This is a genomic window from Kitasatospora sp. NPDC048545 (assembly GCF_040651155.1).
Lineage (GTDB): Bacteria > Actinomycetota > Actinomycetes > Streptomycetales > Streptomycetaceae > Kitasatospora.
In genome coordinates this window covers 57,672-115,342 of the sequence record NZ_JBEZIQ010000028.1, presented here as the reverse complement: position 1 = coordinate 115,342, position 57,671 = coordinate 57,672, and the positions used below count along the sequence as shown (strand labels likewise).

The following is a 57,671-nucleotide window of genomic DNA, read 5'->3' as shown; positions in this document are numbered from 1 at the left end:
ATTCACAGTGCGTCATCCTGCTGTGCTCGCCGCGGAGTGTCCCCTGAATTCTTTGCTCGCCCAGCCTTCCGCTGGCCAGTACCGGGAAGCAGTTCGTCCGGACGCTTGAAGCCCTCGGGGACGTCTACGAACTCGCGGGTCCCCTCGCGAGAATCAGGTGGTCCACCCGCGGTTCCACCCTGACGAACCTTCGGCTTCTTCGAACCCTTGGGGCTCGCCCGGCTGGGGCTCAACCCGATCCGAGGGCCTGGCGACTGACACGCTCGGACGTTCGCATGGCTGATGCACTCACGCCGCCTGGCCCGCGACTACGAGACCCGCACCGACACCTCCGAGGCGATGATCCGGTGGTCGATGACCATGGTCATGAGCCGCCGACTCGCCCGGCGAGCACGCTGAACATCCCCGGACGTTCCTCGGCCAGCCAGCCCCGCACGGCCAGGCGCTTCACCTTCGACCGCACTCCCTCGACCTTCGCCGCGACCACCTCCAGACCCAGGGCCGCCGCGAGCCGGCGACAGTCCATCACCTCCCCGCCCCGATCGGCCAGGGCTTCCACGAGCCGCTGGTAGTCCGGCGCCAGCGAGTCGAGAGCGAGTCCTTCCCGCCAGACGGGAACCATCGATCCGGGCACCGCCCCGGGGACCCGCGCCGGCCGTTCACCGGCCACCCCGCCCGGCGGCGACTCCTCGCCGGCAGGCGGCTCCGCCAGGATTTCGGCCACGGCCTGACGGGCGATCACGAACCGCTCCCACGCGGCTTCCGCCTCCCGCAGCTCGGCCTGCAGGACCTCAACCCGCTGCCGAGCAGCACGCTCACGCTCCTCCAGCAGCCACATCACCGACGGCATCCGGCACCTCCACCGAGCAGACGGCACGACACCCCGTCTCTGCCACCGAGGCGCCAGCACTATGCCTGACCAGCGGAAACGCACCCATCACGATCGGAAAGACAACGGCTTCTGAGAAGCCGTTGAGCGCCTGAAAACGCAGGGGACTCGTGTCACCTCAGCAGGTCGCGCCACCGGGCCGCCGACTCCAACGCGTCCAGGCTGATCCGCTCCAGGAACGCCCCACTCTTCGCCAACCGCGCTCCGGCAGGCGTGTCGAGGCCGATCTGCTCCGCGTACTGGACCGCGACCTGTGCCGCATGAAGCGTCTGCTCCGCGCCGGTCACCGTCGACTGGAACCAGGCGTCGTTGTCGACCACGTACACGTCCCGGCGTCCCTGAGCCTCGCGCCGGATCAGCTCCTGGCGGATCAGATACCCGACCGCCGCCGAGACCGATGCCGGGCTGACTCCCAGCTCCCGGGTCAGCTCGGTGGCTGTGAGCCTGCCGTCCGTACTCAGCCACAGTGCGATCAGGACCCTGGCCATCATCTTCGGCAGCCCAGTGCCCACCGCCAGCTCCACCGCCTGGTCCTGGGCGTCCGTGCGCCCGGCGCCGGGCGTGTGCCCGGCGCTCGGCGTGCGGCGGCGTGCCCGTCGCTCCGTCGCCTGGTGCGCGAGTTCGGCGCGGTAGCCGGCCGGACCGCCGTTGCGGCCGATCTCCCGAGTGACCGTCGACGTGGTCCGGCCGAGGCGCCGCGCGATCTCGGCGTAGGAGAGCCCCTCGACGAGTCCGGCGGCGATGCGGTGGCGGTCCTGCTGGGTCAGTCTTCCTCCTGGCATGGCCGCAGTCTTGCATTCGGCGACACCTGTTGCAATGCCAATGGTGCATTCGGCGGCATCGTCATTGCATCAAAATATGGCTATTGAACTGCGGCTATGCGGATCTCTCCGTAGACATTTTCTCCGAACGCAACGTAGCTTTCAGCCCGTGCTGAACACAGATGCCATCATCTCCGCCACTGGACTGGGCAAGTCCTACGGCGCCCATCTCGTCTTGGACGGCGTCGACCTCACTGTCGCGCAGGGCACGATCTTCGCCCTGCTCGGCCCCAACGGCGCCGGCAAGACCACGATCGTCCAGATCCTGTCCACCCTGATCAAGGCCGATGCCGGCGAGATCCGCGTGGCCGGCCACGACCTGGCCCGGGCCCCCGACGCGGTGCGCGCCGCGATCGGCGTCACCGGCCAGTTCTCCGCAGTGGACGACCTGCTCACCGGCCAGGAGAACCTGCGCCTGATGGCCGACCTGCTGCACGTCGGCTGCTCGCGGCGCCGCCGGACCGTGCAGGCGCTGCTCGAACGCTTCGACCTCGCGGCCGTCGCCCGCAAACCCGTCGCCACCTACTCCGGAGGTTTGCGCCGCCGCCTGGACCTCGCCATGACGATGGTCGGCGCGCCCCGGCTGATCTTCCTCGACGAACCGACCACCGGCTTGGACCCGCGCAGCCGCCGCGAATTGTGGCGCACCGTGCGGGACTTGGTCGAGAACGACGGTGTCACCGTCTTCCTGACCACCCAGTACCTGGAGGAGGCCGACCAGCTCGCCGACCGCGTGGCCCTGCTCAGTGAGGGAAGGCTCGTCGCCGAGGGGACGCCGGACGAACTCAAGCGCCTGATTCCCGGCGGCCACATCGCCGTGCGCTTCGCCGACGACGCCGAACTCACCGTCCAGATCCCGGACGGCGGCGTGGCCGAGGCGCTGAGGGCCGTTGTGGGCCAGCTGGACGCGATCGACGCAGAGGTGGCGGGGCTGACGGTGCACACCCCGGACCTCGACGACGTCTTCCTCGCCCTGACCAAGTCCTCCTCGCTCTGACCGACGACACCAACTCCACCAACGGCACCAACGACATCGCTGTGAAGGAACCTGCCTGATGAAAGCCGTCGCCGACTCCGCGACCATGCTGCGCCGCCAGCTCAAACACGTCCGCCGCTACCCGACGCCGCTGCTGACCTACACGGCCGTCCCGGTGATCATCCTGCTGCTGTTCGTCTACGTCCTCGGCGGCACCATGGGCGCCGGCATCGGCGGCGGCCGCGCCGCCTACGCCGGCTACCTCACGCCCGGCATCATGGCCACGACCATCGCCGGCGCCGCCCAGGGCACCGCCATCGCCGTCGCGATGGACATGACCGGCGGGATCGTCGCCCGGTTCAAGACCATGGCCATCGCGCGCGTCTCCGTCCTCACCGGACACGTGCTCGGCGCCCTGGTGCAGAACTTCCTCGCGCTCACCGCGGTCACCGCCGCCGCCCTCGCGATCGGCTTCCGGCCCGCCGCCACCGCCCCGGACTGGCTCGGTGTCATCGGCATCCTGGCCATGTTCACCTTCGCCATCACCTGGCTGTCCGTCGCGCTCGCCTTGATCGCCCGCAACGTCGCCACCGCCAGCAACCTGCCGATGCCCTTGCTGATCCTGCCGTTCCTCGGCAGCGGCGTGGTGCCCACCGCGTCGATGCCGGCGCCGCTGCGCTGGTTCGCCGAACACCAGCCGTTCACCCCGGTCATCGAGACCCTGCGCAAGCTGCTCGCCGCCCAGCCGGCCGGCACCGACCTCGCGAAGGCCGTCGCGTGGAGCGCGGTGATCGCGCTCGCCGGCTACCTGTTGGCGCGCAAGCTCTACAACCGCTGAGACTGCGCGTCGGTGAGGCGGGGGTGAGGCGGCGTCCGACGCGGTCCGCCTCGGGCCCGCAGAGGGGATCAGGACGCTTCTCCGTCCAGTCGGCTGAGAAGTCCATCGAAGATCTGCTCGCGGGCGACCTGGCCCTTGGCTGCCGCATCGTCCCGCTGGCGCTCGAGGGTGGGGCGGAATTCGATGGGTGACGAAGAACGTGCAGGACTCGCAGATCGATTCGAAGTGGCAGTCCATCTCGACGGGACGCGCGCAGTAGCCGTTGCCGAGCATCCGGCGGTGCATCTCGCGGCGGAGCTTGGCCATCTCCGTTCCCTCCGCGTCGGCCGGCAGCCGACGCGGGGCGTCGTAGAGCGCCTCGACCTTCTCCGAGACGGCGAAGTACTCGTCCGCCACCGTCCGGTCGGCGATCCGCGCGTAAACACGCGTCATGGACAACGATCGGTGGCCGAGGAGAGCGGCGATCGCCTCCAGGGACATGCCGCGGTTGATCGCCTGTGTGGCCGGCGTGTGTCTGAGCTGGTGGGGCGTGACCCGGCCGAGGCCGGCCCGTTCCGCAGCAATGCGGACGGCTGCTTCGATGCGGGAGGCGTTGACCGGGCGGCCGTGGTCGGTGAACAGCAGGTTCGACCGTCGGCCCTCGGGCCGGTGCAGCAGCCAGTCGTCCAGCAGCGTCTTCAGCTGTGGGTGCAGGGGGACGTAGCGGTCGGTGTGCATCTTGCCGACCGGGACACGCAGCCAGTAGGCGGACCCGATCTGGACCACCGCGTCGATTGTGAGACCGAGCATCTCGCTGCGGCGCATCCCGGTGCGGGCGAGGATCTCGATGGCCAGCCGGGCGAACGGATCGGGGTCTTGGCGGGCGGCGGCCAGCAGCTTGGCGGCAGCCGCGTCGTCGAGGAAGCGGGGCAGCGGCTCGTCGGCGATCGGGAAGTCGCTGTCGAACACCAGTTGGCGGGGTGGCCGGTCGTCGGCGTCCCACTCGTCCAGGCGGCGGAAGAATCCGCGGAGCTTGCTCAGCCGGTCGCGGACGGTGTGCCGGTGCAGCGGTCCGCCGCATGCCCGCGGCATCGACGCGTCGTACCAACTCCGGCTGCCAGGCCATCCGCGCTCCTCGACGGGAGCGACCATCCTGACCGGAAACACGAGATCGCGGAAGAGTTGTCACCCACATAACCGCCCAGCACCCGCAGCGCGTGGACGTGGCCCTCGAAGAACGCCTCCTGCCCGCAGGACGCGAAGACGCGGTGGACGGCCCTGCCCGAGTAGGACAGCCGGAAGGAGAACAGGTAGCAGGTCACCAACTCGTCGGCGAGCTTCACCGTCACATCGCCGAAGTCGACCTCGGCCTCCATGCCGGGCCCGTAGGTCTGCGGGACGAACGCCTCGATCGGGGCCTTGCCCGACTCCACCAGGATCTGCGGCTTGCGATCGGCGACGTAGCGCCGGACCTGCTGGTAGGAGACCTCCGCGCCGTGCTCGGCGACCAGGGGGTGGAAGAGCCGGGTGACCGTGTGCCGCTGCTTTCGCGGCGCGTCCAGATCGGCCCGCAGGATCCCGTCGACCACCGCCTTGTACGGGTCCAGCGCGGTCGCCCGGGGCGGGAGCTTCTTCCGCGGCTCCGGCCAGACCGAGTCCACGGCCTTCCTGATCGTCCGCCACGACACGTTGTACTTGCGCGCGATCTCCCGCAGCTTCATGCCGTCCCGATGGTCACGCCGGATCGCGGCGTACAGCTCGACCTTCGACATCTGCGGCATGACCAGGGCCTTTCACCAGGAGCACTCCCGATGCTGGCCTGGCAAGTACCCGGGTGACGTCGAACTCGGGTTCTGGTCCAACTTCTGGGCTCTGTCGCTGATTGAGGGGTCTTGGCTGGCTGATCACGGTGATAGGAGGATGCGGCGGCGTAGGAGGTCGAAGTTGGCCCGCCCGTACATCTGGCGCTTGAGCAGCTTGATCCTGGTCACGTTGCCCTCTACTGCTCCCGAGGTGAGTGTGGTGTTCAGGGCCGCGAGAACGGCGGCGTGGTCGCGTCGGATGCCGCCGGCCAGGCTGCGGAGTTCGGGTTGCCCGTCGAGGCGGACGTCGGCGAGCCAGACATCGAGGGCCAGGTGCTCGCTGCGGCGTTCGCGGACCATGGTCGCCAGGCGCCGGGCGTACTGGGTAGTCGTGGCCAGGGCCGGGCTGCGTTCGCACAGCTCGTCGAGGCACTTGCGTTCGGTGTCGTCGAGCCGCTCGGGTCGGCGCATGATCCAGTCGGTGACGCGGCGGACGGTCAGGTGGGGTGGTGGGGCCTCTGCCGGGATCGCTCCGGTTCGGTAGAGCCGCAGATGACGCTGAACGGTGTTGACGTCACCGCGGTAGCCCAGTTGCTGGATCTCGCGGGTGAGTGCGGAGGCGTTGGTGCAGCCCTCCATCCACCGGTGGTGCAAGTAGCGCCGGTAGTCGTCGATCACGCTGGGGCGGTGGGTCGCCGCGACGAGGAGTTGCTCCACGTCGGCGGCTCGGGCGAAACGCAGGACGGTGCCGCGACTGAGGCGGAGTTCACGGGCGATGGCCCGCAGGCTGTCGCCGCGCTCGATGGTTCGTGGATCTGCTGGTGACGCTCGCGCGTGCGGGCGACCAGCGGACGCGGCCGGCCGTGGACGTCCAGCTCGTTCGATCCGGCAGCTCCGGAACGGGGCATCTCATCCCGCTCTTCTCCGAGGTCGAGGGGTTCGCGCAGGTCAGCGCGGTGGCGGCCGACGACGCGCTCGACGGCCTCGGCGAGGTTGTGCAGCAGGTGCCAGGCGTCGGCGACCTGTTGGGCCTGCGGCGCACCCGTGCGGGCACCGTCGCGGAAGGATCCGGCGCGGTCGCGGCAGATCGTCCGCACTTCGGGGTGGTCGCGCAGCCAGGTGGCGAAGGTGTTCGCGGCGCGATCGGCGAGGACGTCGACCGGCCGGTGGGTGTCCATGTCCACGAGGACCGTCGCGTAGGTGCGACCGCGCCGGATGGCGAACTCGTCCACCCCCAGACGCGGGACGAGGCCCGACGACGGGACGGGTAGCGCCCGGATGAGACGGAGCAGGGTGTCCCGGCACGTGGTCATGGCCAGACGCCCGGAGATCCGGGCTCCGGCCCGGCCGCCCAAGAACAGGGCGATGTCGGTGAGCTGAGCGGTGAGCGCGGTCGTGCGACGCGCGTGGCGGGACGTCAAAGCCGGGATCTGCTCGGCGAACGTCCGCCGGTCGCACTGGTCGTTGCCGCATACGAGACGACGCACCCTCAGGTCCAGCCGAACCCGCCGACCCGCGACCGGACGGTCCGCAAGACGCCGCCGGTAGTAGCAGTGCAGCCGCGATGATCTCCGCTCGCACCCCGGGCAGACGGCCGACGCCGCCACCGACCGCACGGCGAGACGAACCTCGCTATCCCCAAGAACCATCTCCTCGACCTCCACGCCGATCCCCGGGAAGAGAAGGTCCGCCACACGCACCGAATCCATCACGCCGAGGTCATGCCCACCGCCCGATCACGGTCGGCACGGACCCCTCAATCAGCGACAGAGCCCAGAAGTTGGACCAGAACCACAACTCGTGGTCAAAGCCACGTGCTGGAGCAGGTACGGCGACGTCGCGTTCGCGAGTCGGTTCATACCTGCATCGGCCCACGAGCCGGGGCGCAGGCGCTGCAACTGACGTCCGGGCTCCCGGACAGGAGCCACGACTACCCAGGTCGGCGAACAGGACGTTACGAGCACGAGACGGTCAACCGCGACCTGTCCCGGGTCCGGAACGCATCCGACCGGCTGGAGTCCGCGGTCACGACCGGCAACTCGAGCCTGGACGAGGGCCCGGCCGCGCTGCTGCGGGGCGAGTAGCGGCACCAGTGGCCAGGAGTACGGTCCTGGCCGGGGCCCGCTCCCGGAGTCTGCTCCCGGGCGCGGTTTCGTCCTGGGTACGGACGAACTCCCCTGTCCCCGAATGGTCTTCTTGATCAAGGCCGGGAATCACCGGCACCATTCATCGGAGGGGTCCTTTCGTGTACGAGCATGCACCGCACAGTCGCTTCTCGCTCTCCCGCCGGGGCAGCCGGCACCGCGCGGCGGCGGTCGTGACCGCCGTGGCCGCCGTGGGCATCACGGTCGGGGCGCTGGCACCGACCGCGGCGTTCGCGGGCGGTCGACCGGACAGCGTCCAGTCGAACCTGAACACGCTGGTGAAGGACGACGGCGTGCCCGCCGCGCTGGCCACCGTCAAGGGCCGGGACGGCCGCACCCACAACTACACCGCCGGCGTCGGCAACCTCGCCACCAAGGCCAAGGTCCCGGTGGACGGACAGGTCCGGATCGGCAGCAACACCAAGACCTTCACCGCCGTCGTCGTCCTCCAGCTCGTCGCCGAGGGCAAGGTGGGCCTGGACTCCCCCGTCGAGACCTACCTCCCCGGCCTGCTGCGCGGCGACGGCATCGACGGACGCCACATCACCGTCCGCCAACTGCTCCAGCACACCAGCGGCCTGCCCGAGTACGTGGACAAGGGCGTGATCCTCGGCGACCCGAAGCGGTACTTCGAGCCGCGCGAACTGCTGGACGCGGCCCTCGTCCAGAAGGCCCACTTCGCCCCGGGCGCGCGCTGGGAGTACAGCAACACCAACTACCTGGTGGCGGGCCTCATCATCCAGAAGGTCACCGGGCGTCCGCTCGGTGAGGAGGTCAACCGGCGCATCGTCGACCGCATCGGCCTGCGCCACACCTACTTCCCCACCCCGGGGGACATGACCATCCACGAGGCCCACCCCCAGGGGTACAACCAGAACCCCGACGGCTCGTTCAGCGACTACACCGAGCTGGACCCGTCCTGGGGCTGGGCGGCGGGCGCGGCCGTCTCCACCAACAGCGACCTCATCCGCTTCTATACGGCGCTGCTCGGCGGCCGTCTCCTCCCGGCGGCCCAACTCGCCCAGATGCGCACCACCGTGCCCGCCGACGAGATGGGCCCGGGCGTCCGCTACGGGCTGGGCCTCGCCAGCCGGCCGCTGTCGTGCGGCGGCCTGTACTGGGGCCACGGCGGAGCCATTCCGGGCTTCAACACCGCCGGGGGCGCCACCGACGACGGCCGCGCCGCCAACATCGCGGTGACCATGCTCCCGGGTGACACGGCCACGCAGCACGTGGATGCCGCGGTGGACTCCGCCCTGTGTCACTGACCCTCCCCGCACCGGCCTGAGCATCCGCACCAGCACCACCGAAGGGTTCCGCGCCCGGGGCGCGCGGAACCCGCCCGCCCCACCGATTCCCCCCTCCAGCAGAGGAGTTCCTCCGTGAACGAGCACGTACGGCACCACCGGACCCGCCTGCGCCACCGTGGGCGGCGCAGGTTGGCGGTGGCCGTGGCCACCGTGGCCGCCGGCGTCGTGGCGGCCTCGGCACTGGCACCGACCGCGGCGTTCGCGGGCGGCCAGCAGGACGGTGTCCAGTCGAGCCTGACCGCGCTGGTGAAGAACGACGGCCTGCCCGCCGCGCTGGCCACCGTCAAGGGCCGCGACGGCCGCACCCACAGCTACACCGCCGGCGTCGGCAACCTCGCCACCAAGGCCAAGGTCCCCATGGACGGGCAGATCCGCGCCGGCAGCAACACCAAGACCTTCACCGCCGTCGTCGTCCTCCAGCTCGTCGCCGAAGGGAAGATCGGCCTCGACGCCTCCGTCGACACCTACCTCCCCGGCCTGCTGCGCGGCGACGGCATCGACGGACGCAACATCACCGTCCGTCAACTGCTCCAGCACACCAGCGGCCTGCCCGACTACACGGACGCCCCCGCGCTCTCGGACTTCAGCACGATCCAGCACCGCTACTTCGAGCCCCGCGAGCTCCTCGACGGCGCCCTCGCCCAGAAGGCCCGCTTCGTCCCGGGCACGCGCTGGGAGTACAGCAACACCAACTACATTGTCGCCGGACTCCTGATCCAGAAGGTCACCGGGCGGCCCGTCGGCGAGGAGATCACCAAGCGCGTCATCGACCGCATCGGCCTGCGCCACACCTACTTCCCCACCCCGGGGGACATGACCATCCACGAGGCCCACCCCGAGGGTTACAACCAGGACGCCGACGGCTCGCTCCACGACTACACCGAGATGGACCCCTCGATGGCCTGGGCGGCGGGGGCGATCGTCTCCACCAACAGCGACCTCAACTCGTTCTTCACCGCGCTCCTCGGCGGCCGGCTCCTGCCCGCGGCGCAGCTCGCCGAGATGCGCACCACCGTCCCCGCCGAGCTCCTGGGCCCGGGGATCCGCTACGGGCTGGGCCTGCAGAGCAAGCCGCTCTCCTGCGGCGGCCTCCTCTGGGGCCACGGCGGGACCATTCCGGGCTACCGCTCCCGCGGCGGGGTCACCGACGACGGCCGCGCCGCCAACATCACGGTCACCACCATCCCCGGCGACGCCGGCGCGCAGCACATGGCGGACGCCCTGGACGCGGCCCTCTGCCACTGAACCACCCCCACGTGTTCGGGGTGCCGGACACCGGGCGGACGGCCCCACAGCTTCCGTGATCGGGAGCCGCGGGGCCGTCCGCGACGTACCGCTGCCGCTTCAGCCCGCCGGGTTCGCACTCCGGGGCTCCACCAGGCCCATCTCGTAGGCCGCGATCACCGCCTGGGCGCGGTCGCGGACACTCAGCTTGGCAAAGATGCTGGTGATGTAGTTCTTGACCGTGGAGACACTGATGCCCATCGCCGCGGCGATCTCGGCGTTGTCGAGCCCGGTGGCCAGCAGGCGCCACACCTCGACCTCACGGGGCGTCAGTTCACCCAGGTCGGACACCGGCACCGGCACCGGCACCGGCGACTGCGGCGGGCGGGGCGTGGTGACGTAAGTGGAGATCAACCGGGTGAGCAGGCGCGGCGCCACCGCCGCCTCCCCGGTGTGCACGGTCCGCACGGCCGCCGAGAGCTCCTCCGGGGAGACGTCCTTGGGCAGGAACCCGGAGGCGCCGGCGCGCAGGGCGGCCACCACGTACTCGTCCATGTCGAAGGTGCTCAGCGCCAGGACCCGGCACGCAGGCAGCTCCCGCACGATCCGCTCGGTCGCCTGGACCCCGTCGAGAACCGGCATCCGGATGTCCATCACCACGACGTGCGGCCGGTGCCGGTGCGCGAGGTCGACCGCTCGCTGCCCGTCGTCCGCCTCGGCCACCACCTCGAACGCCGGGTCCGGTGCCAGGATCAGGGCCAGGCCCCGCCGCACCAGCGGCTGGTCGTCCGCGATCAGCACCCTGATCCGCTCCGGGGTACCCGTCATCAGAGCCGTTCCTCTCCGTTGGCCGGCGCCATCGGCAGGTCGGCCACCACCCGGAAGCCACCACCGTCGACGGCGCCGGCCACCATGCTGCCGCCCTGCAGCGCGACGCGTTCGCGCATGCCGATCAGACCGTACCCGGCGCGGCCCGCCCTCGGTCCGGCCGCACCGCCCGCCCCCGTCACGGCTCCCACCAGGGTGTCGGCCGGCGCGGCGGCGCCGTTGTCGGACACCTCGACGGTGACCCGGTCCGGATGGTACGTCAGCCGGACCCGTGCCTCGGCCCGGCCGGCATGCTTGCGGGTGTTGGTGAGGGACTCCTGAACGATCCGGAACACCGCCAGGCCGGTGCTCGGCGGCAGCGGACGCTCCTCCCCCAGGACGGCAAACTCCGTGGGCAGACCGGCCCGGCGGGACTCCTCGACGAGCCCTTCGAGCTGCCCGACACCGGGCTGCGGCGCGGACGGCGCCCGGTCCGCCTCCTCCGGCGCGTCGCCCTCCCGGAGCACGTCGAGCAGTTGGCGCATCTCGCGCAGCGCAATCCGCCCGGAGCCCTCCAGCGTGACCAGGGCGTCGCGCACCACCTCGGTGTCACGCCCGAGGTTCGCCCTGGCACCTCCGGCCATCAGCTGCATGGTGGTGATGTGGTGAGCCACGATGTCGTGCAACTCCCGTGCGATGCGGCGCCGTTCCTGCGCCACCGCACGGTCGGCCAGCAGCCTGCGCCTGACCTCCACCTCGTGCTGCCAACGCTTCAGGACCACGGCCGCGACGATGACCAGCGCCGCGGCGAGCACGTTGGCCGCCACCTCCCCCGCCGGAGGGGGCAGCGGACGCCCCCGGCCCAGCAACGGCACGGCGACCGCCACCAGGGCGGCCGGCGCCGCCACCGCGACGCCGCGGGAGCGGGCCACGGCGAACAGCGCCACGCACAGCGTGCAGTTGAAGTGGTGCGGCACCGGACCGCTCAGATTCAGTGCCACGCCGAGGACCAGCACGACCGCCAGTGACGCCAGCGGGTAGCGGCGCCTGGCGAGCAGCGGCATGGCCGCCAGTACGAGCAGGATCAGAGCCATCAGGGCGATCGGCTGGCTTCCGTCCGGACCGCCGAGCGTGTAGCCGATGAGGTCCAGGGCGGCCGCCCCGACGGCCAGCAGCGCGTCACTGGCCGTCCAGGGCAGGCCGTCGGCTCTCGGCGACGGCGGCAGCGGCCGGTGGTGCGTCGACATACTGGCGCTGGTCCTTTCTGCGACCGGTCGGTGGCGGCCTTCGCCTGCGGTCCTCCGGGGGGGGGGGAATGCTTTCGCGGTCCATTCTCGCAGCGGCTCCCGACCCCGGGCAGGCACCCCGGACCGATCCCTGACCAGGCCCCTGGTCCTGGTCAGGGCCGTGCACCGGGCTCAGGTCCTGACGGCGTTCTCCTCCCGCGCACGGACGAGAACGCCCGGTACGCCGTGATGGTCTGAAAACGTGCCGGAACTCGCCGGCTACCGCACCACAGCCGGAGGACATCGTGATCCGCGCCTTGACCGGATTCTCCACCAGGAATCCGTGGAAGGTGATCGCCGTCTGGGCGGTCCTGGGAATGCTCCTGACCGTCCTGAGCCAGACCCTGATCTACCGGGTGACCCAGACGCAGACGGCCGACTTCCTGCCGAAGAGCTACGACTCGGCCGCCGCCATGGCGATCGCCCACGACCGCTTCGGGACGAAGCCCGACGCCAACCCGGTGACCATCCTGGTCGCGCGGACCGACGGCCGGGCGCTGACCCCCGCGGACAACGAGCAGATCGACGCCGGGGCGCAGCGGCTGAGCCGCCTCAAGGTCACCATGCCCAAGCCCAAGGACGCGGCGCCCCTTCGGCGGGACTACTCGCAGATCCCCCAGGTCGATCCGGCCATGACGGCACCTGACGGAACCTTCGAGCTGCTCTCCGCCAACCTCACCGGAAACCCCGCCGACCCGGGCCTGGAGAGCACCTTCCGGGCGTTCCGGGACAACGCCCGGGCGGAGTTCGCCGCCCAGGGACTGCGCACCGGCTTCACCGGCGCACTCGCCGACCAGGTCGACTCCACCGACGACGGGAAGACCCTCGCGACCATCGCCTCCGCCTGCGCCGTCGCCCTGATCGTGCTGCTCCATGTCCTCGTGTTCCGCAGCGTGCTGGCCGCCCTGCTGCCGCTGATCTCGGTGGCCCTCATCAGCGGCGTGGCCAGCGGCGCGGTCGTGGGCACCGCACTGCTCACCGGCATCAAGATCGACTCCTCCGTACCGAGCCTCATCGGCGTGGTGCTCCTGGGCATCGGCATCGACTACTTCCTGTTCCTGATGTTCCGCTTCCGCGAGCAGCTGCGGGCCCACCCCGGTCGCCACCACCGCGCCACCGCCGCCGAGGTCAGCCAGAAGGTCGGCACCGCGGTAACCTCGGCCGCGCTGACCATCGTCGCCGCCTTCGCCACCCTCGGGGTCGCCAGCTTCGGCCAGTTCCGGGTGCTCGGCCCGGCCATCGCGGTCTCGGTCCTGGTCATGCTGCTGGCCAGCCTCACCCTGATGCCCGCCGTGCTCGCGGCCTGCGGGCGCAAGCTCTTCTGGCCCTCACGCGCCCTCGAGGCCGAACCCCGCGAGGGCACTGCGGCCCGGTTCGGCGACCTGGTGGCCCGCCGGCCGCTGACCATGGTCCTCGCCTCGCTCGCCCTCCTGGGCGCCCTGGCCGGCGGGCTGGCCGGGATCAAGATGGACTACGGCCTGGGCGGCGGTCCCCGCACCGCGTCCCAGAGCACCGCCCTCGAGATCTCCCGCGCCCTGCCCGCCGGTGTGGCCGACCCGACCAGCGTCTACGTCGAAACCAAGAACGCCGGTCCGCTCTCCCCCCGCTCGCTCGACGGCCTGACCCAGCACCTCAGCCGGGTCGCCGGGGTCGGCCAGGTGGCCAAGCCGGTCCTGAGCGAGGACCGGCAGGCCGCGCGGATCGACCTGTTCCTCACCGCGGACCCGCAGTCCCAGCAGGCCCGTGACCTGGTCTCCGGCCCGATCCGCGCAGCCGTCGCCCAGAGCACACCCGCCGACCTGACCGCGCACGTCGGCGGCACCCCGGCCGTCTTCGCCGACGTCTCCACCGCCGTCGACCACGACCTCCGGCTGGTCTTCCCGGTCGCGGCGGTACTAATCGGCGTGATCCTGCTCCTGCTGCTGCGCAGCCTGCTCGCACCGGTGATCCTGATGCTCTCCGTCGGCCTCGGCTTCGCGGCCACCCTCGGCGCGGCCGCTCTGCTGTTCCAGCACGCGATGGACAAGCCGGGCGTCAACTTCACGCTGCCGCTGGTCCTGTTCCTGTTCGTGGTCGCGCTCGGCACCGACTACAACATCCTGATCAGCGACCGGATCCGGGAGGAGATGGAACACCCCGGGCCGCCCCGGGCCGCGGTCGCGCGCGCCCTGCGGCACACCGCCCCGGCCATCGCGACGGCGGGCCTCGTCCTGGCCGGCTCCTTCGCCAGCCTCGCGGTGACCCCGCAACCCTCCACCCAGCAGATCGGCTTCGCCACCGCGCTCGGCATCCTGCTCTCCGCGTTCCTGCTGTCCATCGTGCTGGTGCCCGCCCTGGCCACGATCCTCGGCCGCAGCCTGTGGTGGCCCCTGCGCCCCGGACGCACGACCGCCCAACCCACCGGCCGCCACCACACAGGCACACCGCGATCGCCGCAGTCGCCGCCCCAGTCCCAGTGGCCCGCGCCGCAGCACCAGGACACCTACTACCCCTAGAAGACAGATGCAGGTCCTGGTGTGGTCCGGGCTGCCGCCGTCAGGCGGTGGCTCGGATTTGCCAGGTGGTGCCGCCGTGGTGGAGTCCGAGGTTGTCGCTGATCAAGGGAGATCAGCAGGTCAGCGCGCTATTCATGAGCCTGTGGTCGTCTACGCCGAACTCACCCGCCTCGCGGAGCGGGCTGCCGTCGACGCCATCTCCTGGACCCTCACCACCGCCGACCGCACACTCCTCGGCGAACCCGCCTGCCGCGCCCGACGCCCATGGCACCAGCACCCGCGCCCCCACCACCGCCTGGCCACCCATCAGACGCCACAGGAAATCGAACCCGCCACCGCCTGGCCGAAGTGGCCCGGCGACCACACTGCGACCACCAACCGACGGAACATCAAAAAGGCCGCTCCCGCCAGAAGCGGAAACGGCCTACGACCTGCAGTGATGCAAGTCGGGACGACAGGATTTGAACCTGCGACCCCTTGACCCCCAGTCGCCCGCGCATAGCCATCGCTGCACGTCAGACGGTAGACAACCCGCGCTGTTCGTTCACCGAAGGACGCCTCATAGGAGATGGTGACCCACGCGTGGTCCCCGACAAGTCCCCACCAGTGCCCCTTTGTGCAGCGCTCCTCAGCCAGGATCGGTGGGCAACCGCATACAGAGGAGTGGAACTCGGACTACCCATCCACAGGTCGTACTCGCCGAACTCACTGCGATGGTGCCGCACCAGGACGGTGCGGAGCGACGCCGTGATCGCCCGGCGTGCGGACGCCACGTCGAAGCTGCGATGGTGCCGAACCGAAATGGCGCGGAGGTACCACGCCGACGACGGAGGTTAACAACGCGATCAGGACGCCGCGATGATGCCACACCGAGGATTGTGTGAACGACTCGCACGTCTTGTCGCCCTTGGGGAGGGCTAAGTAGCCGCGATGATGCCACGCCGGAACGACGCGGAGCGACCGCCGAAGTCCACAGGTTCAAGGCCATCATGGTCGAGCTGCGACGGTGCCGCACCGGTGAGGCGCGGAGGAACAAGCTCTGGGGGTGGCATACCTGACTCGACGTCCCAACTGCGATGGTGCCGCACCGGGACGGTGCGGATCAACGTCTGCTTTCGGGTGCAGCACCGTAGTGGCGCGGAGGCACGCGGGGTTCGATTGTTCGAGCCTGGTGCAGCTGCGATGGAGCCGCACCGAAGCGGCGCGGAGGCACTCGCGGCGTTCCTCTCCAGCCTGATCAAGGCCAAGCTGCGGTGGAGCCGCACCGGGATGGTGGGGAGCGGCGCTCGACATGGTGGTGCTGATGATCCGGGCCGAGACACTGCGATGGTGCCGCACCGGATGGTGCGGAGCGATCGCCGGCCTCGGGGACGGGACACAGGACTTCCCGTTGCTGTGATGGTGCCGCACTTGTTCGGTGCGGAGGCACCGGAACCGGCCGGATCTGGGGCTGCAAGGGCCTCAAGCTGCGATGGAGCCGCACCGGGGAGGTGCGGAGACGCCGCGCCATCCGTCGTTCTGGTCGTGGACGACCCCGTCGCTGCGATGGTGCCGTACCGGTGAGCCGGGCGGCGCCGGCGACGTATCCCAGCTCGCGGCTGCGATGGTGCCGCACCGGCGAGGTGCGGAAGCACGGCGGCCTCGTACGGGCCCTCGACCACGCCCGCGTCGTTGCGATGGTGTGGACCGGGATGGTTCGGAGAAGTGGGGGAGCCTGCCCGTCGAGCATCAGACCGAACAGCTCGCTGCGACGATGTCGCACTGATGAGGTGCGGAGGAACCGGTGTTCACTCCCGAGGTCCGCTAGGTGTCCGGCATGCTGTGATGGGGCCACACCAATGAGGTGCGGAGTAGTTCCGGACTGCCAGGAGTTGCCGGGCCTGGTCGGCCCGCTGCGATGGTGCCACACCGGGACGGTGCGGAGGAGCATGCGGGCGTGCGCGCGATTCTCACCGCCGCTGACGGGCTGCGGTGGTACCGCGCCGGGGTGGTGCGGGGCGACGGGCGCGTTCCAGCGCGGGCTGCCCATGCGGCACGCCAGTGCGGCGGTACCTCACCCAGATGAAGGGGGGGGGAGGGCGGCGGCATGACCAACGTCATGCTGACGATCCTGCTGCGATAGTGCCGCACTAGGTCCTCTCTTTGGATCATCGGGCGGCAGGGGCTACCGCCTTCACGAGAGCCTGTCCGAGCCGTCCCCTAGGGTGCGTATCGGTGTGTCCGGCGGGTCGGCAGGAAGGCAGGGGGATGACTGAGGCGTGGGATCGACTTCGGGCGATCATGGGGGAGCCGCTCTACGTCCCGGCCCAGGTTCCGTGGGAGCTGGCGCCCGTTGAATTGGGTGTCCAACTCCCATCGGATTACCGGGCGTTCATCGACCTGTACGGCGGGGTGGTGCTGAACGGCGAGTGGGGTGTGTACACCCCGACGTCGGAACCGCGTGGCATGGAGCCGAGTGGTCTGGCTTGGTGGCGCTACGACACCGACATCAGCTTTCGCGATCAGGTCGAGGGCGAGGAGTGCTACTGGGAGCCACCGGGCACCACTCCGGTTTTCCCGGACCCGGGCGGCCTGCTGCCCTGGGGATGGAACAGCAACCACAACCAGTGCTGCTGGCGAACGATCGGACCGGATCCCGACAAGTGGCCGGTGACGGTGTTCTTCGAGGACCGGCTCGATCATTTCGACGGCGGCTTCGCGGACTTCCTGGTGACTGTGCTGACGGGCGGGTACGCCGCGGAGGCCGAACTCCTGGTGCGTGCGGACCCTGCGGTGTGGGGCCCCGAGAAGCCCCGGCCGCTCTGGTCGCCCGACCGCGACTGGACCAGCAGGGATTGGGGCGCCGAGTGGGGCGCCACTGGATTCGCGGCGTCCGGGTCAACGGAGATACCCTGGAGCAGCAGTCTCAAGGGCTGAGGATCCCCGGCCGGTCGTTCCAAGGCGCTCCTTCGGATCATCTTGCCGACCAGATGAAGATGCCCGCGATGTGGAGTCCGGCCTGGTAGACGGTGGCGGTCTTCTCGTAGCGGGTCGCGAGGCCGCGCCAGTTCTTGAGGCGGTTGACGCAGCATTCGACGGTGTTGCGCCGCTTGTAGGCCTGCTGCTCGAAGGCGGGTGGCCTGCCTCCGCTGCGACCCCTGCGCTTGCGGTAGGCGATCTGGTCGGCGGGTTGCGGGATGACCGCCCGGATCCCGCGCCGGCGCAGGTGTTCGCGGATCGCCCTGGACGAGTAGGCCTTGTCCGCCAGGACCATGTCCGGGCGGGTGCGCGGCCGGCCGACGGCTCGGGGGACCCGGATGCGGGCCATGACGTGCTCGAACGCGGGAGCGTCGTTGGCCTGACCCGGCGTGAGATAGAAGCACAGCGGGCGGCAGCGTCCGTCCGCCGCGAGGTGGATCTTCGTACTCAGCCCGCCTCGGGAGCGTCCGATGGCGTGATGGGCGGGTTCACCGGCCGGGGCCCTTTCTTGCGGGCCCCGGCCGCGTGCTGGTGCGCGCGCACGATGGTGGAGTCGACTGAGACGACCCACTCCAGGTCGCCGTCGGCGTCGGCCTGGGCGAGCAGGGCGGTGAAGACCTTCTCCCAGGTGCCGTCGATCGCCCAGTTCCGCAGCCGGGTGTAGACGCCCTTCCAGGAGCCGTACTCGGCCGGCAGGTGCACCCACTGCGAACCGGTCCGGAACTTCCAGGCGATCGCGTCGATCACCTCACGGTGGTCACGCCACCGCCCGCCCCGCTTCGGCGTCCGGTCCGGCAACAACGGCTCTATCCGCGCCCACTGCGCATCGGTCAACGACACACCGGACCAACGATCCGATGATCTGAAAGAAACGGCCTAGCGAGGTGCGGAGGACCAGAAGCCGCCGTCGGAGGGAGCCACGCCAGGGTCACTGTGATGGTGCCGCACCATCCAATGCGACACCATCACAGTCCAGGCGATGTGCTGGCACGTCATGGCCGACGCACTGCGCTGGTGTCGCATCGAGTGGTGCGGACCAACCTGGCCGCCCTCGTTGACGGCCTGATCTATGCCTAGCTTCGATGGTGCCGCACCGGGAGGGTGCGGAACGGCCGCTCCTGATTGTGCTGACCCTTCAGGTCATCCAGGACGCTGCGATGGCGCCGCACCGATGGGATGCGAAGCAGGGCCTGAGCAATCTGGGTGAGGATCTGGCGCTTGGTCCCGCGATGGTGCCGCACGGAGCGACGCTGCTCCTTGGCAAGGTCGCTCTTGCAGTCGTGGATGCTGCGATGGTGCCGCACCAGGACGATGCGGAGCGACCGGCGCGCCTTCATGGCGGCACCGTTGCCGACTGCGAGCTGCGATGGTGCCGCATCGGGATGGTGCGCGGAGCGACTCCGAACAAGGCGCCGTAGAACCTGTCAAGGTCGAAGCTGCGATGGTGCCGCACGGGGATCGTGCGAAGCGACCCGCCCTTGCGCAGCGGTCGCAGGAACGCCTCCTCGAGGCCGCGATGGTGCGCACCGGGACGATGCGGACGGAGCGTCCCCGCGCTTGGCCTGCTCACCGACGACGCCGGGCTGCGATGGTGTCGTACCAGGGCGGTGCGGGGGAGAGCGCCGCGTGAACTTCCAGCTGAGCGCGCATCGAGCTGCGATGCTGCCGCACCGAAATAGTGCGGAGCGACCTCCTGGTCACCGACCTGCAGCCGGGCGGCATCCCAGCTGCGATGGTGCCGCATCGAGGTGGTGCGGAGCGACGGCTGGCACCCCTTGACGCTGACCCGACCAAGATCAACTGCGATGGTGCTGCATCGACGTTGTGCGGAGTGACACGGTGTCGGCGGTGCTGTAGTCCAGGAAGCGGTTGCTGCGATGGTGCCGCACCGGGACGGTGCGGAGCAACGGCAGCCCGCAGGGGGTCGACGAACGCGACCCGGACGCTGCGATGGTGCCGCACCGAAGTGGCGCGGAGCGACCGCCTGGTCGGGATCAGGTCCGACGAGGCGATCCTGCGATGGTGCCGCACCAGGATGGTGCGGAGCGACGCCGACCTCGTCGCACAGCTGCCGATGGAGATCCAGCTGCAATGGTGCCGTACCGCAATGGTGCGGAGCGACCGGTGACGGAGACGCGGCCGGAGGCATCGGTGTTGAGGCTCCGAGGGTGCCGCACCGGGGCGGTGCGGAGCGAACACCGTGGCCAGTACGGGCGATGGTGGGGCATGGTGCTGCGATGGTGCCGCGCTGGAGCGGTGCGGAGTGACTTGCGGGCGATCTCGGCCGCGAACGGGTCGTGCATGTCCCTGCGATGGTGCTGCTCCGGGATGGTGCGGAGCGACCCGAAGTTGGCCGGCGCGTTTGCTCATCCTCTCCAAGCTGCGATGTTGCCGCGCCCGGTGCGGTGCGGACGAATGGCGTTGCCGAGGCCCTTCGCCCTGCCCTTGCCGAGGCTGCGATGGTGCCGCGCGGGTGAGGTGCGGAGGAGCGCGCCGTTCTGACGCACTGCCTCGTTCAACGCGTCGCTGCGACGGTGCCGCACCGGGGCGGTACGGAGGTGTCGCCGTCGATGCCGTGATCGGTGTCGCCGCGGCAGGACTGCGATGGTGCCGTGGTGACGGTGCGAAGGCGCCTGCTGGTCGGCGTAGAACATCGGGTCGGTCGCCAGGCTGCGATGGTGCCGCACCAGGACGGAGCGGAGCGACCCTGGACGAAGCCAGGCCGACGTCCCGCAGCCACGAGCTGCGATAGTGCCGCACCAGGACAGTGCGGAGCGACCCACTCCCCCGAGCTGGGGACGGTCATCTCCTCCGGGCTGCGATGGCGCCGCACCAGGACGGTGCGGAGCGACGACGAGGACGTCAACGTCTACGAGACGGACCCCCAGGGGCTGCGATGGCGCCGCACCAGGACGGTGCGGAGTGATCCGTGAACCGGCCCCGACTACGACGAGGCCAGGGCGCTGCGATGGTGCCGCACCGGGACGGTGCGAAGTGATCAAGCGGGCGATGCGCACCGACTCCTCCGCGCAGTCGCTGCGATGGTGCTGCACCAGGACGGTGCGGAGTGATGGCGTCTGAGCTGCTGGCTTGATGGTCCGACGAGTCGGTTGCCGCGTCTGCCTTGGTGTCTTTTAGGACAGTTCGGACTTGTTGCTTCGGTGCGGTGGGGTGTTCCGTGTCTGCTTGGGATGCCGTTCTCTGTGTTGGCGCTGTGGAGTTGTCAAGGATCGGGGGTTGGTGGGGTGGTCGGAGGTGGGGTTCAGGGCCAGAGGTGGCGGCTTGCGGCGAGGGGGCCGTTGGATTGTTTGAGGCCGGTTCGGGGTGCGGTGTAGAGGGCGATGACGCCGAGGTTAGTGAGCATCGTGGTGTTGCGGTTCGTGCCGGGTTCGGTGGCGCGGACGGCGGGGTGTTCGAGGAGGACGGTGACTGCGGTGGAGGTGAGGGGTGGTGTCCAGGCGGGCCATCGTAGGGCGCCGCGGCCGTTGGTGGTATCCCAGCTGGTGGCGGCCTGGGCGCGGCCGGTGGCGGTGAGGCGGAAGGTGCCGAGGGCGTGGAGGGCGAGCCAGGTGGGCCCTGGGGCGCCGCGCTGGCAGGGCTTGCCTTCGGAGTTGGTGTGGGCGTCGCCGAGGGAGCGGTGGTCGAAGTTGGCGGAGGCGTAGTCGGGGACGCGGCGCCAGCCGTCCAGGGCCGAGCGGATCTGCCGAGGGTCGTTGTGGCAGCCGAGGACGGCTTTCTGTGCCAGGCCGGTGATAGTCATCTGGCCGGCGGCGGCGATCAGCGGTGTGACGGGCGTGCGTCGAACCGTGGCGGGCGTCGACCCTTCCACAGATTCCGGGTCGTTCTTGTCCGTCTTGGTCTTGACGTCCTCGAAGCACATGACGTTGGTCAGGGCGGCGAACCATCGGGCCTGGCGGTTCCCCGTCTCGCGTTCGGCCTGGGTGAGTTCGCGCAGCGTGTGGTGCGCGGTGTCGACTTGAAGGCGCAGGGCTTCGTTGGGGGCGGTGGTGTCCTCGCGGGTTCGGGTGAGGAGTCCGGGGACGTGCGGGAAGGAGTCCCAGCCTTCATCCTTCGTTCCGGCTGTGTCGGTGTCCTCGTCGTCTTGGTCCTCGGTCTCGGCCGTGTCGTCCGACTGCCCTGCCGTGGGGGCGGGCTTGGGCGGGAGGTGGGCGATGAGGAGGTCAGTGAGGGTGTCAAGGGCGAGGGGCTGGTCGGTAGTGAGGACGGCGGGGCCAGCAGGGCCGTTCCAGTGGAGGCGGGGCTTGGCGGTCAGGGCGGCGGCGGTGAGTTCAAGGATGCCGAGGGCGGCGAGGAAGCCGAGCGGGTCGTCGGCGTGAAGGGCGGGGAGTTCAAGTTGGTGCACGGTCAGTTGCCTTCCTCGGAGCAGGCGATGTCGGCGAGGCGGACGACGGATTCCAGGAGGGCCAGGCCCCAGGAGCCGTAGCGCTGGTTGAGTGCGTCGAAGCGGTCGGGACCGTTCCAGTCGGTGCCGATCACCGTGCTGGAGACGCAGACGGCGGTGCCGTCGGGCATGGTGCACTCGACGAGAACGGGCTCGGGGTCGGCGACCGCGGGCAGCATCGGGCGGGCATAGCCGTGGTGCGCGGCGACGAGGTGGATGACGAGGTCGTGGTCGAGCCCTTGGGCGGCGGCGGGGCCGGTGGCGAGCCAGGTCTGGACGGCCGCGGCACTGAGGGCTTCGTGGCGCAGATCCTTGGACCAGTTGGCCAGGCGGGCTGCGCGTCGCCGGGCGGCGCGGTCGGCGGGGTCCATGCCGGACTTGGCTAGGGGTTCGGGCAGGGACTCGGCGAGCAGACGGTCACCCGAGCAGAGCATGCACAGGAACCGCGGGTGGTGTTTCCCGCAGTCGTGGGCCCGGGCCGCCAGTACGACGGCGTCAGCCAGGTCGTCGGGCAGTCCGACGGCCCGGGCGAAGTCACGGGCGCGTTCGCCAACCTGCTGGTGGTGGTGCTTGAGGGTGACGGTGCGGGTGAGGCTGCTGCTGTCCGGATCCTCGTCGTCCACGGAAATCCGGTAGCGGCCGGCGTCGGCGAGCCGCGGCGGGAGGAGGACGATCCGACCCTGCCCATCGCGGTCGACCAGCACCGCCCCGGCCCCAGCTGACCGTCCTGCGCGCCACTCGGCGACCTCCAACAGGCTCTCCAGACGCCGGCGCAGCGCCGGGGTGTGTCGGGCGGGGCCATCGGATGCGGTGTCGGTGGGCAGGGTGGCGAGCAGGCGGGTGATCGCGGCGCGGATGGCGTCGGTCGTGCCCACGGCGTCCGGGTCGTCGGGATCGGTGGTCAGGTCGGTGATGGCCTGTTTGACGATCGGGGCGAACTGCTCGGGGGCTGTGCCGGTGGTGCTGGCCAGGACGGCCGGGTCCAGGCGTAGCGGGGTGCGGGTGTTGTCGGTGGGTGGTCGCCGAGGTCGGGGACGGGGGTGTCGGGGTCGGCGGTCCAGCCGTAGGCGTCGTGGCCGCCGGCGGTGGTGGGCAGGACGAGGGTGGCGCCGGGCTTCAGGTCGTCGGCGGAGCGTGGGGTGGTCCAGGTGCCGTTGGTCTCGCGTTGGAGGACGGTGGTGCGCAGGCGGGTGGGTGGGTTGCGGGGTTCGGGTGTGGTGTCGGCGTCGGGGCCTTCGAGGTCGCTGGTGTCGGGGGTGCGGCGGGGTTCGGTGAGGAAGCGGCGCACGGTGGCCAGGGGCAGGGAGAGGGTTTCGGAGGTGTGGACGGGGGTGGTGCGGATGTGTTCGGCGAGGGCGTCGAAGTCGGTGGTGTCGGTAGGCAGGTCGGCGCGCCACAGGAGTTGGACTTCGGGCTGGCCGGTGTCGAGGCCGTGGAGGAAGGGGGCGGGGGATTCGTCGGGGACGGGGATGGGGCTGGTGCGGGCGAAGGCGTCCACGCGTACCTGGTGAACAGGTGGGATGTGTTCACCGGCGCGGGTGAGCGGTGCGGTAGCGGTGCCGTCCAGGAGGCCGGGCAGGGTGGCGGGGTTGAGGACCAGGCCGTCCAGGAGGTGGGGGGTCAGCTCGGCGGCATCCTGGGTGTCGTGGGTGGGGGCGTGCTGGGTGAGCCACTGCCAGGTGTTGGCGGCGGCCGGGCCGTAGACGGGGATGTGGTCGGGCTCCTCGGGATGGTGGGTGCGGACGAGGATCGCGGGTACGGGGCCGAGTTCGCCGCGGCGGTCGAGGCGTCCGAGGCGCTGCAGGGCGGATGCCCAGTCGCCGCATTCGCTGACCATCGCGCCGAAGGTGCAGTCGATCCCGACTTCGAGGGTCTGGGTGCTGACCACGACGAGGGGGCGCTCGCGGTCCGGTTCGATGCCGTCGAGGAGTTCGGTCAGCGGGCCGGTGACGAGCAGGTCGCGCTCCGCGGGCCGGCAGCGGCCGGTCAGCAGGAGTACGTCCACGTCTCCTCGCCGGGCCAGCGCTTCGTGGGCGGCGCGGGCGTGGGTGATGGTGTTGGCGATCACCGCGACCGCGGGCAGCCCCAGGACGGGCAGGACGGTGTCCAGGCCGGTCTCGGCCGCGAGGGCGAACGCCTCCGCGGGCTTCTTCGACCAGGCGCTGGCGTCGAGCAGCGTCACGTGGCGCTTGGCCGCGATCCGCCGACCGGCGATCGGATGGGCGCGGTCGGCGTCGCCGATGCCCAGGCGGGGACGGCCGCCCGTGGCGCTGGTCGCCGACAGGCTCACCACTCGAAGCGCCCGTGCCGCGAGCTCCCCGCGCACCGCCGTCTGCTGGTAGAGCGCGGTGGCGGCGGCGGTTGCCAGCAGGGCCTTCGACAGGTGGGCCTCGTCCAGGGCGAGCAGTGCGTCGTGTCCGGTCAGGGCGGCGTCGATCGGAGCGCGCTGCGGGGAGGTGTGGTAGCCGCGGAACAGCAGGCGGCTGCCGTACTGGTCCACGGTCGAGGTCACGACCAGCGGCTGGGCCGGGCTGCGCACCCAGTTCGACTCCCAGCGGGTGCCGCCGCGCATCCGCACCACCTCCAGCGGCAACTCGCCGCCACCGAGATCGCACAGCGCAGCGGCGACCTTCGCCCGCACCGAGCCGGCCGGCGCCTCGGCGAGGGCCTCGGCCAGCTCGATGGAGTGCTGGTGGGCCTGGTCGACCACCAGACGCCGGTCGACGCAGAAGAACAGCCGCAGCGGCACTGTCCGGTACTCGCGGCCCAGTTCCTGGTGTCGGTGGAGGGTGTGCTGCTGAGCGAGGAGGAAGAGCCAGATGTCGATGAAGGTGGTCTTGCCCAGCGCGGTGGGAACGTCGAGGTCGGGCCAGTCCGCGCCGGCCGCCACGGCATCCAGGTAGGCGCTCTGCCACGGGAACGGCGCCCAGCCCTCGCACCCATCGCAGGTCACGGTCGTGGCGCCGTCGGGGCAGTGGGTGTGGTGGTGAACCTCCCGGAAGAAGGCGGGGAACTCGGCTGCATCGATCGCTGGCGGTCGCCCGGTGCCCGTCACTGGTCGTCCTCCTGGAAGTCGGGCTCCGGGCGGCACAGGCCCAGGCCGAAGTTCTTCTTGCTGCCCAGCACCACCGGCCCCGACACCGGCACCGGGAAGGTCAGGCGCACGTGGCAGCTCGGCAGCGGCCGCTCCCCCTCCTTTCGACGGAGCGGGAACCGGTCTGCATCTCGCGCACCGGGCACGAGCCCGCCTCGCGGGCTCACCTGCACCTGCGTGGGTTCGGGCAGCCCGGCCGCGGCGCAGCTGGCCGCGATCGAGTCCGCCCACGCGGCTTCCTCGTACTTCTTGGGGAAGCGGTCGAGGACCATCGGCAGCACCGTGGCCCATACCGTCGACGGCCCCTGCCACGTACACGGCTGGACGGTCTGCGGCCACTGGTCGTGGTCGGCGGGACTTACCCGCACCAGGTCCAGCGGTTCCCCGTCCGCGAATCGGATCCAGCGCAAGCCCCCGTCATGGCGAAGGAGGGCAGCGAGCAGCGCCTTGCGGTCCGGCCTGGGCATCTCGCGGGGCAGGGCGATGCCTAGGCCGCGCAGCATCCCGTCGGCGTGCTGGTGGCCGGTGAACGGCAGTGCGAGGTAGGCGACCGGCCGCGGGTCGTCCGGGCTGTTCTTGTGGCCGTGGACTGTGGTCATCGCCTCGACGTCGTGGCCCATCGCCTCCAGCGTGCCCATCACCATGTTTCGCAGCCGACCGGTCAGCTCCAGCGTCCACCGCGGGTCCAGCGCCACGCCCGGGGCGAATGAGAACGTCAGCAGATCGCCGAACGGACCGTCCACGGCCGGCGTTTCGGGCCGGTCGGTGTGGTCGGTATCGAGGTAGTGGTGGGTGACCGACTGGCTCCAGGACGGCCGCTGCTCCTCGAACGCCTCCTCCAGCCACGCCAGGTACCCGCGGTAGGGGATCCGGATCGGCCGCGAGCCCTTCGGGTACTCCCCATTGGCCGCAGGCCTCCAGCTCTGCCGCCACCCATCCTCGTCACCGGATTCGTCGGGGCCGCACCAGGCATCCAGCAGCCCGGCCCCGGTCGATCGCCCGAAGTACGGCACCCGACTCGCCAGATCCTTCAACACTGGGGCGAGCTCCTCCCCCGGCTCCGCAGCCCAGCTAAACACCATCCGCGTACCGGACAGCGTCTTCTGCGCCCATGCCCGGGGGACGCCGCCGGCGGTGCGTCCCGGCAGCAGGCCGTGGGTCACCTTCTTCGGGTCCACGATGTTGGTCACCACCCACGCCGCGCGCGGGTGCTCCGCCTCCATCGGCCTGGCCGGCACCGTGACCACGGGTGGCGCCTGCGCCTCCAGCCAGGTCAGCGCCATCCGGTGCGCGGCATCGTCGAGGTCGGCGTGCGCGACCAGCGCACAGAACAGGCGGGCCGGGTGGGGCGGCCACTCCGCGCGCTCACCATCCATAGCGGTCGCCTGGTAGAGCGGCTCCAGCAGCTCCACCGAGATGTGGAAAGGCATGACGCTCTACTCGCCTTCCGCCTCACCGATGCCCTCCAGGCGGAAGGAGCGCTCGATCGCCTGCTGCACCTGCGTGTTCGGCCGCAGCCGCACCGGCTCCTTCGACCACTTGAGGCCCGCCTCCTCGGCCCGCAAGCGCGCGAACTCGAACAGCTCCAGGGCCTGCCCTGCGGTGTCCAGCTCCAGCGGCTCCGTCACCGCCACACCCTCGCGCCCGCGGCCGACCCACTCGATCCGCTCCGACACCAGCAGCAGGTCGCAGCCCGACCGCAGCCGCACCGCCGGCGCCGCGAACGCCAGCCGGTCCCCCAACAGCGCCAGCGCCGCCAGCAGGGCCCTCGCCGCCCGCACGTACTCCTTCGGCGCGTCACCGAAGCGCAGCGCCCTCAGGCCCGCCATGGCCAGCGCCGCGTTCCGCTCGATCGCCCGCACCGTCACCCCGCCCATGCCCTCGACCGGCGGGATCATGCCGTGCCCGACCGCCGACGCCTTGAGCGCCTTCCCCTTGCCCTTCTTCCCAGTGCCCTCCACCGGCCTCCAGCCGTCAGCGGTCAGCTCCACGTTGTCCCCGGGGAAGTTCCACTTGTCGAAACGCCCCGCCGCCCGCTTCCCCGACAGCGGATGCAGGCCCACCAGCTCCGAGGTGTAGGTGCGCGGCACCTTCAACTGCACACGGCGCTTGCGGTGCGAGTCCCAGAGGCCGAACACCAGGTCCGACGGGGCCGACTCCAGGAAAGCCCTCACGTCTCCGGTCCCGGTATCGCGAAGCGCCCGGCCCGTTTCCGTGTCGTCGAACTTCGCCCCGGCCTCGTCCAGCGCGTCCCGGAAGTAGGCGTCGCGGGAGCGGTGCGGCGCGTCCAGGTTCGTCATCCGAAGCTCCCGGCCCTCCGCACTCACGTGCAGCGCCAGGTGCGGCACCATCGCATCCCCCAGGTCGACGGCCTCCAGCAGGGCCGTCTCACAGCGGTTCGCCTGCGACTGCCGCTGGTCCAGCAGCACCACCCTCGTGCGCTGCCCGCCGACCCACCGGTCCTCGAACAACTGGCCCGGACCGTCGCCCTCCTTGACCTTCACCGTCGGCGGAGCCACCGGCGCTCCCACACCGGCCACCGGCTCGTAGTGGGCCACGATCCGGATCGCACCGTCCGCCGACAGCCCGCTCGCCGCCTCGGCCAGTCGCTCGTACAACGCCTTCATGGAAGCCTCCTTGGGTAGGAATCTCTCGGACAGTTCGCATCGAAGCAGCCACCACCGACAGCCATCACTCATGTGAGTGATTGATCGTCAGAATTGCTTATTCAGCGATGACTTGAACTAGGATGCGTCGATCTGTGCCGACTAGCCGTAGCGCTTCCTTCGAACCTGATGCCTGCAACTCCGCATCTTTCCACGCTAGTTGGCCTTCAAATCCACCTGCAATCCGAGGGGTCAGCGGCCGCAGCGATCACTTTCGCCTCCCCAAAGGCGTCCTACGGCAGGCTGACGCCGCGCGGGCCACGGGCTGAACTTCTACGGCGGGGTCCCAAAGCCGCCTTCACCGCCCGAGCCCTCATGGAACCCGCTGACTTCACACGCGGCACCGCGATCCCCCACGAAGGTCCTGACCAGGCCCGTTCCGCGGCCCTACAGGTCCAGACTGGCCGCAGGTCCGCCCGCGAGCCGGAAGGAGAACGCCATGCGTGGTACCGGAACGATCTACAAGCGGTGCGGCTGCCGGGAGCCCGATACCGGCCTACAACTCGGAAGCCGCTGTCCGGACCTGCATCGTCGCGGCCACGGCTCCTGGTATCTCGCGATGCCAAGGCAAGCAGCCGTAGACGATCGCCGGTCACGGCTGCGCCGAGGCGGCTACCGCACACGGGCTGACGCCGAGCAGGCACTCAGGCGACTTCAAGACCACGATCGCGTCCGCGCGGGCGGGCTCCTCACAACCGGGCAATGGCTGCAGCGCTGGTACGTGATCGTCGAGCCGCATCTGCGACCGTCGACCGCCCGCGGCTACCGGCAGCACTTGGAGCAGTACCTCGTGCCACTGCTCGGCCGCGAACTGCTCTGCGAGCTGACCAACGACACGGTCCAGCTGGCTTTCAGCGCCATCGTCCGTCGGCACCAGATCATCGGCCGACCAGTCAGCGCCGGCACACTGCGCCGCGTCCAGGCGACACTGCGCGCCGCCCTGAACCTCGCCGTGCGCAGCGGCCTGCTGACCACCAACCCTGCCCGCCATCTCGACCTACCACGAGCACCTCGGCCGCACCCGGTCGTCTGGACGGACAACCGGGTCGCGGAGTGGAGGCGGACGGGCGAGCGCCCGCCTGTTGCCGTGTGGACACCCCTCCAGACCGCCGCGTTCCTCGCGTTCGCGGGTGATCACCGGTTGTACGCCCTCTACCACCTGTACGCCCTGCGTGGCCTCCGTCGCGGAGAAGGCGCTGGGCTCCGCTGGGCAGACTTCGACTCCTCTGGCCGCACACTCACAGTCGCTAGGCAGCTACAGCAGCGGGAGAACGGGCGACTGGAAGTCTGCCCGGTCAAGACACGGGCCGGCGAGCGGACGATCGCCCTCGACAGAAGCACCATCCACGCACTGAACACACACCGTAACCAGCAAAAGGAGGAGAAACTGGCAGCGGGAATTCACTGGAATGAGTCCGATTACATATTCACCGACACCTACGGACGTCCGCTGCGCCCGGACTACATCGGCCATGTCTTCCAGAACATGGTGCGCAAGAGCGGCCTGCCACCTGTCCGGCTCCACGACCTGCGCCATGGCGCGGCAAGTCTCGCCCTGACCGGCGGATCCGATCTCAAGGTCATCCAAGCCCAGTTGGGGCACTCTACGATCATGACGACCGCCGACACGTACACGTCGGTACTTCCCGAGACGGCCCATCTCAGCGCTGAGGCGACGGCCCGCGTGGTCATCGATGCAGCCCGAAAGCTCTCCCGAGGCATCCGGTATCAGTCCACGCCGCGCAGACGGCAAACGAAGGGCCGACCGGGAACCTCGCCGAACAGAGAGCCACGCAGCTCAGTGTGAGACTTTGACGGTCCGTTGCCCGACCCGGCCGCCCCACGCGTGACCCACTCGCGACCCATCGAGGAGGAGCCGCCCGCCCGGTCACACCTTCACAGGAACAAGAAAGGCCAGGTCACAAGGGGTGGCGCACCGAAAAGTGGCCTCCGAACGAAATCGGAAGGCCTACGGATTAAAAGTCCGCAGCTCTTGAGTTAGCGTCGGCGCGAGGTAGGGGACCGACGGCTCCAGACCCCTTACGTTCGTCACAGACCGTAGCTGCCGTCCCGCGTCTGCCGTCACTTTCAGGGTACTCCGGGCCATCTCCGCGGCGCTCCGGCCGCGACCCACCAGGCAAGAACGCCATTTACGGCCTGCATCACTGCCAGCGCCGCAAACCGCCCCCTCTGCCCGGGGTGACCTGCGCGGACTCCCGTGGCAGCAGGCCCTCGTCAGCGGTCGCAGACGTCAGGCCGCCTTCCACCCGGCGTGCCCGCCGGAGCTCGACGCGCTTCGAAGAACGACCCGTGCGTACGGTCTGCCCCGTTCAGCACGCCAAACCCTGTTCCGCCCGTCCAGGCGGACAGGTGACTGTGGGCATGCCCGGCCGAGCCCGAGCGGCTCCACCACCCCATCAGAGGGAGACCATGCACGTCCGACCCCACGTTCCCGCCACAAACCGCCTCTCGGTCCCGACCCAGACCCCTGCCGGCCCCGCTCACGAGGCCAATCCGGCGCCGGAGTTCGACCTCCTGCACAGCGGCTGGTACTCCACCGAGGAACTCGCCTTGCTGTTGAAGGTCGACCCCTCGACCCTGCGGCGCTGGCGCTCCGCCACTCCCCCTTAGGGCCCGCCCTTCATCCAGATCGCGCCCAGGCTCTACCTGTACAGCATCCCCGACACCCAGCTGTGGCTCGCCCAGAAGCGCACCGACCCATCCGAGGCAGCCTGAATGCCCGACCACACCCCGCTCATCCCCATGGGTGTCGACCTCACCACCGACATCGAGCACCGCCCCGACCGCCGCCCGCAGTTCCGCTACCGCGCCCGCGTGCGCTGGACCGACCCCAACGCCGGCGGCCGCAAGTCGGCTTCCTCCTCCGTCCCCACAGAGGAGGAAGCCAAGGCCTGGATCGCCCGCATGCAGCGGGCCGCAGCACGCGGCATCACCCCCAAGACCCTCACCATGACCCTCGCCGAGTACGGCGAGGAGAACTGGGACCTGGCGATGCGCGGCCTGGAGACCACCACCCTCGACCCCTACACCGCCGGCTGGAAGCTGCGCGTCACCCCGGTCCTCGGCCACATACCCGTCACCAGCATCACCAACGGCATCACCGACAGGGCCCTCCACTCCTGGATCGCCGACGGACTCAGCATCTCCTCCGTCAAGAACAGCCTCGCCCCGCTCGTGCGCATCATGGAGCAAGCCGTCCGCGACGGCCTCATCGACTTCAACCCCTCCCGCATGAGCGGCTGGCAACGCCTCTACAAGAAAGCCGAAGACGAACTCGACGACCCCCGCTCCCTCGCCCTCGCCGACTGGGACGCCCTCGACGAACTCGCCAACGCCCTGGTCGAACGCTCCCACAACCACTACCGCGGCTGGGGCGACATCGTCCGCTTCGCCGCCTGCACCGCCGCCCGCATCGGCGAAGTCTCCGGCGTCCGCGTCAAGGACATCAACCGCTTCGACTGGACCTGGGACCTGTGCCGCCAAACCACCACCGGCCCCGGCGGCCTCATCGACAAAGGCACCAAGGGCAAGCGGCGCCGCACCGTCCCCATCATCGAAGAGATCCGCGACCTCGTGAACTGGCGCATGACCGTGGTCGGCAACGACCCCATGGCGCGCCTCTTCACCGGGCCACGCGGCGGCCGCGTCACCACAGCCATCCTGCGAGACGCCACCCACTGGGACGAAGTCGTCGTCGGCCTCGGCTACGAGTACCTGCGCCGACACGGCCTCCGGCACACCGGCCTCACCTGGCTCGCCGACGCCGGCGTCCCCATCCACGTCCTCCAGAAGATCGCCGGACACGGCCACATCACCACCACCCAGCGATACCTCCACCCGGACAAGAGCTCCATCGAGAAGGCCGGCCAGACCCTCAGCAGGCACCTGTCGCCCGACCGGCACACCTCGTCGCCGACGGCGGCACCGGCCGAGGCGACAGTGCGCCATCTGCGCCTCGTCCACCGGGCATCCGCCGGCGCCCCCACTGGCACGTTGCCCACAACGGCGGGTTCGTCATCGTCAACCACCGTGCTGTAGAAGTGGCCTGTGGCAGACGATGAAGAAGACGTGCCGCCCTGGGTCCGGTTGCTGCTCCGCGAGCAGACCGCGCGCAACATCCACGGCAGCCTCCAGGCATCTGGAATCGCCGCGCCGCTGGAGGACGTACGAGACCTGTGCAACCGCCCGGTCGAGATGTACGACGCAGGCCCTTCTCCGCTCCCGCGTGAGTGAGCACTTCATCTCCCCAACCGCGGCGGCACGTTGTGCCCCCGTAGCGGTTGCCCCTCCCCTACTCGGCTCGGAGCCGCTGATTCTCGGCGGCCCCAGCCGGGTAGTGCTGCTGGCATATCGCGCAGGCAGCGCGGCCCCGCGTGGGGCCGCGCTGTCGTGGACCAGGGGGTGGACCGGGTGGCACGCCGAAAGACGGTGGCGGAGATCCTTGCCGAGGCGTACCGCTTGAAGCAGCAGGCGCGAGCCGCGCAGGGCGGGGCCCAACAGGCGGCCGGCCGCGCTGCCGCCCCGGCGGCTCAACCCCGTCCCAGGAAGCGGAAGGTGGACCCCGCCGTCGAACACGCCCGGCTCCTGGCCGCCGGCGAGAAGCACCTCCAGCGCGAAGAGGCCGCCCGCGCCAAGGAAGCCGCCCGGGTGGAAGCCGAGTTGGCCAAGCGCCTGACGGCTCGGCGCCGGGAGGAGGAGGCGAGGAAACGCGCGGACGCCCTGGCCGAGAAGGAAGCCCAACGGCAAGCCCGGCAAGCCGAGACGACCCGACTCAAGGCCCAGGCCGAGGAGGGCACCGCCGAGTGCAATCGGCGCCGCGAGGAGCTGGAATCAGTCCTGCTGCTGCGCCCCGAGGGCCTGGAGGCCTGGCACCCGCACGTCGAAGAAGCGTTCGCCCACGATGGCCCTCAGGGTGTCGCGGAGCTGATCGAGGACCTGCTGCAGCGCTCCCCCGTCCCCTCTGGCTGCCGGGCCGCGGCCCAGGCGGTCTACGTCCCCGAGGCCCAGCAGCTCCTGGTCGACGTCGAGCTGCCAAACCACGAGATCGTCTCGGCGGTGGCCTCTTACCGCTACGTCGCACAGCGCGCCCAGGTCGTCCCCCAGCCCGCCAAGCCGGCCGAGCTCAACGAGGCCTACGCCAGGCTGGTGGCCCGCCTGGCCCTGCGCGCACTGGACGAGGCGTTCTCCGCCACACCGGCCGCGTTCGTGGAGACCGTTATCCTCAACGGCCGCGTCAACGCCACCGATACGGCGACCGGCCAGGCGATCCGGGCCTGCGTCGTCAGTGTCGTCGCCCAGCGCAAGGACTTCGCCGAACTGGTCCTGGACGAGCCCCGGCTCGACCCGCAGCAGTGCCTCCACCGGCTCGGTGCCACCGTCTCCAAGCACCCCCACGACCTGGAACCGGTCACACCCATCGTCGAGGCCGACCTGTCCCGCTACCGCATCACCACCGACACCGCCGTGGTCGCCACCCTGGACAGCCGGCCCGACCTGCTCCAGATGAACCCCTACGACTTCGAACGCCTGGTCCGTGAACTCTTCGAAGCCATGGGCTACGAGACCTGGCGCACCCAGGGCTCCCGCGACGACGGCGTGGACGCCGTCGCGACGTTGACCGACCCGACCGGGTCCACCATCTTCGCCATCCAGGCCAAGCGCTCCAAGAACATCGTCCCGGTGAACACCGTCCGTGCCATGTCCGGGGTCATCCAGGACAAGGACGCCGGCTACGGCATCGTCGTGACCACCTCGTGGTTCGGCAAGGACAGCTACGACTTCGCCCACCGCAACGGCCGCCTGCGCCTCATCGACGGCCGCAACCTCAAAGCCCTGCTCGCCGAGCACCTGAACATCGACGCCCTGATCGGCCTGCCCAAGGTCCCCCCGGGCTGGCAGGCCGGCGACCTGGTGTAAGCGCGAACGCGCGGCCGCCGCAGCGGAGTGCGGCGGCCCGTCGGCCAATGGCTGCGGTCCCCGGCTGGTCCCCAGCAAGATCACAAAGCCACGGCACCGCAGCCGCCCACCACCTGCCGGGCCATCAACAAAAAGGCCGCTGACCTGGGATTTCTCCCGGCCAACGGCCTTTCCGACTCACGTCGGGACGACAGGATTTGAACCTGCGACCCCTTGACCCCCAGTTTAGTAGGGATATCCTATTACCCCTCAAAATGCGCCCACGCACACGTCGTGCGCGTGCAGACGAGCATGTTTCGCGCACCTCGTGCGGCAGCGCGCATGACGTGTGGTCCCCAGCTGGTCCCCAGGTCAGGGGCTTGATGGAGGGTCTGGGTGGCGTTCATGTCTCCAGGGTAGCGCCACTCCGGCCGTCAATCCAGTGATTCCGGCGGATCGCCCAAAGAGCCACCGGACAGAAGCCAAGGAGTGCCGGCAGAAATCAATCCGGCCAGGCCGAACTCCAGCCAGAGATTGGTCACCAGAAATCCCACTATCGCCAATTCCGTGTGGCCTCGCAGGAATTTCCGGCGCCCGCCAACGCTCCCTCCGAAGACCGCTCCGAGGCTCGGCGCCACGCACCGCGCGTGGTCCGGGTTGTACGAGCCCGACAACCCACGGCCAGCAGGCCGGTCTCCTGCGTCCGGTCGGCAGCCACCCTTTCCGATGATGAACCCTGGAAGCCCCAATGCGTGCGATCAAGTTGCCCTACCCACCAGCCACACAGCGTGATCACCGTCGCGGCGTGTCGTCAGCGCGTGTCCCGGCCAGTCGATCTTGCCAGTGCTCCACGCCCCGCCCCGCACGCTCTGCCGCCACACCCACCACTCCCGCAACTCTGGACAGGCCATCACCACTTGGTTCAAGGAGGACTCCCATGGCGCAGCGTCCCAAGCGGGGCAGGGTGTATCGACGGTGCGGGTGCAAGGACGGCAACAGCGGGAAGCAGTTGGGTTCGTGGTGTCCGCGGCTGGCCGCCGACACCGCGCACGGCCGGTGGACGTACGCGGTGGACCTGGCGCCGGAGGACGGCAAGCGCAGGACTCGGCGGCGGGGCGGGTTCGCCAGTCAGGCGGAGGCGGCCCGGGAGATGGCGCGGGTGCTGGATGCCGAGTACCGGGGTGTGTACGAGGACCGCACGCTACGCGTCGGGCTGTTCCTGTACGAGTGGCTGAAGTCGAAGCGCCCATCACTGGCCCCGAACACCTGGTCTGCCTACCGGGCGTGCATCGAGCGCGACCTGGTCCCGGCGTTCGGCGGCATGCTGCTGGTCGACCTGCGTCCCAAGCACATCGACGCCTGGGTGAGCGCCCAGCTCGCCGCCGGCCGAGGCCCCACCACCTTCCACCACGCGGTGGCCGTGCTGCGCAACGCCCTGAACCACGCCGTGCGGACGTGGCGGCTGCGCTACAACCCGGCCAAGCACTCCGTACCCGCCAAGCCCCGCGCCGCCGAGCGCGTCTGCTGGACCCCCGACCAGGCCGCGGCCTTCCTGCGCCACAGCACCGAGCACTACGCCGACCGGCTCACCGACCTGTTCGAGGTCATGCTCGGCACCGGCATGCGCCGCGGCGAGGTCCTCGCCCTCCACTGGTCCGACGTGCACCTCATGGACCGCCAGCTCTACGTCCGCTGGACCCTGACCGCCGTGAACAACGGGAAAATCCACCTCGGCGAGCCCAAGACCGAAGCCAGCCGCGCATGGATCAGCCTCCCCCCAGAGTCATGGCCGCCCTCCACCGCCAGGCAGGCCTGCAGATGGCCGCCCACCCGGAAGGCAGGTTGGAGGGGCTCGTTTTCGCCCGCCCGGACGGCGAACCCCTGCGCCCGCAGTGGGTCCTTGACCAGCTCCGCAAACGCACCGCCGAACTCGACCTGCCGAATATCGGCCTTCACGACTTGCGCCACACTGCGGCCAGCATCATGATCGCCGCCAACATCCCCCTCGCCGTCGTCTCAAAGGCTCTGCGCCACTCCAACCTCGCCATCACCGTCGATCTCTACGGCCATCTCCTCAAGGACTCCGCCGACGACGCCGTCAAAGCGCTATCCGCCGCACTCGACCGGGCAGACTCTCACCGCGACGACAGGACTTCCGCGACCATGCCAAGTACCTGTCTGGCCGCGTAGGTCAGGACACCCGGCGCCCGGCAGACCTGGACGAAGCGTCTGGAACTCCTTGACCTGCCGCACCCACCAGACCCGGCAACCACCCTGCTGGCTCTGCTCGGTACGGGCCAGCGCTGAACGCCGGGCTCGGGAGAGTCGCAGATCCAGCGGCCCGCTGTGGGCAGGCACCCGGCACGCCTTACGGGGTCCAACCCGCAAAACGGTAGCGGACCCACGTGGGGCCGATCACTGGTGCGGGGCGGTGGCTCAGTGTGCTGTCTGTTGAGCCGAAGGGACTGGCTGTGCGGCTGAGGGTGATCGCGGCGGTCTGATCAGCTCGGTGCATGGGGTTCTCGGATCGCGGTTGGAGGACAGGGCTGTGCCTCCTGCGGCGCCGGGACCGAAGCGCTGTTGCCGTCAGCACCTCGCGGGAGAGGATCGGAGTGTGGGCGGGACGTCGTTGGTGCCGTCTCCCGAATGGTGAGCCACTGAGTGTCTTCGAGGTGATGGTTCTGGTTTGCGGCTTCCTGGGCAACGCGGTCGCCTGCCGTGAGCATCACGAGGGCTTGATCTTGTAGGGCGGGCGGTAGCCACTCCACGAGCAGCCGGGCGCGGCTCGGATCGATCTTGAGTGCTGTGTTGCGAGGACGGGTGATGAGGAGCCGGTAGCAGCCTTCCGCTGGTTCAACGGGCGGTAGGCCCAACAGCGTTGCGGTAATGGAGGCCCTGGCCGGGATGGACAGGCCGTCCGCGTCGAGATCTCCGTAGTAGAGGATGCGGTGGATCTGAGGGAGTTCGGTGATGCTGGCAACGGTCGCCTCGAAGGCGCGGCCGGCGCCGAAAGCGATGTAGCCGATCCGTCCGGGGTCGCGTTGGAGCAGATGGCGCAGGGTGGCGAAGGTATCGCTGTTCTCGATCACGAGTATGGTGTCGCCGTCTCCGAGGTGTCGGTAGGCGAGCGGTGGGGGTTCCCGGTATGTCGCGAGCTGGTCGAGGTCGAGTCGGCCCGGGCCGAAGAGCGCTCCGCTGATCAGACTGTCAAGGCGCTTCTCGTCGTTGAAGATCTCGTGGGATCGTTCGCGCAGGGACAGCGGGCGGCGGGCCTGTGCTGTGCTACTCGTGTCCCGAAACCACCGGTTGATCGCGGTCAGGATGTTCGTCTGTGCGGTGGTGATGCGCGCGGCCGATACCCAGCTGAGCTCCGGTCTCCATGACCGCGTTTCTCGGGGTGCCGAGGCGGTCGGGTGGGAGCGGACGATGCGGACGGCGTCGGGTAGTGGGGGGCGCCCGGCGTCCCACTTCGCCGGGTTGGAGGGCAGGGTGAGGAGTTGCGCGTCGGCAAGCTCGATGAGCAGAGTGGCGAGGCTACGGCGGCTGTTGCCGCTGTGGGAGAGGCCCGGCAGGGCAGAGGCGAATGCCTCCGTCAGGGCTGTGCGAGAGAGCGTGCCGCCGCCGGGGGTCCTGGCCTGCAGGGTGTCGTTGAGCCGGGTAGCGGCTGGAGACAAGGGTGGCATGGGGCTGTCGTCTGGCGTCTTCATTGTCCGGCCTCGGTCTTGGTGTAGAGCCGGGCGGCGCTCAGGTAGCCGGCGGGTTCGGGGGCCTCGGGGTCGGGTGTGACGCGTGGCCTGGGGACCAGGGATGCGCGCACGCGTTCGTCGACGCGGACGAGGGACAGCCCGCTTCGGGCTTCCGCGTCGTTGCGCAGTTGGATGCGCAGGGGGAACCGCAGGGTGGCGTTGTCGTCGCTGAGTCCGGTGGTGTAGAGCAGCTGGATGCCAAGTGCTGTGGCCATCTCCTGCTGGATCTGCATGAGGTAGTCGGCGTTGGCGCGCCCGATGGGGTTGTCCAGCATGAGGAGGCCGCCGTGCCGAGTGCGGCGGCGTGGGCCTGGTGAGGTTCGCAGGGCGGCCAGCGCGCAGTACAGGAGGATGGCTCCGGTGAGTTCTTGGCCGCCTGAGAAGATCGTTTTCATGTCCTCCACGAGCACGTGCTCGATGGTGCGCGAGGCAGTTGGTTTGATCACCTTGGCGGTGAAGCCTCGTGGGACGGCGCGGTGGAGGCAGCGCATGACGACGTCGATTCCCTTGAGCCCAGCGGCGTTAGGGGCAGTGGCCATGATCTGGACTGCTTCGCGGATAAGTCCATGGAGCAGGGGCTGCTCCGGCGGCTGGTACTTGATCGTCAGGAAGCGCTGGTTCGACCATGGACCGGCGTCGTCGGGGAAGACGGAGAAGGCACTGGCGCGGTCGAGCTTCTTGAGCTCTTCGGAGACGCGACCTGCCAGTTGGAGGACCAGGGTTTCGCGTACTTGCTCGACTCCGTTCAGCTGAGACGCCAGGACAGCGGCGCGTTCAGTGAGAGCGGTGACGAAATCGGCGGCCAGGGGAGGGATCATTCGTCCGTCGAGAGCAGAAATCTGTGCGCGCAGGGGAATGTCGAGGTCGTGGTAGGCGACGTTGGAGACGGCGTCCTTCAGATCGGCTACGGCTTGTTCGACGGCTCGGTCGGCGGTGGTCTGCTGCGTGTGGGCTGTCGTGTGGAGGTTCACGGCCTCTCGGGCTTTGGACTCGGCACCTTCGAGTGTTCCAGGGTAGGGTGCGGCCTCCTCATCGATGGGCATGCCTTTGATCGCCGCCTCGAAGAGTGCAAGGACCGGGGCGAGGGTGGTGCGGCTGCGCTCAGCCTGCTTCTTGGCGCGGCGCGCGGCATCGAAGGAGTCCCCGGCCGTACGCGCTGCCCGGTCCGCGCTGCTCTTCAAGTCTCCGGCTGTCTCCAGCAGTTGCTGGGCCTGGACCCGGTCATGCGGGGTCCACTCCTGTGCGGCTTCCTCCTCCAGCCAGGCTTGGCCTTCTGCCGGTCGGGCTTGCTCGAGCCGTAGTTGGACGCGGGCGCGCTGCGAGTTGAGAAGGGTTTCGTCGGTCTGCAGTTGCGTGGCCTGCCCGGTCAGGCTGCGCACGAGGGCGTCCCGCTGGATGGCATCGTCAGCACGTGTGTCCTGAGCAAGGGCCTGTGCTCGATCTTGTACAGGGGGCGGGACCCTCTTCCAGAGGGCCTGGCAGGTCTGGAGGTCGGCCCCGGCAGTCCGCGCGCGCTCGCGAAGGTCGTCACCGACCTCACGGGCGTGTAGGTCGGAGGCGGCTTGCTTGTACTGCTGTCGCAGCACGGGCAGGGGGTCGAGTACGCCGGCCTGTGCCTGGCGGCGTTCGGCCTCGTTGGTGGCCGTGGTCACCTCCAGCTCCCTGCTGTGTCGGCCCGCCTCTTGCTCATGGTTCTCGATGAGGCGGGCACGGCGAAGGCTCTCGTCCTCCGCTGCGGAGCAGGCTGCTTCCAGCTTGCCGAACTCGGCGAGCCGCAGCGTGGTCTGGCGTTCGAGTTCGGCGATCCGGTCAGCAGCACGGCCCGCCTTGGCCTCGCGGTCGGCCAGCCGCTCCAGGTTGTCTGCCGACTTTTGCTGGGCCGCCCACTGGGCGAGGACGGCATCGCGTTGCGACTCGGCCTCGTCCAGGGCAAGTTCGAGTTCCTGCACTCGGTCGGAGGCCGCATCGGCTGCTTCCGTGGCGACTCCGGCGGCGGCCTGAAGGCTCCTCAGTTCCTCAAGGCGTACGTCGAGGGGAAGCTCTCCGATCTCGTCCTGCCAGTGGTCCAGGGCGGCAAGGAGGCGTGCCGTTGCCTTTCGACGTGTCTGCTGCTGCTGGATTTCCTCGGAGGTCTCCCGGATACGAGCCTCGACGATCTCCCGCTCGCGTGCGGCGGCCAGTTCATCGTGCATGGCGGGTGTGGGCTCCACCACGGTGCGCCCCGCCTGGTCGCTGGGGACCGTGTTGGCGAACCGGTTGCCGGTTCCGATGGCCACGGCCGCTGCCGGCAGTGGGCGGAGCTCTTCCAGGAACTGGCGCGCCTTCTCCAGCGCGGACTCGTCGGTGACGATCACTCCGTCCACCAGGTCGGGGTGATCGGACACGGCCCGGGCGTGGAGGTCGGTCGGCAGGTTGTCGCGCATCCAGATCCATCCGGGATGGGCAGCGACTCCGTGCCCGAGCAAGGCGTCGCAGACCTCGCGGACGTGAGCGCGCGCGGGCAGCAGTCCGGCACTGGTGTCCAGGGCAGTCAGGTACTCCTGGTCTCTGTCCAGACTGCGCCGTTGAGCTGTGAGGACTCCTTCCAGAGCTGCATGGCGGCGGCTGGCGACCTCGTGTAGCGGCTCTGCCGCAGCGGCGATCCAGGTCAAGGCATCATCGCCGGTCGCGTCGAGCTCTGTCTCCAGCAGCTCCGAGCTGAGGGGATCGCGCTGGATGTGCCGCGCCCTGGTCCGGAGCCTGTCGATCACAGCGCTCGCATTGTCTGCAGCATTGCTGGCCGCAAACGCGGTGGCATCGGCGGTGGAGAGATCAGCCCGGGCACGGGAAGCGCTCGTCTTCGCCTCATCGACAGCTGCTTTCGCATCGTCGGCTTGCTCCCTCAGGTCCCTTTCCGCCGTACGGGAGCGGGCAGCTGCGTCCACCGCCGTCTCTCCGGCCAGCACGTCCCGCGATTCGCGCGACCGCTGGAGGGCCGCTTCGAATTCGGCGACGAGCGAGCTGAGGTTCGCCGTCTCGCTCTCCGCAGCACCGTCGAGCTTGCGCAGGTCGCCCATGCGGGCACGCCACTCGCTGACCTCGATCCCGCTGGCGCGCGTGGCCTCCTGCAAGTCGTGGATCGTCTTACGGACGGCCTCTTCTGCCAGCCGCAGGCCGATCCTCAGCCGGGCTGCGGCATCATCGGCGGCCCTCGCATAGGGCGCGATGGCCCCTTCGGCCCGGGTCAGGTCGAGCTGGGTACTGTCGAAGGCATGGCGGGCAGCCGCGAGGGCCAGGGCCAGCGGTACTTGGGCCCAGCCATCGCGTTCTTGTTCGACTTCGAGCCTCCTCGCCTCGGCATCCGTCCGCCTCGCTTCCAGGTCGGCCAGATCCAGCCGGAGGCTGTGCCATTGGACGTGTCGCAGCGCGCGGTCGGCCGCGTCCTGTGCGCGCAACCTCGTCCGGTTCTCGACATCCGCCTCCTCGTAGGCGGTACCGCAAAGCTCGACCTCACACGCCAGTTGCCTGTCCCTGGCCAGGAGTGTCGAAGCCAGCGCCACGAGGTTCTTCGAGGCTTGTGCTGCCTGTGCCGCCTGTGAGAGTTGTGCCGTGTGGGCGTCGTCGACCTGCTGGCACTGCCGCTGCATCTCGAGGGCGAACGCGCGCTCCTTCTGCCAGAGCTGGTACTGCGAGACTGCCCCCGCGTACCCGGCGAACATCTTGCCGACCGCATCGTAATCGGAAGCGTCGGAAGCCTTCTTGAGGAGCCACTCCACGAAGGCACCGGACGTGGTCGTGGTGAACGCGTTGGCGGCACCGCTCTCGGTGGCGTTCATCGCGCGCTGGACGTTGAACAGGTCGGGTTCGAGGCCGAGGCTGCTCTGATGGGCTTCCCACTCCTTCTGGCCAGCTTCCTCCCGCAGGCCCAGCCCTTCATGGCGGGCCCTGAGGTCCCGCAGTTCGGTGCAGAAGTCGTCGAAGGAGAGCCAGATGCCGTCATGGTGGAATGGCAGGCAATCTGCAGTGAGGGCCGCTCCGGGCTGGAAGCTGTAGAAGAGCCTGCTGAGGTTCTTGTCTGCTGCTGGCGCGAGGACCTGACCGGTGACCAGGAGCCGGCCGGTGCGCGCGTCCACCCACTCCATCACGATGTGCGACGGCTGGGCGGGCGAGACGACGAACTTGCGAAGCGCCTCGAGATCCTTGTGGCGGTAAGGGATGGTCGTGCACATGATTGCGGTGAGGAGCACGCCCTTGCCGCCCCCGTTCTGCAGCATCACCAGGCTCGCGGGCGAGGGCCGATGCGGGACGTGGCCGGCGTCGGGAACCAGAGCGCCGGTCGATACCGGCTCTCCGACCCCGGACAGGTCGAGGTCGACGCACTCGTACCGGGCGTCGCGAGGGCCGAAGTTCCGCAGCAGGACGCGGTTCAACTCGTACACAGTGGACTCCCGTGGGGTCAGTCGGCGAGGGTTGCGGCGGGCGTGGGACCAGGTGCGCCGGGCGTTGGAGGAGCGGGATCACCGGTTTTGTGTCCGAGGTCACTGCTCGGCAGGCGAGAGATGCCCAGAGCCGCGAGTTCTTTGAGCATCTCGCCAGCTGCGAGCTCGCGGATCTGCACGCGGTACTTCACGTGCGTGACGTATGTGCCCTCGCCATCGCCTGGCACCTTGTGCATGAAGCCGTAATCGACCAAGTGCTTAAGCGCCCGCTCGACGATCTTTCGGCTGGATCCGAACGGCTCGTTGTCGCCCTTGGTCCTGCCCGTGGCGCTGCGCCGCAGGTACGCACGCCACAGGGCTTCCAGCCCCGGTTGGCCGGTCGGCGGGTCCTGATCCTCACCGGCCGCGTTGATGCGCTGCTCGATCGCCAGAGCGTGTTCGCGCACGTAGTCGTCGACGGCGCTGACGGTGACACGGCCCACGAACTCGTCGTCGTCCAGGTCCTGCGGCCGGGGGAACGCGAGCGTAGCGATGGCGAGTTGGGCGAGCAGATACAACGGCCGGTCCCCGGTATTGGGCACCAGCTCGGTGACCGACAAGGACAGTGAGCTCTCCGCGGTGGTGCCCAGGATGAGTCCTGAGCGGTGGTCGACGCCAAGGACCGTCAGATCGAAGCCCTTCGCGGCCATGTGCACCATGTGGGCGTAGTCAGGGTCTCGGTGGTAGCGCTGGACGAGTCTCGCGTACTCGCTCGATCGTGCCGGCACTCTGCCACGGCCCAGGGCCATCGCGATCATGCGGGTGGCGTCCGCCACGTCATCGTTCGTCATACCTGGTCCTTCGCGAGTGCGGGGGCGCCGGGACGGCGGGGCGACGGAATAGGACGGGCGGCGGGCGCACCTCCGGTGGCGTTGACCGGGTCGGCCCGCACGCTCAGCACGAGGAAGTCGGATCCTCCGAACCGCTGGTCATCCAGCTCCACGCCGTCGTCGATCGCGACAACCGCCTCCCTCCCTTCGGCCAGCCGGGAGACGGGGATGTTGCGGAAGAGTTCCTGGACACGTAGCGCGACCAAGTGATCTGTCCCCCACCGCTGGCTCACGCCTGGCGGGTTGAGCCGTGCTTGCTGCAGGAGCGAAGACAGGCGCACCCCCGTCGCCGGGACACTGGCAAGGAGGTCTGCCGCCTCCTGCTCCTGCTCTGCGGTGAACAGAGGTTCGTCGGCCGATTCGTCCCATTCATGATCGGTTTGAACGACAGCCGGCTCCAACGACTGAATCTCGGTGACCCGGCACAGTGCGGCGAAGAAGTCGGGAAGGTAGAGCACGTGCGGGCGCTTAGGGCCGAAGGCCGCGCGGGTGAAGGCCGCCAGAGGCCCGTCCGCACTGTCAATCGGCAGCTCCAGGACCGGCCGCAGAAGCTGGTCCTCGAGGTGGACCCGTGTGTGCAGCGCGGGTACGACGAACACCTGCCGGTCCTGCTGCCGGCGAAACTCCGGGCCGAGCTCCACCAGCAACGTGGTGAGCCCCGCGTGGCGAGCGAGGCAGTCGGCGAGCACGGCGCCCAGATCGATCAGCTGCCGGCGCTTCCCCTCGTCCTCGGTGACTTCGAGCAGCTCGCCCACTCGCTGCCGCATGGCGGTCTCGGCATCGGAGCGCGCCTTGACATGTTCGAGGGCGAGTTCGACCTCCTCGTCGACCTGGTCCGCCCAGCTGATGGCGCGTACGCTGCGCTGCATGGCGGCCCTCCAGTCGGTGAGCTGCTTCGCGTAGCGCAAGCTCTGCCGGCGGGCGTGCAGTGCCGCCTGCAACGCGTCCTCGATACGGGCCCGCTTCAGCATCGCGGTCAGTCGGGCCTCGGTCGCGATCTGCGCCGATGCGACATCGATGTCGATCGCGTGGAGCAGGACATTGATCGCGGCCTCGGTCACCACCAGTGCGGCACGCCCGACCTCGTCGGGCACCTCCCTGAGGATCTGGAATGGGAAGTCCCTTACGGAGAAGCCTTCTTCGTTGAGAGTACCGATGGGCTGCCGGAACGCACGGTCACGCTCCTCGACGTTGATCAGTCGCTCGGTGATCCACGTGCCAACGGCCTCGCGCTCGCTCTCTGTTCCTTCGGGCACCTGAAGAGCCGCGTACCGCGCGACTTCCTTGGCCACGGCCTCCTGGCGAACCATCGTGCCCATATCGCTGCTCAGGGCGACGAAGTCGACGGCCGCCAGTGCCAGTTCTGCGAGCCGGTAACCGTGCCAACCTCTCTCGGTCTTCGCCTTGCTGGAGTCGAGGCCGACGATCGGGCGAACCACAGCCAGTGCCTTCATCCGCGCAGTCAGGCTCTCGTAGGCCGCAGTCGGCTCCTCGAAGAACACTGGCAGGGCCCCTTCCGTAGACGGCCGACATGAGGGCCAAGCTAGAGGGAGGGTCTGACAATACGTCACATTCGAACTGTCAAACGATTATTTTCGGAAGCTGAATCCTCCTTCCGATCGGTGCCCAAGTGGTGCATGCTGCTTCTCGATCTGCGGCCCAAGAGCGCATCGGCGCCTGGGAAAACACTCGGTTCGCCGCCAGCCGCGGACGCACCACCGTTCACCACGCAGTGGCCGTGTTTCGCAACGCTTTGAACCACCCGGTGCGAACCTGGCGGCTGCACCACAACCCGGCTAAGCACTCCGTCCGGCCCAAGCCCTGTACTGCCATCCGCGCTCGCTGGACTCCGGACCAAGCCGCAAAATCCCTCCGGCATCCCCCAGAGCACTACGCGGGCCGGCTCACCGACCTGTTCGAGGTCATGCTCGTGCCTGGCACCGGCATACGCTGCGGCGAAATCCTAAAGCCTGCACTGGGAGGATGGTCCATCTCATGGAGCGAGCCGAGACATCAGGGCCCAACTGTGAGTTCGCCAGTCTCGCGGAGAGAGTCAAGGTGGAGAGCGACAGCCCGGGCGTGGTCGACGTCGTGGAGGAGGATTCCACATTCGAGATTCTTCTCGAACGCGTGGCCTGTCAGATTGGCACTCCCGACGAGAGCCACACGTCGGTCCACCACGATGATCTTGGCGTGTAGCGCAGCTCCGCTCTCCCGATGGTGGACCGGCCAGGTCAACCGGGTAGCGGGGATATTGGCGAAGCCGGTGCTCCCCTGGAATTTGGGGTTGTCCGCCTGATTCTCCAAGAGGAGAGTCACCTCGACGCCGCGGCTGGCGGCCGAGCTCAGCGCCGAAGTAAGAGACGCTGGGGGGTAGCTCGCGTAACTCACGAGCAGGATCTCGGTCCTCGCGGAGTCGATGAGCTCGCCGACCACCGCGGAGGTCAACCGGGAGGTGTGGACAGCGGAGGCCGGACCGGTCCAGACAACGTCGACACGGTGGTCGAAGTGGTGGCTGCGCCGGGCTTGCGCGGCGCCGGTGAGCAGGCCAGCGGCATACCCGCCGTCGGCGTCGCTGGACAGCTGGGAGCGCAGGCGGCGGCATGCAGTGCGGAAGGCTATGCCGGCAACCTGAGCCTCGAGTGCGCGCAGGCCCGGTCGCCCCTTCCGACAGGCATGCGCGAGCTGCTTGATGTCGGCGTACGGCAGCTGTTCGGCGAGTTCGGCGGCGAGCTCCTCCAATGAGTTCGGAGGCGTCATGACAGGAACGCCAGATTGTCGCCGGTGAGGTCGACGAGGGCCGCTCGGTCCAGCCAGCGGTTGTTGGTCTCGCAGCTGGTCTCCGAGGCGAACAGGCAGGCGTGGCAGGCTGCGGCGTGAAGGGTGTCCGAGGGGTATTCAGGGACGTGCTCCGCGCACAGCGGATCGCTGGAGCAGCGGCCGGCGTCCTCGAGCGCCTGATCCAGCAGCCGCTTGAGGTAGCGGGCGTTGCCCAAGGCGACCAAGCCACCGAGGGTGCCCTCGCTGTCGCTGGCGGCGGTCGACAGCAGCACACCCGCAGCTGGCCGGGCTGAGCTTCCGATGTAGAGACGCTCGCGGATGCTGGAGGAGGAGTAGCCGCACTCCAGCGCTACCTGACGCATCAGCAGGTGACTGAAGGTGTGCAGGAGGACGAACCGGGCTACGGGGAATCCCGGCTGATACGTCTGGGCTCGGTTATGGCACCACCGCTGGTGAGCCTGTTGCAAGGCGACGAGCCGGGGGTGGCCGGCGACCTTGGCGGTCCACTGAGCGACGGCATCCTCCCGTAGCTGCAGGAAGATCCCTTCGCCGCGCTGCTCGACAGCGGGCACCCACTGGGTTGTCCCACGGGAGAGAGAGACCATGTTGTGCGGGGCGAGATCGCGGCGGTCGGGCGCGTTGATTCGGGTGAAGGCGACGAGGGCCTGGACCTCGCGGAGCCGGGTGACCTGGACGACCTGTTCGAGTAGCTGGTCGTACCCTTGCGGCGTCGGGGTGGGGATAGCGCGGAAGTCGGCGTCCTGGCGCTCCGTGGTGGGTTTGGCGAGCAGTCGCCATTCGTCCTCGAGGAGGTCGCTGGACGTCTCGACAGCCGGGGGGCCGCCAGCCGCGCGGATCTTCTCGACCACCGCCCACAGTTCGTCGGCCGGGACGGAGCGCAAGCTGCGAAGTTCGCTCATGCCGTCGACCATCTTCTGCATCAGCTTCTGCGAGAAGACCTCTTCGAAAGTCTCCCAATGGGTTCTGACCTGGTCCGCGACGGACTCGGACTGTGGCAGGTGCAGGGCACTCGCGGTGACGCTGAACCACAGGTTGGATGCGCCGAGAACCATGAGGCGCAGGTTGGCACCGCACGCCTCGAACCGCTGCTGGTGAGGGTGCCGGCCACGGCAGAGGGGGAGCTTCTGCCAGCCGTTCTGGCCGGCGGCCTCCTGGATGCTGCGGGAGGCTCCGCACTCCGCGCACCTGACGGTGACCTGCGGGCCGAGGGTACTAGCACTGTCGATCATGGTGAGCTTGGCGCCACCACAGGGCTGGGTGGCGTTGGCGTGGACGAACTCCACGTACGGGAAGTCGTCCAGGTGTCCAGAGCGCTCGCAGGTGACGATGAAACGGGCCGGCACGCAGGCACGCTTGTTGACGTCCCGTGTGCTGGTCTGTTTCTGGCACTGCGAGTGCACCCACTTGGCGAGGTCGGGGCGGCGCCCATACCGGTGTACCAGCTCGAACTGGCCGGGCGGGTCGAGCGGTCCGAGCCGGTGGCAGCGCGGGCAGCGCACCCAGCCCGGGAACGGGGTGACGGGCACCCCAACCCGGGTGTACGCGTCGTCGCTCTCGGACGGGTCCCACGGTGCCTTGCGCAGCGCCCTGACCTGCTGGCCCAGGACGCGCTGAACCTCGGTGAGCAGCCGCGGCTCCTCGATGGTCTCCTGCCGCTCGGGGCTCCAGGCGTCCAGGCTGCGGACGATAACGCTCATCGTAGGAAGGTCAACGACCGACCCGACGCCAGCGGTGGTCACGAGATGGCTCGGTCGCACCTGGCCGATCCGGCTGGGGTCGCGCCACCTGGTCGGGGCGGCATCGGCATTCAGCTTCACGAGGTCCCTCCGGCGGACGGGCGGTCGTACTGCCAGGCGGGCGGCGACTCCAGGCTGCGGTCACTCCGGTCGAGCTGCAGGACGATCTCGGGCTCGACCTCTCGCAGACTCATCGGCGCGGACCACAAGTCCCAGCCCTCCTCGTCCGGGCCCCGAAGCAGGCCCGAGACGTCCGCTGCTTCCTCGTAGCCGAGCCGACCGGACTTCAGAACCTTGCGTTTGTGGACCCACGAGTCGAGGCGGTGTTGTGCGGCCTGCCGAACAGCGGCCGCCTGCGGCGCGTCGTGCAGGACCCTGGCGGCTCGCTGCTCAAGGGCGTCCAGCAGGGCGGTCACCGCAGGGCCGGTGAGGGGAACGTCGTTGGCCGCCGTGTTCGGCAGGGAACTGTGGGCGGAGTGGCGGACGGCGGCGGCCAGTATGCCGCTGAGTCCGCGGTCGAGTGCTCGGTCGCTGAACGGGGTGGTGGTCAGGCCCTCTACCCGCATCCCGAAGGTGGCGTGGTCGTAGCCGAAGGACTCGTAGTGCGCGAGGTCTCGGGGGCGGCTCCACTGGTAGAGCGTGACGACCAGGCCCGGTCGTCGCGGATCGCGGCCGACTCGGGATGTCGCCTGGATGTACTCGGCGCTGTTCTTGGGCTGTCCGGTGACGACCATCAGGCCGAGCCGGGGAACGTCCACGCCGACCTGCAACATGCTGGTAGCGAGCAGCACGTCAAGCGGCTGGGCGCGGCCGACCATCCGACTGCGGGACTCCGGGTTCTGGCGGAACTCGTCCAGCGCCTCAGAGGAGTCGAACCTTGGGTCGAAGGTCCGATCGAGCTCTGCAAGGGTGCCGGCGATGCGGCTGCTGGGCATGCGGCTCGTCAGTTCGCTGACGTAGGGACGCCGGCGCCGCGTGCGGACTTGCCTGCTCGCCAGACGGTCGGCCACATCGTCGTCCACCAGCCGCTTCATGCCGGCGAGTTCGCGGGTGGACGTGAAGTAGTCCACCACGGTGAGGTAGGGATCGGCGGCGGCACCGTACCGGTCGAACAGCGCCTGGCCGTGCTCCAGCAGGGCTGTGACCAGGCGGATCTCGATCGACTTCAGTCGCTCACCGGTTGCGCACACCCCGCGGTAGCGGCGGCTGGGAGTGTCGGGGGTGGGGGTCACTGAGCGGGAGAAGAACGTGTCCCCGGCATCCAGTAGCTGAGGCGGGAAGATCGTCAGACCGCGGGCGAAGACCTGCTCGACCTGGTCCCGAGCCCGCCGCACCGTGGCGGTCGAGGCGACCAGTACGGGCCGCACCGGCACGCCCCCAATCAGGCGGCTGCAAAGTCGGTCCACCACTGTCTCGTAAAGGCCGACCAGGCTGCCCAGCGCATCACTGATCAGGTGCAGCTCATCCTGAATGACCAGGTCCGGTGGCCTCAGTCGCATGGCGGGTTCCGGCGAGGCCGGTCGCAGCCCGCCTGCGGCTGGGTGCCTGCTCTTGCAGAATTCCTCGAAGGTCGGAGTGCGCCACCCGTGACGCTCGCAGTGGCTGTCAACGAGGCCGAAGAGCGGGGCCACCGCGTCCTTCCAAGGCAGCTGCGCGAGTTTGTCGACCGTGCTGATCACCAAGGAGGGGGTGAGTCGGTAGATTTCCTCGTCAACGGTCAGCACGGGCAGGCCCTCGCCGTCCGAGCGCCGCTCGGTGTAGAGGCAGTCACCCTCCGGGTCGCTGCAGAACACCATGACGCGGCGCTTGAGCTTGTGGGTCTTCAGCGATGCACCGGTCAGCCTCGACCCGCACCAGGGGCACGCGACAAGCTGCAGTGGACCGCCCAGGGCGTTCTCCCGGTCCTGGGCGTCGTCGACCTGCCGCTTGGCTTCCTCGAAGGTGTTCGGCGTGACGCTGCTGCCTACCCACAGGCCTACGCGGAACGGTGTCTTGCCCCAGCGGCCGTCACCCGCCGCTAGTCGTTCCTGGCGCAACCACTCGCACGCACACACCAGCGACGCCGCGCGCTGGAACTGTTGGGCCGTCAGTAGCCGCAGTGTGTAGCGCATCAGGACGGCGACGCCGTCCGTCCCGTCGCGGGCCTCATCGCCGCTGCCGACAACGCCCTGCAGCCGGCGGATGGCGAAGGTGTACGCAGTCAGCCCGAGGTACGCCTCCGTCTTGCCACCACCAGTGGGGAAGAACAGCAGCTGCACCTCGCCGTCGTCCATCGACCGATACGCGTCCCGGTGTCCCGGGTCGGTGAGCCCCGGCAGACACAGCAGGACAAAGGCCAGCTGGAAGGGACGCCAACTGCGATTCTTCGGTACGTCCTTCTCGCGAAGCAGCCGACCCAACGGCAGATCGGGCGCGTTCAACCGGGCCCGTACCACCTCGCCACGGACACGCTGCAACGCCATTGCCTGGTTGGCGAAGCGGAACGCCTCCCGCGCGATCCCGTCGTCCCGGAGCAGGTCGATGGCGCGGTCCAGCCGGTCCGCTATCTGCTGTGCACGGTCGAAGGCCGGCCTGGCGGCTGCGGCGTACGCACCGATCTCGGGGTCGCCGTCGATCCGGTGCGCCTGCTCCGTCAGCCAGGACCGGTAGCCGGTGGCCAAGGGGCGCAGCGCGCGCACCAGGTCATCGCGGGCCAGCTCCGCGCTGCCCAGCCGGGCCATGTCCAGAACCAAGCCAGGCATGCCTGAGGTGTCGCCTGGCACCGTCAGGCGAACGTCTGCAGCCGGGAAACAGGTGGTGCGTAGCTGCCAGGCGCGGACCTCGTCCGGATGCACCTCGGCGTCCACCGCGCACTGCCGGCCGTTGGCGTACCTGCGCTGAGTGCGGTGCAGGAGCGCGAGATGCAGTCGCTCCGGGTCGCTGCTGGAGGGCCGGTCGCCGAGTTCCGGGTCGTTGTGTCCCAGGAAAATGGAGGCGTTGCCGTCCAAGGCGGTGATTGTCAGGTGCACCTGGTAGAGCCGGGCGGTGTCCGACATGGTGGCAGGTGATGCCTGCGAGTTGACCAGGGAGATGTCGACGATCCGCCGCGCGCCACGATGGCGCACCACAGTGCGGAGCGTCACCTGGGGCTGATCAGGGTCCGGGGGCACGGGGTCGAGCACGGCGTCAGCGTCCAGGAGTACTTTGACGGTTCCGCCTGCTGGGTGCCGCCGCCAGATCGTTCGGGGCTTGCCCTGCTCTGTCAGGTGGACCTCGGACGGGGCCCGCTCGTAGCGGCCCCACTCGGCCGTCACCTCGACGGCCGCGACGTCGGCGGGCACGGCGAAGGACAGGCCGAGGGCCGAGGCCGCCATCGAACCGGAACGGACAGCGGCCGGCGCCTCGGGCGCGTCGTCATCATCAACCGACTCGACGACCTCGAGGTCCACCAGGCTCGGATCGTCCGGATCCCAAGTGTCCACTGGCGGCTGGGAGGAAGCATCCCGGGTGACGAGCCGGCCCAGCACGTACCGCTCTGCCGGACTAGTGCCGGGCGGCAGCTCCTCCTCCGGACCGTCCCACGGCCCGTGCAGGTCACGCTCGAGAAGGCTCTCCAGCTCCTCTCGGATCTCATACGAGGTCCTGCTGGCACCCGTGCCCGCCGTACCTGAGCTCACCGCGCCACTCCTCCACCATCGATCGAGATGACGCTAGCTTCCCGCACTGACAGCCCCGATCGGATCACGCCCCGCCCTCCAGGGCCGCGCGCCGGTGGTTCTCCTCCAACAGCCGGTCCAACAGCTCGAACCGGGCCTCCTTGCTGACTGTCCAGCGCGTGCCGATCTTCGTGTCGTGATGCCCGATCCCCAGGTCCAGATCCGACCAGCCGTATGCCGCGAGCACCCCCGAGTCGATCTCGGCGTGCAGCTCCCGCAGAGCATGGACTTTTGGATCCCGGTCGGCGGGGTCGTGGACGTGGTTGTACGTCGTCTTCAATCCCCAGCCACGGTTGAGCATCAGCTCTCGGCGCTCCGTATCGAGCCTGCGGCCGAGGCGCTCCAGCTCGGGTGTGGAGGTGGGGCGGGGGAGGGTCAGGAATACGTCGGAGGGCGAGTAGTTGATGTCGCGCCGCATCGTTGAGGAGTAGCGGATCGTCCAGACCGTGTGTGCACTCGACGACAAGAAGGCGAGACCGCCGAAGTCGTCGATGGCAAAGACAGCGCACTTGTGTGCGAATACAGGGCCGGTCGGTACACGGACCGGCATCACGGCGTTGCTCACCAGACTGATGGCCAGCACGTGGTCGAGACCTTGAATCGCCTCGTACAGCTCGGGACGAATGCGCGTGAACTTCCACCACTCTTCGCGTGTCCGCGTCTCCTTGTTACGGTCCCGTTCTGGCTTGACGAGGCGTCGAACAATCTCCATCGCGTCTGGGTACTGCTCGGCGCGGTCCAACGGCCAGTCTTGGAAGTTGATGACCCATCGGCTGGCCGAGCAGTCCGCCCGCTGATTGAGGTCCTTGCCGATGATGTAGGGGGCCAGGACTTCTGCGTTACGCGAGTCGCGTTGGACCAGCTCGATTGCCTGCTCTGGTTCGAGGGTGAAGCCCAAGCCGAGGACATAAGAGCCGATGAACGCGACACCGTCGTTGCTGGCGAGCCTCCGGGGTCGTCCGCTTACGCGGCCGACGGGCTCCAAGTCCGGTCCGATTGAGGGGACTTCCTCCCCGTCGAGCCAGCGAAGGCTGGTGCTGGAGAGAGGCGCTTGACTGCCCCACACGTTGACGATCTCCAGATTGGCGCTGCTGCTGGGCCACGGGTGACTGCTCTGCCCACTACGCAGTGCCATGCCCCGGCTCGCCGCTTGGGCGAGCCCGACCTCCAGGGTGTCGCCCTGGACGAGCGTGTTGGTGGTGATGTATCCGAGCTGCCCACGGCTGGAGAGCAATCGCTGCGCCCGCAGGACGAACCGGGCCGCGAGGTCCGCACTGCCCTTTGTGCCGCCGCCCTCCCAGCGCTGGAGCCAGGCAAGGTACTCCTTGCCCATCGCACCGGTGATCTTCTGGCCGCCGAGGAACGGCGGGTTGCCGATCACCGCATCAAACCCAGGTGTCGGCGTGTCGGCGAACACCTCGGGGAACGCGAGCGGCCAGTGGAGTGGCTCGCGGGGGTTGGTGATTTCGGGCCGGCCGGTCTGGAGGTCTGAGGCAACGCTCTTTGCTAGAGCCTTCTGATCACTCTCCTGACTCAAAGCCCAGGACAATTGGAGAAAGCGCTTCTCGACGTCCTTCGGCCGAGCCGACGCTGAAAGCAGGCCGGCTGCTGTTACGGCATCGGCCATCAATCGCAACTCGCTAGTGTTCTTCTCCGCCTCCGCGAGCAGGCGGGCCTTGTGCTCGACATCCCGGACGGTGACCACCGACGTGCCGGTGATCTGCCGCCGCAGGTCTGCGGATCGTTGCAGCAAGGGCCGGACACCGGCGGTGAGGTCCAGCATCGCGCCTTGGTGCAGCTTCCGACCAGCAGCCGGATCAACGTGCAGTGTCTCGAGTTGGTCGATTCCCGCCAGTCCTAGCAGGCTGTCGCCTGCCTTGAACCGGTCGTCGAGGAATCCGAAGGGGCGTTCTCGGTCCATGGTGACGAGCCATAGGGAGAGTTTGGCCATCTCAACAGCCAGCGGGTTGATGTCGACGCCGTACAGGCAGTGTTCGGCAATCTGGCGGCGCGCCTCGACCAGCACCTGCTCGATTTCGGCGTCCGAGGACAACTGGTGTCCTGCCCGGCGCCGCACGGCCTCCAGCGCGTCGCGTCGGCCCTCGGCCTCCCACGCCTCGACGAGCCGGTCGGCGAGATAGCGGCAGGCGGCGGTGAGGAAGGCACCCGAGCCCATGGCGATATCGGCGACCTTGATCTCCCGAATCGCCGATGAGGGCCTGAGCCGCCATTGGCTGCGATCCGCCGTCTCCAGTGGGCCGGGGCGGAAGACCAGGGCCTCAAGCGCCCTTCCGGCCACTTCCTCGGCGAGCGACCGGGGCGTGTAGTGGGTTCCGCTGGCCGCCCGCCTTGTGCTCGGTGCGACGAAGCGCCTGCCGGGCAGGGTGATGGCCGGGAGCCCTCGTTCGTCGTAGCGCAGCACGGAGGCAAACGGGGTGACAGCGTCGGCGAGTGCGAGGTTGCCGCCGACCGCGCGCTGGACTGCCTGTCGGCGATCCTGCTCCAGCGGTGTGGCGAAGGCGGCCTCCAGCCGCGCTTTGCTCCATCCGGTGAGAGGCGCCGCCCATTCAGCGAGGCTCGGGCTGCGGTCCATCCCGGCCAGGATGGCGGTCGCGTCGGACAGGGCGACCTCGCACTCGCCCTTGATGGCCCGGGGCCACTTCGGCGGCCGGATCATGCCGAGCACGACCTCCTCCGCAGTGCGGACCTCGAGTTCGAGCAGGCCCTCGTACACGTAGCCGATCTGCTCGACGTCCAGGGTGCGGAAGCTCAGGCGGCGGCGTTCGCCGGCGGTTTCGACGTACTGAACGGCGCGGAGCATCCGTAGCACAGTGCGGTCGTCGACGCCGGGAACCCGGCTGCTTGGGTCCGCCCCGTCACCGCGGCGGCCCTCCAGCCAGGGGAAGCGATCCGGGTCGAACATGCTGCCGCCGTAGGCCGGCATCCGCAGATCCTCATGGGCCACGCCCTGGTGGACGGCACGGGTGACGGCGAGCAGCCGGTGCCAGGCTCCGGTGCGGTGCTCGAGTGCCTGTTCGCCCAGCAGGCTCGCCTGGGACTCGAGCTGGTCGACGAGCTGGCTCACGCTGTAGGCCGAGACGTAGAGCGCGTCGTCGCTGGGCAGCAGACGGCGCTCCTCGGCGAACAGGAGGAACACCACCCGCATCATCACTGTGACGACGCCGGCGTAGAACTCGTCGTCGTCGACTCCGTCGAGCAGCGCCCGGCCGCTGTCGGCGTCAAGGCGGTCGACCGTGCTCACGAGCATCTCGACGGCATCGCGCACCTGCCGACCGAGGGTCTCGGTGACCTCCTCCTGCCGCTCCAGGCTCTCTAGCAGCAGCTCGGGCAAGGTGTCAGCGTGTGTGACGGCGAGGAATCGCGAGCGCTGGAGCAGGGCAACGAAGGCCCGCAGCGTGTCGGGCTCGGTGCTCCACAGGCTGGCGTCCCACACCGCGCAACCGGTCGTTCCGCCTCGTGGCGCCCACACCAGAGCCCACCAGCGGCCGTCGGTCACCAGTCCGATGGGAACGTCCCGGGCGCGCAGCAGCACCGCGAGGCGCTCCACCGGGCTCGCGCTCCAGCCGCCCTGCGTGGTGCGGGCGAGAGGGTGATGGCCCCAGGCCGACAGCATGCCGAGCAGTCGCCACGGCCCCTGGGCGGCCGGAGCCTCGGTTGCGTCCTCGTCATCCGCCTCGTCGTCATCTGCTGAGTCCGAGTCTTCGGCCTCACCATCGGACTCATCCTCGTCCTCGACGAGGAAGCCGAAGTCTGCACGTACGACGACTCCGTGTTCCTGGATCGGTTCGGCGAGCGATTCCGGGATGGCGTCGGCTTCGATGAGGCGATGCTGCCAGTCCAGGACGTTGTGCAGAACGGTCGTCAGAAGTTGCCGCCGACCTGCCCCTCCGCTTTCCAGGACTTGCTCGACGGCGAGCCGCAGTTGTGCCCGGTCATTCGCGGGCACAACTGGGATGCCATCGGGGAAGACCCGGTGCACCACCGGCAGCGTAAGGAACGGGCCGGAGGTCTGGAGCAGTTCGAGCCACGCGTGGCGCCGACGGATCTCCTCGTTGACGCCGCCTGGGCGGCGGCTGGCGCGCCGGGGGCCGGGGCGTCGGGCGGCACTCATCGGGCTTCCTCCGCGGCAGGGACGATCAGGGCGACGGCGAACGGGAAGACGAGCTCGCGTACATTGGAGTAGCGCGCCTCAGCCGCGGCCAGTTCCCGCTCCCGTTCCTCATCGAGTGAGGCCAAGCGGTCCTCCCAAGCCTTGCGGTCGCGATCGAGCTGCTTGCGCTCCTCGACTTCCAGGTTCTCCAAGTCGTCCAGGGTCAGCTGGGTCGGTCCGGGTCCCTCAAGGGCGTTGGAAAGTGTCACCCGGAGCTGGTCGAATACCGCACGGATCCTCCGGGTCTCATCCGCAGCCCGGTTCTGCAGAGTCCGGCTCATGGTGGCAAGACGCTCCGCAGCGCGGACGCGGACGTCCGTTGCTAGCAACGGACTCAGTTCCTCCCACTGCCCAGCCAGGGCCAACCTTGCTTCCTCAGATGCCAGTCGGCAGGCATCGGGCTCCAACGCCCGTTCAACTGCTCCCCTGAGATCGGCGTATCGGGGCTGTTCCAGCTCCAGGCGCCGTGACCGTCCCGCAGCCGGGATCTCGCGACCGGTCAGCACTACCTCCTCGTGCAGACGGGCGCCGTCCTTGCCTACGACCACCAGCCGGGAGAACACTGCGACCAGCAAGCCGTCGATCCCTGCTTCTGCAGGCAGCGTGGCACGTACGGCGGCTACCCGGTTGAGCGACGTCCGTCCGCCCCAGACTGCACTGCGGAGCAGGCGCACACCCTGGGCGACCAAAGGGTGCTCCAGGTGAGCCAGCACGACGTCGTCGCGGTCGCCTACGACGGACTGGTCGAAGGAGAGTGGGCGCATCACGCCGTTGAGCGGATCGGCGAGGCCGAGCACCGTCCGTTCCCAGCCCGCGTGCAACACGGGTGGCTCGACCTCGCCGCCGGGGCGGTCGGCAAGTGGCGGCTGACCTGCCAGCTCCAGCGCAGTGTCCACGACCCGCCGTACGTTGTTCGGCCTGACGTGGAGCCGTTCCTTGCTCTGCTCAAGCTGCAGCCGCAGTCGCCGGACTTGCTCACGCAGATCCTGCTCGCCCTTGAGGGCCACGACGGACTGCTTTGGAGCCACTGTCAGCGGGTCGACCAGAACGGGGCGCCCGAGCATCCGGGACTCGATCGCATGTGCCAGCACCGGGTTGACGCTGCCGAGGTCCTTGCGTTCGGTCGCGACCTTCACCGCGACGCGACTGAGGAACTCCAGATCCGCCTCGTAGGAGTTCGGCTCGGCCTGCTCCCAGTCGGCACCCACGAAGTGCGCCACCTCCACCTCGTGGCGCTGGCCGCGCCGGTCGACGCGGCCGATGCGCTGCTCGAGGCGGTTGGGATTGAACGGGATGTCGTAATGGATCACGCGGTAGCAGTGCCGCTGCAGGTCAATGCCCTCGCTGGCAGTGTCCGTAGCCAGCAGGATCCGGATCTTGTCGCGCTCGGGGTTGGCCTGAAAGGCTGCCTTGAGCCGCTCGCGCCGGACCGTATCCATACCGCCGTACAGCAGGCCGGTGCGCTCCCCGCCCAGCCCGCGGGAGGCCAGCAGCTCGGACAGCCAGCGCTGGGTGTCGCGGTACTCGGTGAAGACGATGACCCGCTCGTTGTTCCAGTCCCCGTCACGGCGGCAGATCGACTCGAGCTCAGCCACCAGCGCGTTCGCCTTGCTGTCGGACCGGTCGCCATGGCGGTCAGCCCAGGCGAGCATCTCCTCCAGCAGGTCCGCGTCCTGGGCGTCGGCGCCGGCCCCGACCTCGGCAGCCCGCCCGACGAGGTCGTGCAGGTGCTCATCCAACGAGCCCTGTACACCGACCGAGTCGAGGGTGTCCTGCTGGACAGGAGCCTCCTCCTCGGGCACATCCTCGTCCTCGTCGTCCCAACTGAGAGCTTCGTCCAGCCAGGCGGGAAGCTCGACACCGTGCCCACCACCCGGCTTGTTAGCGCTCGCCACATGTGCCGCGAGCGTTCGCGCGAACGCAGCCGGCGAGGAGAAGAGGCGCTTCTTGAGGAGCAGCGTGACCAGGTCATTGGCGCGCACGGCGGTCGCACCGGGGGTGCGACGGCGTCGGTCAGCGTACGCCTCGAGCAAGCCGTGGATCTTCCGCTCGTCATCGGTGTACGCCACCTCGATGGCGCGTTGGGTCCGCGCCGGGAAGACAGGATTCCCCTCGGCGTCGAAGACGTTGTTCTTCAGCCGACGGACCATCACCTGGTCGAGCACCTTGTCGTCGGGCGGGACACCCGGAGTGAAACGCTGCGGGTCCAGCATCGCCAGCAGTGCCTGCCACGAGTTGCTGTAGCCGTTGTGCGGTGTCGCACTCAGGAACAGTCGGTGCTGGCTGTGCTCGCCGAGGCGCCGCACAGCCTTCGTCTGCAAGCTGTCCACGGCGTAGCCACGACCACGGGCGGGAGCGGACGGGGCACAGTGATGGGCCTCATCCACGATCAGGAGGTCAACGAACCCCGGGTGACGCGTCTCGGGTGTGAGCACCTCATCGAGCAGCCGCTGCACTCGCGGGGTACGCAGCCACGGCAAGCTGATGATCGCCCGCGGGTGGACGGTGAACGGGTTGGCCTCCAACCCGTGCGTGCGGCGTAGTTCGCGCAAAGCCGTCGCGTCGAGGACAACGAAGTCCAAGCCGAACTTCTCCGCCATCTCCTCGCGCCACTTCAAGGTCAGTGG

The 57,671-nt window shown here is 69.3% G+C and carries 37 protein-coding genes and 3 pseudogenes (2 of these 40 cut by a window edge); 16 read left to right on the top strand and 24 right to left on the bottom strand.

All coding sequences use genetic code 11. The features are described 5' to 3' along the window. On the bottom strand, nt 1-6 hold the beginning of the coding sequence (locus AB0D10_RS25560) for a hypothetical protein (RefSeq protein WP_360260434.1). 1,506 nt of this gene lie to the left of the window's left edge; the window shows 6 of its 1,512 coding nt (coding positions 1-6); it begins with the start codon at nt 4-6; its stop codon lies off the left edge, out of view. 285 nt (nt 7-291) lie between these two features. Here AB0D10_RS25560 and AB0D10_RS25555 point away from each other — a divergent pair. Continuing rightward, nucleotides 292-399, top strand: a pseudogene (locus AB0D10_RS25555) (IS5/IS1182 family transposase); the annotation flags it as partial. Here AB0D10_RS25555 and AB0D10_RS25550 read toward each other — a convergent pair. Then, nucleotides 365-838 carry a hypothetical protein gene (locus tag AB0D10_RS25550; RefSeq protein ID WP_360260432.1) on the bottom strand — a complete coding sequence of 158 codons (474 nt, stop codon included), beginning with the start codon at nt 836-838 and terminating at the stop codon, nt 365-367. The pseudogene AB0D10_RS25555 and the gene AB0D10_RS25550 overlap by 35 nt on opposite strands. Before the next feature lie 164 nt (nt 839-1,002). Further along, complete coding sequence (locus AB0D10_RS25545) at nt 1,003-1,671, bottom strand: helix-turn-helix domain-containing protein (protein ID WP_360260430.1); 669 nt, start codon at nt 1,669-1,671, stop codon at nt 1,003-1,005. A 148-nt stretch (nt 1,672-1,819) separates the two neighbouring features. Between AB0D10_RS25545 and AB0D10_RS25540 the strand changes: the two genes are divergently transcribed. Both AB0D10_RS25540 and AB0D10_RS25535 read left to right on the top strand, forming a co-directional pair. Beyond that, nucleotides 1,820-2,707, top strand: coding sequence for an ATP-binding cassette domain-containing protein (locus tag AB0D10_RS25540; RefSeq protein ID WP_360260428.1), 888 nt, complete (start codon nt 1,820-1,822; stop codon nt 2,705-2,707). 58 nt (nt 2,708-2,765) lie between these two features. Further along, on the top strand, nt 2,766-3,524 hold the full coding sequence (locus AB0D10_RS25535) for an ABC transporter permease (RefSeq protein ID WP_360260426.1): 759 nt from the start codon (nt 2,766-2,768) through the stop codon (nt 3,522-3,524). A 462-nt stretch (nt 3,525-3,986) separates the two neighbouring features. Here AB0D10_RS25535 and AB0D10_RS25530 read toward each other — a convergent pair. The 4 genes and pseudogenes from AB0D10_RS25530 to AB0D10_RS25515 all read right to left on the bottom strand — a co-directional run. Beyond that, nucleotides 3,987-4,595, bottom strand: a pseudogene (locus AB0D10_RS25530) (site-specific integrase); the annotation flags it as partial. Continuing rightward, nucleotides 4,541-5,284: a hypothetical protein gene (locus AB0D10_RS25525; protein ID WP_360260423.1), complete on the bottom strand. Its 744-nt coding sequence runs from the start codon at nt 5,282-5,284 to the stop codon at nt 4,541-4,543. The gene AB0D10_RS25525 and the pseudogene AB0D10_RS25530, both read right to left, overlap by 55 nt. A gap of 123 nt (nt 5,285-5,407) precedes the next feature. Continuing rightward, the gene (locus tag AB0D10_RS25520; protein ID WP_360260421.1) at nt 5,408-6,022 is read right to left on the bottom strand and encodes a transposase; all 615 of its coding nucleotides are present in this window, start codon (nt 6,020-6,022) and stop codon (nt 5,408-5,410) included. After that, nucleotides 5,980-6,969 (bottom strand): ISL3 family transposase, encoded by a 990-nt coding sequence (locus AB0D10_RS25515; RefSeq protein ID WP_360260419.1) that lies wholly within the window; start codon nt 6,967-6,969, stop codon nt 5,980-5,982. Before AB0D10_RS25515 ends, AB0D10_RS25520 begins: the two co-directional genes overlap by 43 nt. Nucleotides 6,970-7,026: 57 nt before the next feature. On the opposite strand from AB0D10_RS25515, the gene AB0D10_RS25510 reads away from it, so the two are divergent. The 3 genes from AB0D10_RS25510 (at nt 7,027) to AB0D10_RS25500 (ending at nt 10,004) form a co-directional block, all read left to right on the top strand. Further along, a complete protein-coding gene (locus tag AB0D10_RS25510) occupies nt 7,027-7,389 on the top strand; it encodes a DUF6192 family protein (protein WP_360260416.1) in 363 nt (120 codons plus the stop codon). A 233-nt stretch (nt 7,390-7,622) separates the two neighbouring features. Beyond that, nucleotides 7,623-8,717, top strand: a complete 1,095-nt coding sequence (locus tag AB0D10_RS25505) for a serine hydrolase domain-containing protein (protein WP_360260497.1) — start codon at nt 7,623-7,625, stop codon at nt 8,715-8,717. A gap of 171 nt (nt 8,718-8,888) precedes the next feature. Continuing rightward, nucleotides 8,889-10,004, top strand: coding sequence for a serine hydrolase domain-containing protein (locus tag AB0D10_RS25500; protein ID WP_360260495.1), 1,116 nt, complete (start codon nt 8,889-8,891; stop codon nt 10,002-10,004). A 99-nt stretch (nt 10,005-10,103) separates the two neighbouring features. On the opposite strand, the gene AB0D10_RS25495 is transcribed toward AB0D10_RS25500, so the two are convergent. Together AB0D10_RS25495 and AB0D10_RS25490 are read right to left on the bottom strand one after the other, a co-directional pair. Further along, nucleotides 10,104-10,811, bottom strand: coding sequence for a response regulator transcription factor (locus tag AB0D10_RS25495; protein ID WP_360260414.1), 708 nt, complete (start codon nt 10,809-10,811; stop codon nt 10,104-10,106). Further along, nucleotides 10,811-12,037 carry a histidine kinase gene (locus tag AB0D10_RS25490; RefSeq protein ID WP_360260412.1) on the bottom strand — a complete coding sequence of 409 codons (1,227 nt, stop codon included), beginning with the start codon at nt 12,035-12,037 and terminating at the stop codon, nt 10,811-10,813. The genes AB0D10_RS25495 and AB0D10_RS25490 overlap by 1 nt, the downstream gene beginning before the upstream one ends. A gap of 284 nt (nt 12,038-12,321) precedes the next feature. Between AB0D10_RS25490 and AB0D10_RS25485 the strand changes: the two genes are divergently transcribed. After that, complete coding sequence (locus AB0D10_RS25485; protein ID WP_360260411.1) at nt 12,322-14,571, top strand: MMPL family transporter; 2,250 nt, start codon at nt 12,322-12,324, stop codon at nt 14,569-14,571. Nucleotides 14,572-16,818: 2,247 nt separating this feature from the next. Beyond that, the gene (locus tag AB0D10_RS25480) at nt 16,819-17,487 is read left to right on the top strand and encodes a hypothetical protein (RefSeq protein WP_360260408.1); all 669 of its coding nucleotides are present in this window, start codon (nt 16,819-16,821) and stop codon (nt 17,485-17,487) included. Nucleotides 17,488-17,524: 37 nt separating this feature from the next. Here AB0D10_RS25480 and AB0D10_RS25475 read toward each other — a convergent pair. After that, nucleotides 17,525-18,369 (bottom strand): annotated as a pseudogene (locus AB0D10_RS25475) (IS5 family transposase). A 242-nt stretch (nt 18,370-18,611) separates the two neighbouring features. On the opposite strand from AB0D10_RS25475, the gene AB0D10_RS25470 reads away from it, so the two are divergent. After that, nucleotides 18,612-18,947: a hypothetical protein gene (locus AB0D10_RS25470; protein ID WP_360260405.1), complete on the top strand. Its 336-nt coding sequence runs from the start codon at nt 18,612-18,614 to the stop codon at nt 18,945-18,947. Nucleotides 18,948-20,791: 1,844 nt separating this feature from the next. Here AB0D10_RS25470 and AB0D10_RS25465 read toward each other — a convergent pair. From AB0D10_RS25465 to cas7u, 5 genes are read right to left on the bottom strand one after another with little or no spacing between them, the layout of a single operon-like run. Continuing rightward, a complete protein-coding gene (locus AB0D10_RS25465) occupies nt 20,792-21,892 on the bottom strand; it encodes a hypothetical protein (protein ID WP_360260402.1) in 1,101 nt (366 codons plus the stop codon). Nucleotides 21,893-21,894: 2 nt separating this feature from the next. Then, complete coding sequence (locus AB0D10_RS25460) at nt 21,895-22,806, bottom strand: HD domain-containing protein (protein ID WP_360260400.1); 912 nt, start codon at nt 22,804-22,806, stop codon at nt 21,895-21,897. Between the two features lie 26 nt (nt 22,807-22,832). Further along, nucleotides 22,833-24,986 (bottom strand): type I-U CRISPR-associated helicase/endonuclease Cas3, encoded by a 2,154-nt coding sequence (cas3u, locus tag AB0D10_RS25455; RefSeq protein ID WP_360260397.1) that lies wholly within the window; start codon nt 24,984-24,986, stop codon nt 22,833-22,835. After that, the gene (gene csb2 / locus AB0D10_RS25450) at nt 24,983-26,455 is read right to left on the bottom strand and encodes a type I-U CRISPR-associated protein Csb2 (protein ID WP_360260394.1); all 1,473 of its coding nucleotides are present in this window, start codon (nt 26,453-26,455) and stop codon (nt 24,983-24,985) included. Before csb2 ends, cas3u begins: the two co-directional genes overlap by 4 nt. A 6-nt stretch (nt 26,456-26,461) precedes the next feature. Further along, entirely contained in the window at nt 26,462-27,652 is a 1,191-nt protein-coding gene (gene cas7u / locus AB0D10_RS25445) for a type I-U CRISPR-associated RAMP protein Csb1/Cas7u (RefSeq protein ID WP_360260391.1), read from the bottom strand. Between the two features lie 478 nt (nt 27,653-28,130). On the opposite strand from cas7u, the gene AB0D10_RS25440 reads away from it, so the two are divergent. From AB0D10_RS25440 to AB0D10_RS25410, 7 genes are all read left to right on the top strand, one after another. Continuing rightward, nucleotides 28,131-29,498: a tyrosine-type recombinase/integrase gene (locus AB0D10_RS25440; RefSeq protein WP_360260388.1), complete on the top strand. Its 1,368-nt coding sequence runs from the start codon at nt 28,131-28,133 to the stop codon at nt 29,496-29,498. 623 nt (nt 29,499-30,121) lie between these two features. Further along, nucleotides 30,122-30,322 carry a helix-turn-helix domain-containing protein gene (locus AB0D10_RS25435; protein WP_360260385.1) on the top strand — a complete coding sequence of 67 codons (201 nt, stop codon included), beginning with the start codon at nt 30,122-30,124 and terminating at the stop codon, nt 30,320-30,322. A 105-nt stretch (nt 30,323-30,427) separates the two neighbouring features. Then, nucleotides 30,428-31,750 carry a site-specific integrase gene (locus AB0D10_RS25430; RefSeq protein WP_360260383.1) on the top strand — a complete coding sequence of 441 codons (1,323 nt, stop codon included), beginning with the start codon at nt 30,428-30,430 and terminating at the stop codon, nt 31,748-31,750. A 9-nt stretch (nt 31,751-31,759) separates the two neighbouring features. Further along, nucleotides 31,760-31,945 carry a hypothetical protein gene (locus AB0D10_RS25425; RefSeq protein ID WP_360260380.1) on the top strand — a complete coding sequence of 62 codons (186 nt, stop codon included), beginning with the start codon at nt 31,760-31,762 and terminating at the stop codon, nt 31,943-31,945. Between the two features lie 321 nt (nt 31,946-32,266). Beyond that, a complete protein-coding gene (locus tag AB0D10_RS25420; RefSeq protein WP_360260378.1) occupies nt 32,267-33,628 on the top strand; it encodes a restriction endonuclease in 1,362 nt (453 codons plus the stop codon). A 916-nt stretch (nt 33,629-34,544) separates the two neighbouring features. Continuing rightward, on the top strand, nt 34,545-35,594 hold the full coding sequence (locus tag AB0D10_RS25415; RefSeq protein ID WP_360260375.1) for a site-specific integrase: 1,050 nt from the start codon (nt 34,545-34,547) through the stop codon (nt 35,592-35,594). Next, on the top strand, nt 35,489-35,797 hold the full coding sequence (locus AB0D10_RS25410; protein ID WP_360260493.1) for a tyrosine-type recombinase/integrase: 309 nt from the start codon (nt 35,489-35,491) through the stop codon (nt 35,795-35,797). Before AB0D10_RS25415 ends, AB0D10_RS25410 begins: the two co-directional genes overlap by 106 nt. A 311-nt stretch (nt 35,798-36,108) precedes the next feature. Here the strand turns inward: AB0D10_RS25410 and AB0D10_RS25405 are convergent, their stop codons facing one another. The 9 genes from AB0D10_RS25405 to drmD all read right to left on the bottom strand — a co-directional run. Continuing rightward, nucleotides 36,109-37,314 (bottom strand): Wadjet anti-phage system protein JetD domain-containing protein, encoded by a 1,206-nt coding sequence (locus AB0D10_RS25405; RefSeq protein WP_360260372.1) that lies wholly within the window; start codon nt 37,312-37,314, stop codon nt 36,109-36,111. Further along, nucleotides 37,311-41,771 (bottom strand): hypothetical protein, encoded by a 4,461-nt coding sequence (locus tag AB0D10_RS25400; protein ID WP_360260369.1) that lies wholly within the window; start codon nt 41,769-41,771, stop codon nt 37,311-37,313. Before AB0D10_RS25400 ends, AB0D10_RS25405 begins: the two co-directional genes overlap by 4 nt. 17 nt (nt 41,772-41,788) lie before the next feature. Then, on the bottom strand, nt 41,789-42,601 hold the full coding sequence (locus AB0D10_RS25395) for a hypothetical protein (protein ID WP_360260366.1): 813 nt from the start codon (nt 42,599-42,601) through the stop codon (nt 41,789-41,791). Then, nucleotides 42,598-44,142 (bottom strand): hypothetical protein, encoded by a 1,545-nt coding sequence (locus AB0D10_RS25390; protein WP_360260363.1) that lies wholly within the window; start codon nt 44,140-44,142, stop codon nt 42,598-42,600. The genes AB0D10_RS25395 and AB0D10_RS25390 overlap by 4 nt, the downstream gene beginning before the upstream one ends. Before the next feature lie 511 nt (nt 44,143-44,653). Then, nucleotides 44,654-45,400 carry a DISARM system phospholipase D-like protein DrmC gene (gene drmC, locus AB0D10_RS25385; protein ID WP_360260360.1) on the bottom strand — a complete coding sequence of 249 codons (747 nt, stop codon included), beginning with the start codon at nt 45,398-45,400 and terminating at the stop codon, nt 44,654-44,656. Beyond that, nucleotides 45,397-47,199: a DUF1998 domain-containing protein gene (locus AB0D10_RS25380; protein ID WP_360260491.1), complete on the bottom strand. Its 1,803-nt coding sequence runs from the start codon at nt 47,197-47,199 to the stop codon at nt 45,397-45,399. Before AB0D10_RS25380 ends, drmC begins: the two co-directional genes overlap by 4 nt. Nucleotides 47,200-47,255: 56 nt before the next feature. After that, the gene (gene drmA / locus AB0D10_RS25375; RefSeq protein WP_360260357.1) at nt 47,256-50,834 is read right to left on the bottom strand and encodes a DISARM system helicase DrmA; all 3,579 of its coding nucleotides are present in this window, start codon (nt 50,832-50,834) and stop codon (nt 47,256-47,258) included. Between the two features lie 64 nt (nt 50,835-50,898). Then, on the bottom strand, nt 50,899-55,005 hold the full coding sequence (locus AB0D10_RS25370; RefSeq protein ID WP_360260354.1) for a type IIL restriction-modification enzyme MmeI: 4,107 nt from the start codon (nt 55,003-55,005) through the stop codon (nt 50,899-50,901). Beyond that, a protein-coding gene (gene drmD, locus AB0D10_RS25365) for a DISARM system SNF2-like helicase DrmD (protein WP_360260351.1) crosses the window boundary here: on the bottom strand, nt 55,002-57,671 show its 3' portion. The gene runs 543 nt beyond the window's last position; the window shows 2,670 of its 3,213 coding nt (coding positions 544-3,213); the start codon falls outside the window, past its right edge — the gene reads right to left on this strand; the stop codon is at nt 55,002-55,004. The genes AB0D10_RS25370 and drmD overlap by 4 nt, the downstream gene beginning before the upstream one ends.

What these genes read in the sequence shown, in the direction of transcription:
- AB0D10_RS25550 (WP_360260432.1), bottom strand. Translation starts at nt 838, where the DNA reads ATGTGGCTGCTGGAGGAGCGTGAGCGTGCTGCTCGGCAGCGGGTTGAG.
- AB0D10_RS25545 (WP_360260430.1), bottom strand. Translation starts at nt 1,671, where the DNA reads ATGCCAGGAGGAAGACTGACCCAGCAGGACCGCCACCGCATCGCCGCC.
- AB0D10_RS25535 (WP_360260426.1), top strand. Translation starts at nt 2,766, where the DNA reads ATGAAAGCCGTCGCCGACTCCGCGACCATGCTGCGCCGCCAGCTCAAA.
- AB0D10_RS25525 (WP_360260423.1), bottom strand. Translation starts at nt 5,284, where the DNA reads ATGCCGCAGATGTCGAAGGTCGAGCTGTACGCCGCGATCCGGCGTGAC.
- AB0D10_RS25510 (WP_360260416.1), top strand. Translation starts at nt 7,027, where the DNA reads ATGCCCACCGCCCGATCACGGTCGGCACGGACCCCTCAATCAGCGACA.
- AB0D10_RS25495 (WP_360260414.1), bottom strand. Translation starts at nt 10,811, where the DNA reads ATGACGGGTACCCCGGAGCGGATCAGGGTGCTGATCGCGGACGACCAG.
- AB0D10_RS25490 (WP_360260412.1), bottom strand. Translation starts at nt 12,037, where the DNA reads ATGTCGACGCACCACCGGCCGCTGCCGCCGTCGCCGAGAGCCGACGGC.
- AB0D10_RS25480 (WP_360260408.1), top strand. Translation starts at nt 16,819, where the DNA reads ATGACTGAGGCGTGGGATCGACTTCGGGCGATCATGGGGGAGCCGCTC.
- AB0D10_RS25470 (WP_360260405.1), top strand. Translation starts at nt 18,612, where the DNA reads ATGGTGCCGCACCGGGAGGGTGCGGAACGGCCGCTCCTGATTGTGCTG.
- csb2 (WP_360260394.1), bottom strand. Translation starts at nt 26,455, where the DNA reads ATGCCTTTCCACATCTCGGTGGAGCTGCTGGAGCCGCTCTACCAGGCG.
- cas7u (WP_360260391.1), bottom strand. Translation starts at nt 27,652, where the DNA reads ATGAAGGCGTTGTACGAGCGACTGGCCGAGGCGGCGAGCGGGCTGTCG.
- AB0D10_RS25440 (WP_360260388.1), top strand. Translation starts at nt 28,131, where the DNA reads ATGCGTGGTACCGGAACGATCTACAAGCGGTGCGGCTGCCGGGAGCCC.
- AB0D10_RS25435 (WP_360260385.1), top strand. Translation starts at nt 30,122, where the DNA reads ATGCACGTCCGACCCCACGTTCCCGCCACAAACCGCCTCTCGGTCCCG.
- AB0D10_RS25430 (WP_360260383.1), top strand. Translation starts at nt 30,428, where the DNA reads ATGCCCGACCACACCCCGCTCATCCCCATGGGTGTCGACCTCACCACC.
- AB0D10_RS25415 (WP_360260375.1), top strand. Translation starts at nt 34,545, where the DNA reads ATGGCGCAGCGTCCCAAGCGGGGCAGGGTGTATCGACGGTGCGGGTGC.
- AB0D10_RS25405 (WP_360260372.1), bottom strand. Translation starts at nt 37,314, where the DNA reads ATGAAGACGCCAGACGACAGCCCCATGCCACCCTTGTCTCCAGCCGCT.
- AB0D10_RS25395 (WP_360260366.1), bottom strand. Translation starts at nt 42,601, where the DNA reads ATGACGAACGATGACGTGGCGGACGCCACCCGCATGATCGCGATGGCC.
- drmC (WP_360260360.1), bottom strand. Translation starts at nt 45,400, where the DNA reads ATGACGCCTCCGAACTCATTGGAGGAGCTCGCCGCCGAACTCGCCGAA.
- AB0D10_RS25370 (WP_360260354.1), bottom strand. Translation starts at nt 55,005, where the DNA reads ATGAGTGCCGCCCGACGCCCCGGCCCCCGGCGCGCCAGCCGCCGCCCA.